Origin of the sequence: Lelliottia nimipressuralis (genome assembly GCF_004115925.1) — a bacterium.
GTDB lineage: Bacteria > Pseudomonadota > Gammaproteobacteria > Enterobacterales > Enterobacteriaceae > Enterobacter > Enterobacter nimipressuralis.
Genome location: NZ_SDDX01000014.1, coordinates 57,672 through 115,039 on the forward strand (window position 1 = coordinate 57,672; position 57,368 = coordinate 115,039).

A 57,368-nucleotide genomic window follows, 5' to 3' on the forward strand; every position below is an offset into this window, starting at 1 on the left:
GATAGCCGTTCACAAAGCCGTTCGAGAAGGCCGCGGTTTTGTAGGCGTCCAGTGACTCGCTGATCGGGCCTGCTGGCCACATGATGGCCGCAACGGCCAGCACGATCAGCGCAAGAATTTTCATTGGCGCGAGGAAGTTACCCACGGTATCCAGCAGTTTGCCCGGATAGAGGGAGACCAGAATCACCAGCGCAAAGTAGACCAGGCTGTAAATCAGCAGCGGCAGCGCGCCGTCACCGGTCAGGGGAGCAATCCCCACTTCGAAGGAGACCGTTGCGGTACGCGGGGTCGCAAACAGTGGACCCACCGCCAGATAGCACACGGTTGCCAGCAGAACGCCCGCCACTTTACCGATCGGGGTGCTGAGGCTGTCCACGCCGCCGCCGACTTTCGCCAGCGCGATCACGGTCAGAACCGGAAGACCGACCGCAGTAATCAGGAAGCCAATCGCCGCTGTCCAGACGTGTTCACCCGCCTGCAGGCCAACCATAGGAGGAAAAATGATGTTACCTGCGCCGACGAACAGCGCAAAAGTCATAAAGCCCAGCGCGATGATGTCACGCGATTTTAAATGATGGGTCATAGAACCTTACTGCCTGTGGATGTGGTGTTGAAAACGTTGAGATTTTCGCCATCCCAAAGGGGACGATACAGCGGAAAATTTACTCAATTTCAGCGGGATATGCTCCCGTCATGCCGTGGCGAAGAATAGTTTTTCGATTTACCACGTAAATACAGTCGGTATGACAGTATATGGGGCGCAATTTAAACGCTTATAACGTTTAAAGGCAAGGAGGGATCTGAAAACCAGAACAATATGCCAGCATGAAAATTCAGACCAGAACAATCCTCTAAGGTTAAGAAAAACTCATGGCTAATCATGCGAACAAAAAAGCAACAGCCGTATAAAATTCATTCACGTTTCGCTTGACTGCAAAGCAAACAGGCCAGCATACGCTGGCCTGTGGAAAGGAGGGCTGACACACACGTCGTCAGGCACTTTTTTTGGCAATTAAACGTTCCGGGATAACGAAACTGAAGCGCGTGCCTTTGCCCGGCGTACTCTGAATATCAAGGCGGCTGTCGTGGTGATTCACGGCGTGCTTAACAATCGCCAGCCCCAGCCCGCTGCCGCCTGTCTGCCGCGATCGGGCTTTATCCACGCGATAGAAACGCTCGGTCAGACGCGGAATATGCTCCGGTCCAATCCCCGGCCCGTTGTCCTCGACGCTAAACTCTGCCCCCGTCGGGACGCGCTGCCAGCGCACAATAATCTGCGTGCCCTCTGGCGTATGGTTCACAGCGTTGTAAACCAGGTTTGAAATCGCGCTGCGCAGTTCGTCCTCGCTGCCGAGCACCTTCAGACTGCTGTCCAGCTCGAAAGTGAACTGATGCCTTTTGTGGCTCAGGGTCTGGGCTTCCCGCTCAACCACCCGCAGCATCATCGGCACGTCGATGGTTTCATTCATCGCCAGCGTCGGTGCCGCTTCAATTTTTGACAGGGTAAGCAGCTGCTTCACCAGTCCTTCCATGCGATGCGTTTGCTCGCGCATGGTGTGCAGCGCTTTCTCTCGCGGCGCCCCCTCCAGCGTCTGCTCCTGCATCATCTCCAGATACCCCTGCAGCACCGTCAGCGGCGTGCGCAGCTCGTGGCTGACGTTGGCAAAAAAGTTACGCCGCGCCCCTTCGAGCTGGTGCATCTGGGTCACATCGCGCGCCACCATCAGCCACTGCTGATCGCTGTACGGCATCACGCGAAACTCAAGGTGACGGCCATTGTTCAGCACCAGATTATGCGGGCGGGTAAAATCGCGTTTTTTTAGATACAGGGTGAATTCAGGATAACGCAGGAGGTTAAGGATATTCTGGCCGTTATCGTCCGGCCAGCGCAGCCCCAGCAGCTGTTGTGCCAGGCCATTACACCAGAACATCGTCCCTTCTTCGGTGGTCAGAATCACCGCATCCGGCAGCGATTCGGCGCCGCTGCGAAAGCGTTTGATCAGGCTTCCAAGCTCACGACGGCGCTTTTTATTTCGCATCTGCATCTGATGCAAGCCGTAAAGCAACGGCTCCCAGCTGCCGCTGCCGGGCGGTGGCGTCATGCTGCGATCGACCCACAGCCACCAGGAGAGACGCAGTAAATTCCAGAAATGCCAGACCAGCAGGCCGGTCACTGCCGCCAGTAAAAACCACGGCAGATAACCAAAAATCGCCCCCAGAATGGCGGCGGGAATACAACATAAAATCAGTTCAAAAACCAGCCTTTTCCATGACAGACGTTCCAGCACGCGTCACACTCCTGTCATTGTTCAGAAACGGGTCGAAAAACGATAACCCGTACCGCGGACCGTCTGCACCATACGATCGTGGCCGCTGTGTTCCAGCGCTTTACGCAAGCGGCGAATGTGGACATCGACCGTCCTGTCTTCGACATAGACGTTAGTCCCCCAGACGTTATTCAGCAACTGTTCACGGCTGTAGACGCGTTCCGGGTGAGTCATAAAGAAGTGCAAAAGTTTGAATTCTGTCGGGCCCATATCCAGCGGGTTTTCGCCGGTCATCACGCGATGCGAGGTCGGGTCGAGGCTTAACCCCTGCATTTCGATCACCTCTTCCACCGCCATCGGCGAAATACGGCGCATGACGGCTTTGATACGCGCCACCAGCTCTTTCGGCGAGAACGGCTTGGTGATGTAATCATCCGCGCCGGTCTCAAGACCGCGCACGCGATCTTCCTCTTCACCGCGCGCCGTCAACATTACCACCGGGATATCGCGGGTCATCGCTTCGCGTTTAATGTGCTTGATAAATTGCAGGCCAGAACCGCCGGGCAACATCCAGTCAAGCAGAATCAAATCGGGCCAGGGTTCGTTGAGTTGATTCACCGCGCTGTCATAATCTTCCGCCTCAACCGGCTGGAAGCCATTTTGTTCGAGCACGAAGCACACCATTTCGCGAATCGGAGCTTCATCTTCTACGACCAGAATACGTCTCGCCATACTTTGCCCTGTCTTATTAAAGTATCAGTTTGTAATGCGGCGCCATTATGCGTCAGATTTATGACAGATTTATGAAAAACATTACCACCATGAATGGCAAACTGTTGTTTTATTACAGCGGTTATTTTCCAGCCCCTGAAAGCTTATAATCCCCTTCACCCTTTTTTGCCATGGAACTGTTATGCGCATACTCCACACCTCGGACTGGCATCTGGGGCAAAATTTTTACAGCAAAAGTCGCGCCGCCGAACATGAAGCGTTCCTGAACTGGCTGCTGGAGACGGCGCAGTCGCAGGAGGTGGACGCGATCATCGTTGCCGGGGACATTTTTGATACCGGCTCGCCGCCGAGCTATGCGCGTGAGCTGTATAACCGCTTCGTGGTCAATCTGCAGCAAACAGGCTGCCATCTGGTGATCGTCGCGGGCAACCACGATTCCGTCGCCACGCTCAACGAATCCCGCGATATTCTTGCGTTTCTGAATACCACTGTAGTGGCAAACGCCGGACATGCCCCGCAAATCCTCAAAAAACGCGACGGAACGCCGGGCGCCGTGCTTTGCCCTATTCCTTTTTTACGTCCGCGTGACATCGTTCAGAGCCAGGCGGGGCTTTCCGGCGGCGAAAAACAGCAGCATCTGCTGCAGGCCATCACGGACTATTATCACCAGCAGTACGCCGAGGCCTGTGCGCTGCGCGGTGATGCGCCGCTGCCGGTCATTGCTACAGGGCATCTGACCACCGTCGGTGCCAGCAAAAGTGACGCGGTGCGCGAAATTTATATTGGTACGCTGGATGCGTTCCCGGCGCAGAATTTCCCGCCAGCGGATTACATCGCGCTCGGCCACATTCACCGCGCGCAGATCATTGGCGGCTGCGAGCATATTCGCTACTGCGGCTCACCGATTTCCCTCAGCTTTGATGAAACCGGCAAAGGCAAAAGCGTGCATCTGGTGAGTTTTGCCGAGGGTAAACTGAGCGCGGTCGAGACGTTAACCGTACCGGTGACACAACCGCTGGCGATGCTCAAAGGCGATCTGGCCGCCATTTCTGCGCAACTTGAACAGTGGCGCGGCGTGGAACAGTCGCCTCCCGTCTGGCTGGATATTGAAATCAGCACCGATGAATATCTGCACGACATGCAGCGCAAAATTCAGACCCTGACCGACGATCTGCCGGTTGAGGTGTTGCTGGTACGCCGCAGCCGCGAACAGCGCGAGAAAATTCTCTTAAGCGCGCAGCGCGAAACCCTCAGCGAATTAAACGTGGAAGAGGTATTTGAGCGCCGCCTGGCGCAGGAAGCGCTGGACGACGCACAGCGCACGCGCCTCAACGAACTCTTTACCCAGACCCTGCACGCGCTGCATGACGAGGAAAACAACGCATGAAAATTCTCAGCCTGCGTCTGAAAAACCTCAACTCCCTGAAGGGCGAGTGGAAAATCGACTTCACCGCCGAGCCGTTTGCCAGCAACGGCCTGTTTGCTATAACGGGCGCGACCGGTGCGGGTAAAACGACCCTGCTCGATGCCATCTGCCTGGCGCTGTACCACGAGACGCCGCGTCTGAACACGGTGTCGCAATCGCAAAACGATCTCATGACCCGCGACACGGCGGAGTGCCTCGCCGAAGTGGAGTTCGAAGTGAAAGGCGTGGCCTATCGCGCATTCTGGAGCCAGAACCGCGCCCGTAACCAGCCGGACGGGAACTTACAGGCACCGCGCGTGGAGCTTGCCCGGTGCGAAGACGGCAAAATTCTCGCCGATAAGGTGAAAGATAAACTCGATCTGACCGCCTCCCTGACCGGGCTGGATTATGGCCGTTTCACCCGTTCGATGCTGCTGTCGCAGGGGCAGTTCGCGGCGTTTTTAAATGCCAAACCCAAAGAGCGCGCCGAGCTGCTGGAAGAGCTGACCGGCACCGAGATCTACGGCCAAATCTCCGCCATGGTGTTTGAAAAACACAAAACGGCAAGAACCGAGCTGGAGATGCGCGAAGCGCAGGCGGCAGGCGTGGTGCTGCTGAGCGAAGAACAGCAACAGCAGCTCCATCAGGGTTTGCAAGCACTGACTGACGAAGAAAAAACGCTGCTCAGTGAACAGCAAAACCGCCAGGCACAACATCAGTGGCTAGTGCGCAGCGAAGAGCTGGCGCGTGAACAGCTGCGCGCGCAATCGGCACATCAACAGGCGTTACAGGCACAAGCCGACGCCCAACCGGAACTGCTTAAACTGCAGCAGGCACAGCCTGCGCTGGCGCTGCGCCCGCTCTGGGACCGTCAGCAGGAGCAGGCGTCAACGCTCACCCGCACGCAGCAGCTGATTTCCGAAGTAAATACTCGCTTACTTTCACGCAAGGGGCAGCGGGCGCGGATCCGTAACGGCGCAATGCGTGAGGCAGAGCGGCTCCAGTCACAGCACAAATCGCTCGCCAGCTGGATAGACGAACACAACCACTTCGGTCTGTTGAGCCAGCACATTGGCGGCTGGCGCGCGTTATTTACCCAGCAGCAGCGGGATAAATCTCAGGCTGCGGCGCTGGGTAAGCGTCTGACTGAACTGCAACAAAAACTGGCCGCGCTGCCGCTCACTTCACTGACGCTATCCGCAGAAGAGACCGCACAGGCGTTAGAGCATCAGGTGCAGTATCGCCCGGCACGCCAGCGTCTCGCCACACTGCATGCCCGCTATCAGCCGCTGCAAAAACGGCTGATACAGATGCGCGCAACGCAGGAAAAAGACCAGGCCGCGCAAGCCACGCTTGATCAAACCCTGGCTGCGCGGCGCCAGCAGTACAAAGAGAAAAACCAGCACTATCTGGATCTGAAAACCCTGTGCGAACAGGAAGCGCTGATCAAGGGTCTGGAGGCGCACCGCGCCAGCCTCGAGGCGGGTAAACCCTGCCCGCTGTGCGGTGCAACCGAACATCCCGCCGTGGCGCAGTATCAGGCGCTGGAGGTTAGCGCTAACCAACGTCGCCGCGATGAACTGCACGCCGAAGTGAAACGGCTTGAAGAAGAGGGACTGTTGCTGCGCGGACAGCTAAAAGCGCTGGTAGACCAGCGTGAGCGCGAAGCCGCAGAGACCCTGACGCTCACTCAGGAGGAGCAAGCGCTCACACAGGAGTGGCAGTCGGTGTGCGCGTCACTGAAGGCGAGCCTGAACATTCAGGAAGATATTGCCCCCTGGCTGGAGGAGCAGGAGCAGTACGAGCGCCAGCTGTATCAGCTCAGCCAACGCCTGGCCTTGCAGAATCAGCTCAACGAACTGGAACAGCAGATTCACCAGATTCAGCAGCAGATTGATACCCAGCGCCAGACCTTGCTCAGTGCATTAACGCCGCTCGCCCTTACCGCGCCGCAAGAGGGCGAAGAGAGCGCGTGGCTGGCACTGCGTGAAACCGAATCGAATGAGTGGCAGGAAAAGCAGAAGCAGCTGACGGCCCTTCAGGAACAAATGAACGCCCTGATGCCGCTTCTCGATACGCTGCCCGCATCCGAAGATGAAACGGCGGACGAGCCGGTCCCCGACAACTGGCGCAATATTCACAACGACTGCATCTCCCTGCAAAGCCAGCTCGCCACCCTGCAACAGCAGGAACAGAGCGATCGCGAGCGTCTGGCACAGCTGCAAACCCAGTTTGCTACTGCGCTCCAGGAGAGCAGTTTTGCCAGTGAAGCCGCGTTCCTTGCCGCACTGCTTGATAGCGATACCGTACGCAAGCTGGAACAGCTGAAACATACGCTGGAACAACAGCTCCAGCAATCCTCTGCGCTGGCCTTACAGGCGGATCAGCAGCGTCTGGAGCATATGGAAAAGCAACCGGAAGCGCTGCCGGAGGATTTGGACGTACAGGCATTGCAGGCGCAATTACAGCAACTGGCACAGCAGCTGCGCGAAAATACGACGCGTCAGGGCGAGATCCGCCAGCAGCTGAAGCAGGATAGCGATAACCATCTTCATCAGCAGGGCTTGATGCAGCAGATTGAAGAGGCCGCGCGTCTTGCCGATGACTGGGGATATCTGAACGCGCTGATCGGTTCCAGCACCGGCGACCGATTCCGTAAATTTGCCCAGGGGCTGACCCTCGATAATCTGGTGTGGCTGGCCAACCAGCAGCTCAACCGCCTGCACGGGCGCTATCTGCTGCAACGCAAGGCCAGCGATGCGCTGGAGCTGGAAGTGGTCGATACCTGGCAGGCCGACGCCGTGCGCGATACGCGCACCCTCTCCGGCGGGGAGAGTTTCCTGGTAAGCCTTGCGCTGGCGCTGGCGCTGTCCGATCTGGTGAGCCATAAAACGCGAATAGATTCCCTGTTCCTTGATGAGGGCTTTGGGACGCTGGACAGCGAAACGCTGGACACAGCGCTGGATGCGCTCGATGCCCTGAACGCCACGGGCAAAACCATCGGCGTCATCAGCCATGTCGAGGCGATGAAAGAGCGCATACCGGTACAAATCAAAGTGAAGAAAATTAACGGGCTGGGGTACAGCAAGTTAGACAGAGCCTTTGCGGTGGAGTAAGCGCGATCAAGGGGGGCTTTCCGGCCCCCATTCTTTTATGCCAGGGGGATTACAAATCGCAAAAAGTGTGACGGCGATCAAAAAGCCATTTTCAATATTACTTACCCTATGGCGACGTTTTTCGCTCCCATAAGATATTTCTAACTCGCATATTACCCACCGTTCCGTTGTGGTTGATTTCTTGTTTCTTATTATCTGGCTTACTCAGGTCAGTGGATATTATTCACTGGTCGGGAGCAACATTTTACTGAGGGCTTTATGCGCTATTTGCTTCCTGTTTTATTACCGATTGCTCTGGCTGGTTGTGCAACGGTATCCACCACTAAAACTATTCAGGTCACACCACAACCCGGCGCCGATCATATTGTTGTAGATACTAATGCCACCGCACGCTGCAAAGATATTCTGTTTATTATCACCTGCAAAGTGAATTTAGACATGACGCCGGTTGGGGTGATGGAAAATGCGCCCGCAACGGCATTCGTTGCAGCGCCAGCACCTGCCGCCAACGAGACCGTGGCAACCCGACTGGAAGAACTGGATAAGTTAAAGTCTCAGAAACTTATTAGTACCAAAGAATACCAGGCAAAACGTACTGAGATTTTGAGAGGCTTATAATGAAAAAAACAGGTTGTATTTCGTTGGCGATTGCCGCTTTCTTATTACAAGGTTGTGTCAATATCGGCACGTCAAAATCCGTTTCTATTCCGGTTAATCCATCGCAGAAAAGCATGCTAGTGACCAGCACCGCGACCGTTCACTGCAAAGATTATTTCATCTTCTTTAAATGCAATATCGATGTAAACACACAGTCCATGTAAACCTATTTATCAGCAACGCTTATCATTCCTGATAAAATAAAAAGCCTGACGTTTTACATCAGGCTTTTTCACAGCTGAATACAACGGACGATCAGTTAGGCCACAACCACGCCGCGCCACGCACGCCGCTGGAATCACCGTGCACCGCTTTGCGGATCGGCGTTTCGCATTCACCGCCGAACACCCACTGCTTCACCAGCTGCGGAACCGTGGTGTAGATACGGTCGACGTTGCTCATCCCGCCGCCCAGCACGATCACATCCGGGTCGAGAATGTTCACCACGTGCGCCAGAGATTTCGCCAGGCGCATTTCATAGCGGCTCAGCGCCAGTTCGGCCACCGCATCCTGCTCTTCTACCAGACGCATAATTTCGTTGCCCTTGAGCGGTTGTCCGCTCAGGCGACGGTAGTCGGTGGCAAATCCGGTCCCGGAGATGAAGGTTTCGATACAGCCCTGTTTGCCGCAATAGCATGGCACTTCGGCGCGGTATTTCAGTTCGTCTTCGTCCATCCACGGCAGCGGATTGTGTCCCCACTCGCCCGCCGTCCCGTTGCCGCCGATATGGGCGCGACCGTTGAAGGCCACGCCTGCACCACAGCCAGTGCCGATAATGACCGCAAATACGGTCTGTGCGCCCGCCGCCGCGCCGTCAATCGCTTCGGAGACAGCAAGGCAGTTGGCGTCATTTGCCAGTCGCACTTCGCGGTTCAGGCGCGCGCTCAGATCTTTATCAAACGGCTGACCGTTGAGCCATGTGGAGTTCGCGTTTTTTACCACGCCGGTGTAAGGCGAAATCGAGCCTGGAATCCCCATCCCAACCGAGCCGGTCTGCCCTGTGGCTTTTTCCGCCATGTCCACCAGCTGTGCGATGGTTTCGATAGTCTGCTGGTAGTCGTCACGTGGCGTCGGAAGACGATGTCTAAAGAGCTGCTCGCCGCGATCGCTCAGCGCAATGACTTCTGTTTTGGTGCCGCCCAAATCAATACCAATACGCACAGGACTCTCCTCATTATTTTGATTATCAACAGAGTAGAAGCAGGCTACCCGATTAGCAATGCAAGCACTGCCACAATTCGTTATCATGCCCGCTGATTTAACGACAAGGCCGTGGAAATTATCATGCTGTGGTTCAAAAATTTGATGGTTTACCGTCTCAGCCGCGACGTTTCGCTGCGTGCGGAAGAGATGGAAAAACAGTTAGCCGCTTACACCTTTACCCCATGCGGTAGCCAGGATATGGCAAAAACCGGTTGGGTTTCTCCGATGGGTTCTCAAAGCGATGCGCTGACCCACTCGACAACCAATGGTCAAATCATTCTTTGCGCGCGCCAGGAACAGAAAATCCTGCCGTCACCGGTGGTGAAGCAGGCGCTGGAAGCGAAGATCTTCAAGCTGGAGGCCGAACAGGGCCGCAAGCTGAAAAAAACGGAAAAAGATTCCCTGAAGGATGAAGTGCTGCACTCTCTGCTGCCTCGCGCCTTTAGCCGATTCAGCCAGACCATGATGTGGATCGACACCGTGAACGGTCTGATCATGGTGGACTGCGCCAGCGCCAAGAAAGCAGAAGATACGCTGGCTCTGCTGCGTAAAAGCCTGGGCTCGCTGCCGGTGGTTCCGCTGGCGATGGAAAATCCGATTGAACTGACCCTCACCGAATGGGTTCGCAGCGGCAGCGCGGCACAAGGTTTCCAGCTGCTGGACGAAGCCGAGCTAAAAGCGATCCTCGAAGATGGCGGCGTGATCCGCGCGAAGAAGCAGGATCTGGTCTGCGACGAAATCGCAGTTCATATCGAAGCCGGCAAACTGGTGACCAAGCTGGCACTCGACTGGCAGCAGCGCATTCAGTTCGTGATGTGCGACGATGGCTCGATTAAGCGTCTGAAGTTCTGCGATGAGTTGCGCGATCAAAACGAAGATATCGATCGTGAAGATTTCGCCCAGCGTTTTGATGCGGACTTTATCCTGATGACGGGTGAGCTGGCGGCATTGATTCAGAATCTGGTGGAAGGTTTAGGCGGCGAAGCGCAGCGCTAAATTCTCAAATCAGAAAAGCAGGCCGGGTCAGCGTCAACGCTACCCGGCCTTTTTTTATTTCAGATAACGGCACAGATAAGAGGTTGGCTCTGCAACCTGCAGGTTGAACTCGCTGTGGCCAGGGACGTTGAAGACTTCTCCGGCGGTGTACGCCTTCCATTCGGTTTCGCCAGGCAACAGCACATTCAGCGCGCCGCTGATCACCGTCATCTCTTCAGGCTCTGCGGTACCAAAGGTATATTCCCCTTCAGCCATAACGCCCACACTGGCACGGCCAGTACTGCTGCTGGTAAAACCAATGGATTTCACTTTACCGGAAAAGTATTCGTTACTCGAAAGCATGAACTGGCCCTTATGTCTTTGGATAAAAATCCACTATAGGGGCCATCCTCCGTGCCTGTCACGCAAAATCATCAGGCCAGTAATTCAGACGCCAGACGGGTTACCAGAACGTTCGAGAGCAGCACCGGTACATCGAGGGCTTTTTGCAACAAATCACGATGTCGCTGGTGAAAACCGAGACAATCGAGCATCAAAACGTCAGCGCCCTGCTCCAGCAGTTCACGTCCTGCTGATATCAGTTTGGCTTCGCTATCCCAGATCGGGTTTGCCAGGGCAAACAGCGGCGGTTTTTGCAGAACTTTCCACTTCGCTATCTGGTTCTCCAGCAGTTCTGCAATCGGCACGATTACCCCGACCTGATGCCCGTCGACAATCGAGGCCACCAGCGGAGGGATAATCCGCATCGGTTCAAGGAGGATAGCGTTTCGCGCCATAAGACCCGAAATCGGGGCGGTGCTCATTAACAGGATGACGTCATATCCTTGATTATCGAGCACTTCGATCACGCCCTGTAAAGCACGCTCGATTTTGTGATGTGAAACATGCGCGAGTTTACCGTCGCTTAACAATGTCGGCAGGGTCACCTCATTATCTGCAGGTGCGTAGTCTTCCATGACCTCTTCCCGACTCATCTTACCGAGCAGGCTAAGATGGGTGATTTGCTGTTCGGAGACATGCTCAGTTAAGAGCGGTAACACTTCGCTGACAGGGACCACCCCGATGGTGAGGATCGCCAATGTTGCCTTCATCGTTTTCGCCTTTCTTCACTACCATTGCGATAATACAGGCACAAGCTCAATACGCTGCGCGGTTCTTGTTTCAGCTTAAACAGGTCAAAAGCGTAGCAGCATATCCCTACACCGAAATGTAAAGATCCAACGCCCGGTCTGAATCTCACTGTAATAACTAAATATTAACCCCCACTTAACATTCACGCTGAGTTAAAAGTGTGATTCAGGCACGGTTGTTATCGATTTCAGATTTGTATCAGGACTTTTCAGGATCTTCGTAGCGGCGCTTGGCATCCAGTGCTTCCTGCTCAGTTTCATGTTCGCTGATCAGGGAGTCCGGCTTTGGGTGGTCCGCACGCAGTTGATACCAGGTCACGGTTTGGGCACCGGTGCCTTTTTCAATAGTGACAATGCGCGCTTCACGTGGGTATGGCGGTCTGGTTGGCATAGTTCATCCTTTTTTAACGGCTAAACTATGAGTATAGACGCCTGCTAGCTGGCGCAAGCCAAACGCAGGGCGGTAACAATCTGATTTACGACCTGTTCCGGCGACTGTGCGGCGTCGATCACGTGGTGCGCCGCTTCGCGATACAGGGCGTCGCGCTCGGCGAGAATCTCGCTCACCTCTTCGCTGATTGGTTTCCCGGTCAGCGTAGGGCGTTGCCCCTCTTCCGGGAATGCTTCAAGGCGCTCCACCAGGGTAGACACGGGCGCGCACAGGTAAATCACAATCCCTTTCTCGCGCATAAACTGGCGATTACGCTCTGCGAGGATAATGCCGCCGCCGGTAGCAATGATGGTCGACGGTGCGGTTACCGCTTCCAGCGTGTCGCTTTCACGCGCGCGGAAACTTTCCCAGCCTTCTTTTTCGACAATCTCGGCAATGGTCTGGCGGGCCTGAGTTTGCAGCCAGTGATCGGTATCGACAAACTGGCTCTGACTGACACGCGCCAGTTCAAGGCCGACGGTCGTTTTACCGCAGCCACGGGGGCCAACTAAAAAGATGGGTTGGGTCATAGCCAGGTGTTCCCCTTGATACCGCATGGTTGCGGTGTGTAATGTCGAAAAACGAGCAATAATACCATTAAACTAGTACGCAAGGTAACTGTAAAAATAGGATTACAACAAGATTATGTTTGTATGACAGAGAGCGTCTGGCGTGCTTTTAACGCTTGTTCTCTGTAAAGAAATTATTGCATGAGCGGGTACGTCAACTTTACTGTAAAGCACCAGGCGATGACAACCCTGCGGTTGCCACACTATATCACAAAACAGCAATGCTTATCATTACGCAGTACGGCGCTTCACTTCCAGCAGCCATTTATCCAGCTCGGCCGCGAACTGCTGACGGTCACGCTGCGAGAGCGAATCCGGCCCACCGGTCTGCACACCGCTGGCCCGCAGGGTATCCATAAAATCACGCATGGTCAGCTTTTGGCGGATCGTCGCCGGTGAGTAGCGTTCACCGCGCGGATTCAGCGCCGCTGCGCCTTTCTCCAGCACCTCTGCCGCCAAAGGAATATCGGCAGTAATCACCAAATCCTCAGGGCTGCACAGGCGCACAATTTCGTTATCTGCCACGTCAAACCCGGCCGGAACGCGCATTGAACGGATAAATTTCGACGGCGGAATACGCAGATTCTGGTTTGCCACCAGCGTTAGCGGCATCTGCACGCGCTCAGCCGCGCGGAATAAAATCTCTTTAATGACATTCGGACACGCATCCGCATCCACCCAAATCGCCATACTTTCTCCCCTGGATGACATTGGTGGCTATTGTCGCCTGCTTTTCGTTGTTAAGCTATAAATCAGAACTCACAACGGATAATAACGGAGAGACGTGATGGACAAAAAAATCGGTTTTATCGGCTGCGGCAATATGGGAAAAGCCATTCTCGGCGGTCTGATTGCCAGCGGTCAGGTATTGCCAGGGCAGATTTGGGTCTATACCCCGTCACCGGATAAAGTTGCCGCGCTGCATGATGAATACGGCATTAATGCCGCCGAAAGCGCACAGGATGTCGCGCAGATTGCCGACATCGTCTTTGGCGCCGTTAAACCTAACATCATGATTAAAGTGCTGAGCGACATCACCTCCAGCCTGAACAAAGACACGCTGGTGGTCTCCATTGCGGCAGGCGTGACCCTCGATCAGCTGGCACGCGCCCTGGGCCACGACCGAAAAATTGTCCGCGCGATGCCGAACACGCCGTCGCTGGTCAATGCAGGAATGACCTCCGTGACGCCTAACGCGCTGGTAACAGCAGAAGACGTGGCCGATGTGCTGAACATCTTCCGCTGCTTTGGCGAAGCAGAAGTGATTGCCGAATCGATGATCCATCCGGTGGTGGGCGTCAGCGGTTCCGCGCCTGCGTATGTGTTCATGTTTATCGAAGCGATGGCCGATGCCGCCGTGCTCGGCGGGATGCCGCGCGCGCAGGCTTACAAATTTGCCGCGCAGGCGGTAATGGGCTCCGCTAAAATGGTGCTGGAAACGGGTAAACATCCAGGCGAACTGAAAGACATGGTTTGTTCACCGGGCGGCACCACCATTGAAGCCGTGCGCGTTCTCGAAGAGCGCGGATTCCGCTCGGCGGTGATTGAAGCGATGAATAAGTGCATGGAAAAATCAGAGAGTCTCAGCAAATCCTGATGACGCGCGCCGGGCGTCAGGCTGCCACTTCGGTGCGGTTGCGTCCGGCATTTTTCGCTTTGTAGAGCGCCACATCGGCGGCTTTTAGCCACTCGCGATAATGGCCAAATTCAGGCGTTAACGTTGCCACACCAACGCTTATCCGCAGTCGTACCTGCGGCGCGCAGGGTAGCGTTAAGGTTGCCAGCCGCTCATGGACACGCGACATGGCCGCAATGGCACTCTCCGCTGGCGTGCCGCTCATGATCACCGCAAATTCGTCACCACCGAAGCGCCCGATAAGATCCCCGGCGCGCAACGCTAGTTGCAACTGTCGGGTGACGGCAATGATCGCCTCATCGCCCACATCATGCCCCCAGGTATCGTTGATACTCTTGAAATGATCGATGTCGATAATCAGGATCGCCGCCTCGCGATGGCTGCGCCGACAGGTGTCGTATTCATTGCGCAATAAAATTTCCCAGTGACGTCGGTTAAACACGCCGGTCATACCGTCGCGGGTGCTCATCAGCTCCAGACGGCGCTTGTGCTCTGCCAGACGGATGGCGGTCTGATAGCTGACCCAGGCAAAATAGACTGGGTAGAGAACCATCGCCGGCAGCGCCAGCCAGAGTTCCTGCGAAGAGAGGGTAAAGGTGGGAGAGACACCGGTGAGTTTCAGGGTGATCAGGGCCGCAATAATCGTCAAGGTTGCACCAGCAGTGAACAATTTGACGCCCCCTGCCCCCATCAGATTCATGCCTATCATTATTGTCAGTGCCGCCGTGGGAAGTACATTCAGCCCCATCAGCCCCATCCAGATCCCCGCCATAATGGCATCGACTTTCAGGTTCTTTATTTCGCTGGCTCGCGGATCGGCGGCGCGGTAAGCCAGCTGCCAGGCGAGATGTGGCCAGACAAACGCCCAGCCCACCAGCACCAGCCACCAGAGGCCAGGCGGAGACTGGGCGACCAGCGCGCCTGCGACAGGGAAAAACATCGCCGCTAACCCGAACATCCGCGGCAGTCTTACCCGCCGGGCAAATCGGATTCCGGAACGGTGGTGGTCATCCTGAGAAAGGTTCTGGGGCCACTCTTCTCGCGTGACGTCTTTATTGTAAAAGTTATCGTCATTCATAATTTTTGGGAACATTCTGAAACATTTCCCAAATTATAGAGACGGGTGTTGTGGGGAAAGTATGAAATTTCGGGTGAGCCGCTGGCACCGCTCACCCGTTAGGACTACGCGGATTTCTTCAGGCAGGCGCTCATAAATTTACTGCGGTCTTCCCCTTTTAGGGATTGCTGCGTCGCCAGGCCGTTACATTCGCGCATCTTTTGCTGCTGCGGCGTGAGGCTCTTTTCGCCCGGTTTCGACGAACTGTTTTTCAGGCAATCGCTCATGTACGTTTTACGCGCATCGCCTTTCAGCGTCTGGGCTGTCGCCTGTTGATTACAGGTGGTCATCCGTTGCTGCTGCGGAGTGAGCGTTTTTTCGGCGGCGGACGCCACAGACATCAGGAGCAGAGAAGAGAGCAGGGTTACAGTAAGAGTCAGTTTCATAACACCATCCTTTTGTGAAGGTTCACAGTAAGTCTGGTTCGTGGCGGGAAAAATACCACCCGACGGAAGGGGATTTCCGCCGGGTGATCGCTTTATTTCAGGCCAAGAGCGGCTTTCATGGTGTAGAACAGATCCGTTTGATCCGTCAGCCCGACCACATTTGCCGCGTGCGGGCCATACGCCGCGATGCGCAACTGTGTGCCGGTATGTTCCATGGAATCGCCTTCGGAGTTGCCATAGCTCATCACCATTACCGCACCGTCTTTAGTGTTCAGCGCCTGAGTCAGGCCTGGCGCTTTGGTATCAGGTGCCACGATCTGGCTGGCGTGCGCATGGTCAGCGGTCACTACCACGAGGGTGTTGCCGTCTTTCTTCGCGAACGCCAGCGCTTTCTGCACGGCTTCATCAAGATCGACGGTTTCGCCAATCTGACCGCACGGATTCGCCGCATGATCCTGTTTATCAATCGACGCGCCTTCAACCTGCAGGAAGAAGCCCTTCTCCCCCTTGCTCAGCAAAGCGATGGCTTTGTCGGTCATCTGCGCCAGCGTCGGAACGCTGTCATCGCGTTTCGGGTTTGGCGTGCAGGTCACCGCCGGTTTGTCGATGTTGCCGTGGTAAGAGGCTTTTGGCCCTTCCCAGCGCACCGGCATGTTGCCGTCCGAGAACAGGCCGAGCAGCGGCTTGTCCTGGGACGCTTCGGTGATCGCCGCCAGAGAAGCGGCATCGCTCACCAACTGATAACCCCGCGCCTGCGCCTGTTCACGCAGAGTTTTGCCCTGCCATTCTCCGGCCGTCGCGGTTTCCGCGAACGTTTTCGCCCCGCCGCCCAGCGTCACATCGGCGCGGGCATTCAGCAGTTGTTCGGTGATGGAGCCTTTACCGCCCTTTTCCAGCGCATTGGTCGGGCATTTTTCGCTGGTCACGGACGGGCCGTAGCATTTACGCGACGTCACATGCGCCACCAGCGCCGCAGGCGTTGCATCCTGCAGTTCAGCCGTTGAGACGTTACCTGTCGCAAGGCCAGCCGCCTTCGCCATCTCCAGAATCGTCTGGTGATCCTTTTCGTGAATATCGACGCCCAGCGCGCCGTTATAGGTTTTCACGCCCGTGGTCCACGCCGTGGCGGAGGCCGCCGAGTCGGTCACGTAATCAGGCTTACCGGTTTTTTTATCCAGCGCATAGTGGGTGTATTGTCCGGTCAACGGCAATGCGTCAATACCTTTAAAAAAGCCACCGGCCCCTTCGGCATAATTTCGCGCGGCGGTGATTTCGGAATCGCCCATCCCATCACCAATCAGCAAAATAATATTTTTAGCCGGTTTATCATTTAGCGATGCACGCAGCGCTTCGGTTTGATCTTCTGACAGACGGCGTGCGCCGCCCGGCTGCGTGATATCTCCCTGAGCCGCGCGATTATCCAGCACCTGGGTATTCGTGGTGTCGGCATAAATGGCAGGGGTAAATAATAAAGGCAGTAATGCGATGAAAAGTGCGCTCTGTTTCACTTTATTTCTCCATGTACAAATACATAAAAATAAACAGAGCGACTATAGGCACAACTTATGACAATGCTATGACAGGTTTTTAGATTCTGTGACAGATTAACTACGAGGATGCCGCAACAGCTTTTTTACGTATTGCTGTAGCATTTCGCTATCCTGAATCGGCACTTGAGAGTCGGGCCTGGCATCCTCCAGCGCGCCCTCAATACTTCGGATCAGCGCCTGCTGATCGGTCTGCGCCATTTGCCGTAAAAGGGCCGTGACAACGATTTCTAACGCTTCAACCTGGGCAACCAGTTCTTTTGACTCTTCTTCCTTTTGGGCAAGCTTAACCAGCAACTCTGCAATGAGATTTTTCATCGTGCTATTTCCTTATCAGGTTTTTGCTGACGGTATCATTACGGTTGATTATTGCAAAGAGGCGAAAAGTATTATCTTTATGAAAAAACACGCTATGTCGCAAATAACGATGATTTATCGTCAGCGAAACGTTTTGCTATTATAAAAACTGATTGCGTGGCAGCAAAATAGTAGAAAGCAGGCGCCATTATTTTTGAAAACAGCGCCTGTTGTGGGTTAATACATAATATATCTTCTTTACGTCGCGATATTCGCCATTTTCTGACGGCGACGGCGTAATGCTATCGCGAGCTGGATAACGTTCAGTAACACCACCACTGCCGTAGCGGCAAATACCCAGCGGAATCCCGCCATCGCGGAAACGGTCGCGCCCATTAACGGGCCTGCGACATTCCCCAGATACATAAATGACTGGTTATAACCAAAGATGCGTCCGGTGACCTGATCGCTTGAGTATTTCACCAGCAGGGTTTGTACCGCTGGCAGCATCGCCCCATCGGCAAATCCGAGCAGGAAGCGCAGCACGCCGAGCTGGAACGGCGAGGTGACGAAGGACATCGCGAAAAACAGCACCACGGCGATAATCAGGGTCGCCATTAATATCCGCGCCGTACCGATACGATCCCCGAGCTTACCCAGTCGTGGGGCAGAGATCAGCGCGGAAACGCCTGGCACGGCGGCGATCATCCCGCTCAGGAACGCAATATTGTTACTGTCCGGCGCCATGGATTTAATAAACAGCGCCAGAATCGGCCCGATGGAACCGTTGCAGAGCTGAATCACCAGCGTTGTCACAAAGAGGCTGATCATCAGGCCGGGGTAGGGCAGCGTGGCAAAAACCGCTTTACCGCTCAGGCGATCGGCTTTGCTGACCGTCGGGCGCACGCCCTCTTTAATGAGGAACAAGGTCACCAGAAAACTCACCATCAGCAGCATCGCGGTAATGAAAAACACCGCGCGCAAGCCGACGTGGTCAGCCAGAAAACCGCCCATCAGCGGGCCGCCAATGACGCCGCTGATTTGCGCAGTCGAGAGTGTGCTGATAGCCCAGCCGCTGCGCTCGCGCGGAACCTGTGACGCCACCAGCGCCATCGCGTTAGGAATATAACCGGACGTCAGCCCCATCAGGCCGCGCAGGAGAAAGAGCTGCCAGACGTTAGTGGCATAGGCCTGCAGCAGGATTGCGATCGCCATCCCCAGCGAGGCGCGCAGGAGCATCAGCTTGCGCCCTTTGCGATCTGCAAGGCTGCCCCACATGGGCGAGACAATGGCGGAAACCAGGAAAGTAATACTGAAGGTCAGACCCGACCACATTGACAGCGCTTCGTGGGACGACACGCCGAGCTGGGAGACATACAGCGGCAGGAAGGGCAAAATCTGGCTGATCGCAAGACCGGTGAAAAAACAGCCAAACCAGACAGATATAAGGTTGACTTTCCAGGATTCCATAACAGGCAAACTCTTCATTTTTAGGCGAATTCGCCGACAGATTAGCAAGTTGCGTCACATCACGTAGCGCCAGAGGTGCGGCAGCGACAACTTTGGTGTTTTATCTCCCCAGTCATCATATTTGTGAAACAAGTCACAAATCATCCACTTTTTGGTGGTGAATTATGCTTTAACGGCAGAGGCCAAAACCACGCATTCCGAGGTGAAAATGGTTGGCGTGCGCCGCGTTATACTCCGGCCCAAGCCCGTTACCGTAGTAATCACAGCTGGCGCTCAGCAGCGCGCGCAGCCAGGGCTGTGTTTTGTCGTTGCGCCAGCCGCGCAGCACCGTCACCCGCTCGCCGTCTGCCAGATGAAACGCGCTGATATCGAGCGCTTCGGCGCTGGCATGTTCGCTGCGACGCGCATCAGGCCGGTTGTAGATATTGCGACAGGCAAAGCTGCCGAGATGCTCCACGCGCGTCAACGGGCTGCCCATCATCGTCTGAGTGAGCGGCCGGGCCTTTTGATGGATAAACAGCGCGGAACTCAGGGCCAGCGGGCAGCTGGCGATAAAGCTGCTGCTCAGGGAGACCGGGCCGAAACTGCGCACCCGCACGACGCCGTTGAGCGGGCACTCTCCGGCACTGTCCGCCAGCGCCTGGGTCTGGATGAGCTGTTTTTGATTGGCCTGCTCCAGTAGACTGACACAGGCTTCGGGCGTCAGGCGACGCAGCTTAAACTGGCTGATTTTCCCCGGCGGATCGTCGAGCGAAAGCGGGGTAAACGGGTTGTAATACGACGGCAGCCAGCGATAGCCCATCACCGCCGCGCCCACCACAATCAGACAAACCAGCACACTTTTCCCTCGCACAATCCCTCCTCGTCAATAGCTCAAAACATTATGGCAGAAGGCGGCGAAACCCACAGAACATCGTGGTATGTTATGGCCTTTGATGAGTCAGACTGGAAGAAAGTGAAGATGGCGAAGCAGCGGGTAGGAATTGTTTTTGGGGGAAAATCGGCAGAACACGAAGTGTCGCTGCAGTCGGCCAAAAATATCGTTGATGCGATTGATAAGAGCCGTTTTGATGTCGTACTGCTGGGTATTGATAAGCAGGGCCAGTGGCACGTTAACGATGCCAGTCAGTATCTGCTGAACGCAGACGATCCGGCGCATATCGCGCTGAATCCATCAGAGATCAGCGTTGCAACCGTACCGGGCGTCGTGCAGGGCCAGCTGATTAACGCGGGGAATGCGCAAGCGCTATCGCAGATTGACGTGGTTTTCCCGATTGTACACGGCACCCTGGGCGAAGACGGTTCCCTGCAAGGAATGTTGCGTATGGCGAACCTGCCGTTCGTCGGCTCCGATGTCCTTGGATCTGCGGCTTGCATGGATAAAGACGTGACCAAACGCCTGCTGCGTGACGCCGGGCTGAACATCGCGCCGTTTGTGACGCTCACGCGCGCCAATCGCCAGCATTACACCTTTGCCCAAATCACTTCTCAGCTCGGCCTGCCGCTCTTCGTAAAACCTGCGAACCAGGGCTCTTCCGTTGGCGTCAGCAAAGTGACCAGCGAAGCACAGTTCACCGAAGCCGTGCGTCTGGCGTTTGAATTTGACCACAAAGTGGTGGTTGAGCAAGGGATTAAAGGCCGCGAGATCGAGTGCGCGGTGCTGGGCAATGATTTCCCGCAAGCCAGTACCTGTGGCGAAGTGGTGCTGAACAGTGATTTCTACTCGTACGATACCAAATACATCGATGATAAAGGGGCGCAGGTAGTGGTCCCGGCGGTGCTGGATCCAGAAATCAATGACAAGATCCGCGCGATCGCGATTGAAGCCTATCAGGCACTCGGCTGCGGCGGAATGGCGCGCGTTGACGTGTTCCTGACGGCAGAGAATGACGTGATCATCAATGAAATCAATACGCTGCCAGGGTTTACCAATATCAGCATGTACCCGAAACTGTGGCAGGCGAGCGGTATCAGTTATCCGGATTTGATTACCCGTCTGATCGAACTGGCGCTGGAGCGTCATGCTGCTGACAGCGCCCTGAAAAGCTCCGTAAACGGTTAATCCGCTTTTTCGGCGCTCTCGACCGTTTCCGTCGTCGGCTCTTCAGGTCGACGGCGGATTATAAAGCCCGCCAGCCAGAAACTGATCACCCAGGTCACCAGCCCTACCGCATAGGTTTGCCAGCCTTTCGCTTCAAATCCCAGCAGCCCAACGACACCGTTAAGAATAAAAATCAGGCCAATCGCAAAGGCGTAATAATGCCAGTCACGGCGTAGTTTGGCAGACAGCTTCATGGCAACTCCGGCAGAATAAAAAGATATCCTCTCACAGTTTTCTTATGCGGTCTGTGGCGGATGCGGAAAATCTTAAATGCGTCGCAATTTAACTTAAGTCAGCAAAATGTGATGTAAGACATAAATTGCTAAACCAGGAGCATTCCCTGGCCCAAATTACCACGATTCTGATATTGACAAATGCTATGACCTGTCAGACTCACCTTGTATGACTGGCACATTGCCAGAATGAAATAGGGGGAGGTTTTTATGGCAGACTTTACACTGGCGAAGCCGATTTTTGGTGGCAGAAAACCGAGAACCTCCACGTCCGGCAACATCGCCTATGCCCTGTTTGTGCTGTTCTGTTTCTGGGCGGGGTCACAGCTTCTGAATATGCTGGTGCATGCACCGGGCGTTTATGAACACCTGATGCAGGTCCAGGACACAGGCCGACCGCATGTCGAAATTGGTTTGGGTGTCAGCACCATCTTCGGATTGATTCCGTTCCTCGCAGGCTGTGCCATCCTCGGCGTGATAGCCCTGGTGCTGCGCTGGCGCCGTCATCACTGACGTTTAGTTCAGTGACATACAGCGAGCCCGACGATCGTCGACGCGTTTCGCGAACCACGCCGTGGTGAGATTGCGCGTGATCTTCGGGCTTTCAAGCTGAATGCCCGGCAAAACTTCTCTCGGCAACGCGTTGCCACTCTTCTGCTCCGCCAGCTTAAACACCTGCTGATAAAGATCCGTTTTCTCAAATGCCAGGCTGTCCCCTTTCTCCAGCTGACGGCGGATCTCGCTGTTGCTCATATCCAGTTTGATCGCCAGTTTGCGCACCGCCTGCTCGGTTGTACCCGCCTCGCTGCTGCCGTAAGCAATCAGATCGCCATCCAGTGCCAGCTTCGCGCCCGTCGCGCGGTTTACCGCATTCTGGAAAGCGGCGTTACGGCTGGCATACCAGCCCGCGTTGAAATCAGCAAAACGATACAGCGGGGCGCTGTAGTTGGCGGGATAATTCAGGAGATGGTAAGTGCCGAACCACAGCCCACCGCGCAGAGAAAACACCTCCTGGCGCACCGTGCCGTCGATTTCCCACGGATAGCCGCGGGTATGTTTCTCGGCAAAGTCGATGCTGACCTGCATCGGGCCGCCCGTGTGCACCGGATTCAGCGAGCCAAACAGCTTCTGCCCCATCGGCACCATATCGATAAAATCATCGAAAATGGCGCTCAGCTGTTTCTCGGTTTTCACCGTATCCAGCCGCTCGCTGTAGCTTTTGCCGTTAGGCGAAGTGATTTTGAGCGCCGTGTGGACGAGGAACACCGGGATGTGCATTTTTTCTGCCCGGCGGTCTATCTCCTTCCAGGCAATTTTGTTAAGCCCAGGCACCGCCGGATCGGACTGGTACATGGACTCTTGCTGCGCCACCGCCAGCACCGAGCAGATATTCTCCTCGGTCGGGGCTATCTTCTGGCTCTCGAAGGTTTTCGCCAGCACGATTGCCCAGTCGTCGCGATCCTTGACGCTGGCAGGCATTTTCTGACGCACCACGCTTGCCACATCAACAGGCTTTTCGCCCTTTTTCAGCGGCGCGGCACCTTTGTCGGCGCATCCGGCCAGCACGAGAGCGGCCAGCAGTGATAAGGGTAACGCGCGTCGTATGGCAAATGGCATAGCAACTCCCTGTTTTAACCTAATGTGTTGGTCACTTCCTGCAAGTTCTGGTCGTCCAGCTCGCGTTCGAAACTGCGCAGACGCTTATAGATCGACATCAGCTCAACCAGCGTAGTCCATGAAGCAATCAAATACTGGAAAGAACCGCGAACCTGACCGAAAACGTTGTTGATCTGTGTCATCAGACCGAGCGTAATCGTACCTGCGACAATCGACGGGAACAGCAGGAACAAACCGAAAACGCTATCAACCTGCAAATATAAGATGCGGGCGATGTTGAAATACATGTAGTGGAAATAGAGGCGGAAGTAGTTGCGACGCACCGCGCCAAACAGCTCGCGAACAGTCGGCGGTGAGGCGCGTTCGGGGTCATCTTCCCCGTAGACCAGCTCTTTACGGTAGGCAGCTTCCACGCGCTGGTTTTTGAACTCCAGCCCCGGCAGTTTTATCCCCACCGCCGCCAGCAGCCCTGTCCCCATCAGCGACCAGACGATGGCCGCAATCACCAGGCCATAAGGCAGATGGCCGACAATCGGCAGCTCCGGAACGTGCGCGGAGAGCTTGACGAGCACCGGCAGAAACGCGATGAGGGTCATAATGGCGTTGATAAAGCTCACGCCCATATCTTCCAGCGTGGAGGCGAAACGCATCGTATCTTCCTGCACACGCTGCGCGGCACCCTCAATATGACGCAGCTGCTGCCAGTGCGCCATATAGTGTTCGTTCATCGCGGTACGCCAGCGAAAGACGTAGTGGCTGACGAAGAAGTTATTCATGACACCGATAATGACGGCGATTAGCGCGATGCCGAGGAAAATCCCGACTTCATGATAGAACTGATTGATGGTGACCTTGTGCGGGGAACTGAGCGCGGTCTGAATCAGATCGTAAAACGGCGCATACCAGGCGTTGATCGCAACGCCGACCTCCACCAAAAACCAGGTAACAAAGATGATTAGCGCTGTGCCGAGAATCGACCAATACTGCCAGCGATGCGGCGCATAGCTGAACCAGAACAGGGCAAACAGCCCTACGCACAGCGCATAGTAGGCGTAAAACAGCAGATAGCTGAGGGACCAGAAGCGCGCCGCGCTGATAGGCACATCGCCCGTTGCGCCGGTGATGCGCTCAATCCACGCACCGCCGCCCGCCTGCCAGAAAATGACGGCGATCAGCGCCCAAATAAACGCCGAGAGAAAAAAGGGTCCCGGCTTTGGGAAAAAAGACTTAAACATGGTGCTTCCTTCTTGTTGTTATGGCGTTGCTGTGTTCAACAAAATACCACACGAAAAACCCGCCACGCGCCGCTCACCGGCGCGTGCAGAAAAAATAGACCTGTGGTTTATAGGTTAGTTCGCCTGCCATCCGGCAAGAATTGTTTCGGTGAGTTTCACGGTGGGCGCATTACCCGGTGCGCTAAGGGTGCCCCAGACCTCGTTATAGTGCTTAATCAGCACCTGCGCCTGCGCCGCCGGGCGATGTGCGGTGGTATGCGCATCTTCCGCCACCGTGATGTGATAGCCCCGGCTCACGCCATTTTTGAGGGTGGTGTCCACGCAGTAGTCGGTTGCACACCCGCAGATGACGAACTGCTGAATACCGTGTTCTGTTAATAATGCCTCAAGCTGAGTGCGATAGAACGCATCGCAGGCGGTTTTGGTGACATAAAACGCCCCCGCTGGCTGATGCAGTTCAGGCAGCAACGCAAAACCTTCGCTCCCCTCCTCCAGTCCACCCGCTTCGATGTGCTGAATAAATATCACCGTATCGGCGGCGTGTGTAAGCTGATTGATTCGCGAAACGCATTGTTCGCGTTGAATACGAGGCGTCGCAAACACGCCCTGCTGCATATCGACCACCATCACCACACGTTTTTCAGCCATCACCGTCTCCGAAGAATTGAGTCATACCAGCCCCTATCATAAGCCCGATGTCACAAAACAGGAGACTGATTGCAACGAAATTGTTCTTATTTACCCGTGGTTACGTTTTTCCCGCTATCGTTATGCAATTCGGCCCTTTGCACCGCGCCGTTTAGTAGTATAAATACGCATTACTTCTTTCATTCACTTCATGGATGCTTTTCGTTGAAACGTTGTCTGCTTTCCTTCGCCGCGCTGTGTGCGGTGAGCCTAACGTCTGTCCAGGCTGCCCAGCCGCTGACGGCACCTGTTTTCGCTTCTGATATCGCGGACCGCTACGCCAATCTTATCTATTACGGCAGTGGCGCAACGGGTATGGCGCTGGTCGTGATTGATGGTAATCAGCGTGTGTTTCGCAGTTTTGGTGAAACGCGTCCTGGCAGCAATGTCCGTCCACAGCTTGATTCGGTCATTCGCATTGCCTCTTTGACCAAGCTGATGACCAGCGAAATGCTGGTGAAGCTGCTCGATCAGGGCGTGATCAAACTCAACGATCCCTTAAGCAAATACGCACCACTTGGGTCGCGCGTGCCTTCTTATCAGGGGACACCGATTACGCTGGTGAATCTGGCGACGCACACCAGCGCCCTGCCGCGTGAACAGCCCGGCGGCGCGGCGCATCGCCCTGTTTTCGTCTGGCCGACGCGCGAACAGCGCTGGACCTACCTGACAAACGCCACGCTGAAATCCGCGCCTGGTGCTCAGGCCGCCTATTCGAATCTGGCGTTCGATCTGCTGGCCGATGCGCTGGCGACGGCATCAGGAAAACCTTATACCCAGCTGTTTGAAGAGCAGATCACACGGCCCTTAGGGATGAAAGACACCACCTTTACGCCGTCTCCCGATCAGTGCAAGCGCCTGATGGTGGCGGAGAAAGGGGCAAGCCCGTGTAATAACACTCTGGCAGCGATTGGCAGCGGCGGAGTTTACTCCACGCCCGGCGATATGATGCGCTGGATGCAGCAGTTCCTCTCGTCCGATTTCTACGCCCGCAGCAATCAGGCCGATCGCATGCAGACCCTGATTTATAAACGCAATCAGCTTCATCGGGTGATTGGCATGGATGTTCCAGGCAAAGCCGATGCGCTGGGCATGGGCTGGGTCTATATGGCTCCAAAAGATGGACGTCCGGGTATTATTCAAAAAACGGGCGGCGGCGGCGGATTCATCACCTATATGGCGATGATTCCGCAGTCAAATGTCGGTGCGTTCGTGGTGGTCACCCGCTCGCCAAATACCCGGTTTATCAATATGAGTGATGGGATCAATAATCTTGTGGCCGAACTGAGCGGAAATAAAGCCCAGGTCGTTCCCGCATCCTGATCGAATTAATATTCCGCGGGCAAACGGTTGATGCTAACCAGTTTGCCCCGGTTCATATTAATATAATTACCCTGGCGTAAAGCCGACAACACCTCCGCCACAACGGAACGCGAAATACGCGTGCTGCGCTGAATATGATTCATCACACCAATTTTAGAACGCAGTGTTTCATCCCATTCCGCCATATCCAGTAGCATGGCACGAATCTGGCTGTAGGAGTTATTTCCGACCAGCTGCATATCCCGCTTTTCTAATATTCGGTTTATCCATGACAGCCAGCAAAATGCGTCATGCCAAAGATGAGATTGCTGAATAAGTTGACGGGCAGTGACGGCCGGAAGATAAAAACCACTGCAGGATGAGTGTGCCACCATCGTATATTCCTGCTGATGTTCCATCATTCCCGCCGTGAGGCCAAGAATGAAAGGGGTTGTCACTATTCCGAGGAGAAGATCGTCGGGCCGACGATGGATTGCCACTATTCCCGTCTGTATGACAAAGGTATGTTGTTCTTTATCGAAGCATTCATGGTAAATAATATTATGCGCAGAGGCTTTAAAGGGTGTGCTCTCGGCTTTCAGACATTGCTCGAGCCGTTTAAATTCAGAAAGGGGTTTCGCATCAGGATTCATACAGACCTCAAGCTATCCTTACTTATCGGTGCTGTTTCATTATTGTCGTTATAGTTAAAAACGCGGGGAGAGGAACCTCCCCGCGATTCAGGCATTACCAGGTGTATTTCACACCCAGGTTTGCGCCCCAGTTTTGGTCAACATCGCCGCCACCAAGGTAATTAGCTTCCGTATAGGTGCTGAAGTTTTTGGTGAAGCTGAACTGAGTGCCCAGTCCAACACGCACAGCAGACCCTTTCACGCCGTTGTCGATGCTGTCGCCGTTGATATCCGCATCGTTGCTTGCATCGTCATAAACGTATGCCAGCGTGAAGTGCGGAGTCAGTGCCTGCTCGCCACCGTAGTTGAAGGTATAGCCCGCATCGATACCTGCTTCATAACGCATGCTGTCGTAGGACTGACCGTCCATACGCATGTCGTTGCTCAGCTGATAATCGTCGCCCGACTGGAACAGCCCAGACACAGCGGCGTACGGCGTGACATAACCAGAAGTATTTGGTTTCCAGTCGTAGCCCAGTTTCAGACCGAAGCCCCAGGCATCCGTGGTGGTGTTACCGTCCACATACTGGCCGTTGCTCATGGTTGCAGAGAGATCGTTATTGAAGCGGGTATAGCTCAGTGAGCTATCAATAAAGACATTGTTAGCAAAGTACGCGGATGAGTAGATCATCGCCGTCTGGCTATCCTGATCAACCTGACCAGAATGATCGCTCACGTCGCCTTTCGCGAAGCCTGCTGCACCACCCAGGATCCATTTAGCGTTATTGCCGTCAATCTGCGTGTCCAGACCAACCATTACGCCGTTAACATCCTGATCGTAGCTGATTTCGCCGTTATCGCCGTCGAAGTTGCCACCGAAGTAGCTCACCCACGCGCCGCCTTTGTCTGCCAGGCCATGACGGCTATTGGTCAGACGATTACCCACGGCATCCTGCTCCAGATTCCAGATATTGGTGTTTGCAGAAGGAATGCTGAGCGCCATGTTCGCGTAGTCAGTCAGCTCTTCCTGATGCAGCACCACGCTGTCGCCCTGCTGCTGCGCCTGGTAGGTGTAAGCGCCCAGATCGGCTTTGTTGGCTGCAGTGAAGGTCGCCTGGGTGTCTGTATTGTTGTCATAGACGCGAATGACTTCATTGCCTTTATAGTCAGCAATGGAACCTGCACCCGTCGCATTGTCGATACGCACTTTGTAGTTACCTGCGGCTTCGCCGTTCACCGCCAGGTGGCCGTCGGAGTTCAGTGCAACCACGCCGTAGTCGTAATCGGCTTTGCTCTTATCGTTGGTAACGTAACGAGCGTTGTTCAGGTCGGAATTCAGCACGTAGTCACGGCTCGCCACGTTCAGCACACCGCCATCCGTCAGCACCATGTTGTGCGTATCAACCTGACCCAGACCAAGCGCCAGTTCCGCACCGTTATCCACGGTAATGGTGTTGGCATACAGCTCAGCGGTCTCTTCCGTCAGCGCAGCCTGGCTGTAGCTGTCGAGATAGAGACTGTTTGTTGCCACGCCACCGCTATCGCCAATATTCAGTGATGAGCCGTTGGTGAGGGTGATGCTGTCAGCCAGCAGGCCAGAGTTTTCAACATTGACCTGTGACTGGTTTTTCACCGCCAGCGTGTCGATGTTGGAGAGCTTACGCGTGTCCCACTCAGACGCGTTGTCCAGAGTGATGTTAAACAGGCCGCTCTGATAAACCTCTTCACCGGCGACATGGGCGTTAGTATCGTAGGTTGAATCTGGCCAGATGCTATTTGGTGACAGCGTAGTCCAGTCAACGCCGGTATAACCCAGACCGTACATCTGTGCAGTACCGATAGCTTCAACGCTGGACTGTGCTGCCCCAACCCACTTACTGCCGTTGGTTAAGGTCACATCCAGTTTATCGGTGCCATCCCAGCCGTTGGTAGTTGGGTTATAGACGCCATCGTCTGTCGTATCCGTCGCCGGATCGCCGTTTTCGAAGAAGTTGTTATCGAAGGTGCTGGAGAACAGGATGTCGCCTGTAACGGTGGAGTGATCAAACGTCGCGGTGGTCTGCATGGCGTTGTCTGCACCGCTTGATGCAACGATCAGCGCTGCATCGTCCGCCGCTGTGGCATTGGTTTCGCCATAGTCACTCGGCTTCGCACTTTGGCCATAAAAACCGTTGGTACCCAGATCGCTGTAAGCACCGGAAGTCAGTACGGAATCTTTCACCACCAGCGTATCCGTAAAGACATGGTTGCTATTGGCTACCCCTTCAACGTCATCATAAGGCGTATTATCAACCTGCTGATAACCCTGAGTCAGGGTAATGCCCGCAACGTGGGAGTTATTCTGGATAACGATATCGGATTCAGTGTCCAGCGTAATGGCATTACCTGCGGCATAGGTATCGAGATAATGGGTTTCGGTTTTATCACCATTCACAACGTCATAAGCATAATGCTCATAGGTATCATTGATGGTGGAATTATCTACCGTCAGGCTGAAACGATCGTACTGAGAATGTATCGTACCGTCCGCATCTAATCCCTCTGCGCAGGTGTCAGACTTGCACTCAGAGGTGATCATTCCATTGATGGTGCTGTTTGAAATGCTCAGCGCATTGGCACGACCACCCACACCATCGTCCAGATAGTACGTGGAAATAACGCCATTCACGGTGGATTTATTGATGACAGGATAAATATCGCCATCGTGGCTGGCGTCTGAATATCCCCAGTCTGCATACCCGTCAAACCAGGGAGTAGAGACCGTGTTGTCATAGCCGAAGGTATTATATGTTGTACCGGAAATGTCCTTAGCATTAGCCTGAGAAGCGATAGCCAGCGTGCAGGCTAATGCAATTTGAGATACGGCGAGTTTCTTTTTCCATGTTTGCATTGAGTCAATCCCTCCTCAGGGACGTAAGCAAGTTTGTCCGTAAAAACACAAGTGCAACTAAATATCGTGCGGTGGGAATTATGCGACCTCACTTCAAAAAGGTTCAATGAATGATTCCATTAAGTCCGTATCCAGACAAATAACAAAAAGAGTTCTGCAGATATAAATAAGAAATTATCAAAACGTCATAAACACAATGAATTACACGCGTTTTCACCCATATTAATTAATATATTTAAGCCCAATGAAATATGTCAGGAAAATAGGAATGGCAGCACTAAGAAATATCATGAATAAATTAAAGGCTTTGCTGAGTTTACTTTCAAATAGAGAATAACCGGATGCCCTTGCTCTGCTGGCAACATTTTTCCCTGCACTTCTCACCGCTTTTCTAACAAAACCACCACTTTCGTAAAACAGCGAACGGTCATTTCAGGTACAATATGCGCTATTGTTCTACAGACATCAGGCATCCCATGACCGATTTAATTGCACGTCCCCGTCGCCTGCGCAAATCCCCCGCGCTGCGCGCTATGTTTGAAGAGACAACACTCAGTTTGAACGATCTGGTGTTGCCGATTTTTGTTGAAGAAGAGATCGATGACTACAAAGCCATCGACGCCATGCCGGGCGTTATGCGCATTCCGGAGAAACACCTGGCGCGTGAAATTGAGCGCATTGCCAACGCGGGCATCCGCTCGGTGATGACCTTCGGGATCTCGCACCATACGGACGCCACCGGCAGCGATGCGCTGAAGGAAAACGGCCTTGTGGCGCGCATGTCGCGTATCTGCAAAGAGGCCGTGCCGGAAATGATCGTCATGTCCGACACCTGTTTCTGCGAATACACCTCTCACGGCCACTGCGGTGTGCTGTGCGATCACGGTGTGGATAACGATGCCACCCTGATTAACCTCGGCAAGCAGGCTGTCGTTGCCGCCGCAGCTGGCGCAGATTTCATTGCGCCTTCAGCGGCAATGGACGGCCAGGTGCAGGCGATTCGCCAGGCGCTGGACGCGGCTGGATTCACCGATACCGCAATCATGTCCTACTCCACCAAATTCGCCTCTTCCTTCTACGGCCCATTCCGCGAAGCGGCTGGCACTGCGCTGAAGGGCGATCGCAAAACCTATCAGATGAACCCACTCAACCGCCGCGAAGCGATCCGCGAGTCTCTGCTGGACGAAGCCCAGGGTGCCGATTGCCTGATGGTCAAACCAGCCGGGGCATACCTGGATATCCTGCGCGACATCCGCGAGCGTACCGAGCTGCCGCTGGGTGCCTACCAGGTGAGCGGCGAATACGCGATGATCAAATTTGCCGCGCAAGCGGGTGCGATCGATGAAGAGAAAGTGATCCTCGAAAGCCTGGGTGCGATCAAACGCGCGGGCGCAGATCTGATCTTCAGCTACTTCGCGCTGGATCTGGCCGAGAAGAAAATCCTGCGTTAATTCGCCCATGTGCCGGGTAGCGGCTTCGCCCTGCCCGGCCTGTTCCTGCCCCTACGAAACTTCATCAAACTGCCATACAAACGACATCGGGTGCTTCTACTGTCTCGGCAAGACGACAGGAGAAACCATCATGTTCAGTCTCGATAGCGTTCTTGACGATCTCTGGCCTCAGGCGAAGCCCGCCCCCTGGCAAAAAAGCCTGTTAAAAAAGCTGTTCTACGAAGACGAGTTCCAGCAGTTCGCCGCCCGACACCGTCACCTGAAAGGGCTGGATATGGTGGAGCAGATTCTGGAACATCTGGATATTCTCTGCACTCTCTGCGCACGCGACCTCGAACAGATCCCCGAATACGGCCCGCTGATTATTATTGCCAATCACCCTACCGGCACGCTGGATGGTCTGGCGCTGCTGTATGCGGTTTCCCGCGTACGTCGCGATGTGAAAGTGGTCACCAACCGAATGCTGACGCACCTCGAACCCCTCAGCTCGCTGTTTATCCCGGTGGACAACATGGGCGGAAAAACGGCGAAATCGTCGCTCGTGCAGATGGAAAACCACCTGCAAAACGCAGGTGTGCTGATCTTTTTCCCGGCAGGCGAAGTCTCACGCCCGACCCGCAAGGGTATTCGCGATAAAAAGTGGCATTCTGGCTTCATCAAACTGGCCAGCAAACTGCGCGCGCCGCTGCTGCCCATTCATATTCAGGCACATAACAGTGTGCTGTTTTATGCCTCCACGCTGGTCTCACCGACGCTTTCGCTGCTGCTGTTAATGCAGCAGATGTTCCGCCGCCGCCACAGCACCTTACCGATAAAAATCGGCCAGCAGATTGCATGGAGCTACTGGTTCAGTTCAACCCTTTCACCCCGTGACATGGCCGAGCAATGCCGCCAGCACGTGATGCGTCTTGGCAAGGGATTGCCGGGGAGGTTCAAAACCCAGTGCGCTATCGCCCGCCCGGAAGATCGGGCCACGCTAAAACGCGAGCTGGCGCTGGCTGAATGCCTCGGTAAAACCGCCGATGGGAAAGGGATTTATCTCTGGCAACGCGACGGACAAGAGGACGCGCCCCTGCTGCGCGAACTGGGGCGTTTACGTGAGATCGCCTTTCGCGCCGTGGACGAGGGCAGCGGTAAACGTCGCGACACCGACAGTTACGACGATGATTATCTGCATCTGATCCTGTGGGATGACGAAGAGCTGGAAATTGTCGGCGCCTACCGCTTTATCCCCACCGCAAAACAGCTTGCGCACCGCGGGCTGGAGGGTCTTTACAGCTACAGCCTGTTTCACTACGACGACAAAATGCAGGACGTGCTGGAGCACGGCATCGAGCTTGGCCGCAGCTTTATTCAGCCGCGCTACTGGGGCCGCCGTGGACTAGACTATCTGTGGTCAGGGATTGGCGCTTATCTGGCGCGTTACCCGCAATATCGCTATCTGTTCGGCCCGGTGTCCATCTCCGGTGGTTTGCCTCCTGCCGCGCGGGATCTGCTGGTGGCGTTCTACCGTCTGTGGTTCCCGGCCAGTCATCCGCTGGCCGCCTCTCGCCAGCCCTATCCGGCATCATTGCCCGATGTGCTGGCGCAGTTTGGCGGCGTGAATTACGTCGAGGATTTAACAAAGCTCAAGTCGCTGCTCGGGAATCTGGGCTGCGGTATTCCCCCGCTCTACAAACAGTATTCCGAACTGTGCGAGCCAGGCGGCGTGCAGTTTATCGATTTCGGCAGCGATCCGGCGTTCAACAACTGTGTGGATGGGCTGGTGCTGGTGGATTTATGCTATCTGAAGGCGAACCGGTATCAGCGGTATATTGAGGCACATCTTTAACTTTTTTGCCGGGTGGCGGTCTTCCTCTACCCGGCCAGTAAAACGCAGGGCGGGCAAGCGTTGCGCCACCCGATACCATCACGACGCGCGATAAAATGGCTTATCGCCCAATATCGTCGCCCGCTGCATTATCCTGCGCTGCGGCAGATAATCAGCATTGGCGTAATGCTGCGTCACGCGGTTATCCCAGATCGCCAGATCGTTTTGCTGCCAGCGCCAGCGCACCTGGAACTCCGGCTTCGTCACATGTGCAAACAGGAACCCTAACAGCGCCTCGCTCTCTTTCTCGCTCAGATCCACAATTCGGGTGGTAAAGCCTTCGTTGACAAACAGCGCCTGCTTGCCAGTGACCGGATGCGTGCGCACCACCGGATGCAGCAGCGGCGGGTGTTTCGCGACCGCCTCCTGCCAGCGCTGGTGCTCTTCTTCCGTTTTGCGGTACTTATATTCCTGGAACGATTTCTTGAAATCGTGCTCCGCCCGCAAACCGCTCAGCAGCTGTTTCAGCGGCGCCGACAGCGCCTCAAAGGCGGCAATCCCGCTGGTCCATAAAGTATCGCCTCCGGTTTCCGGCAGCAGCTTGGCCGCCAGAATCGCTCCGGCGGGCGGCGTTTCGATAAACGTGACGTCTGTGTGCCAGTTGTCGTTATCCGGCGGATTATCGTTATGGGTATCCAGCACGATAATTTCTTCCACCCCTTCCGCGTGCGGATAGACCGGGTGGATATGGAGATCGCCAAAACGGAGTGCCAGGGCGCGCTGCTGCTGCGGCGTCACCGCCTGCTCGCGCAGAAAGACCACCTGATGGCGCAGTACCGCGTGGTACAACTGCTCAAACTGGTTATCACTCAGGGGGCGCGTCACGTCGAGGCCCGAAATCTGCGCGCCGATATAAGGTCCCAGCGGGGTAATGGTCAGACGTTCACTCATTGTATCTCTCCATGCCAGGGCGTCAGGCGACGCTGTAACGCGCGCAGCCCCAGTTCTAAACTAAAGGCAATCACGGCAATGACCGCGATCCCTGCCAGTACCACATCCGTCGCCAGAAATTCGCCTGCCGACTGCACCATGAAACCAAGCCCGCGCGTTGCGGCAATCAGCTCTGCCGCCACCAGCGTCGACCAGCCCACGCCTAAACCAATGCGCAAACCGGTTAAAATCTCCGGCAGCGCGCCGGGTAAAATCACAAACCACAGCACCTGTGCGCGACTGGCTCCCAGAGACTGCGCCGCGCGGATCCGCACCTGCTGAGCGCTCTTCACCCCTGCCAGCGCCGACATAGCGACGGGGGCAAATATGGCCAGATAGATCAGCAGGATCTTTGAGGTTTCACCGATACCAAACCAGATCACCATCAGCGGCAGATAGGCCAGCGGCGGCACCGGCCGATAAAGCTCAATCAGCGGATCGAGGATCCCGCGCACGGTCGGGCTTAGCCCCATCGCAATCCCCACCGGAATACCGACGATCACCGCCGCCAGCAACGCCACCAGAATGCGCCCCAGGCTCGCCGCCAGATGCTGCCATAAGGTCGCATCCATAAAGCCTTGCGGACCGGCGATGGAGACCAATTTCGTCAACACCTGACTCGGCGGGGGCAGAAACAGTGGGCTAACCCACTGCTGCGCTGCCACCGCCCACCATATCGCCAGCAACACCAGCAAGGTGCCTGCGCTCAGGGTGATCTGACGTGAAAACGGCCAGCGGAGGGTGAAACGTTTTCCGGCCCGTTTTTCGCTAAAAACAATGCTCATGAGAACGCCTCCCGCTGCTCAAATACACGGCTCAACACGTATTCGCGCTGAGCAATAAAGTGCGGATCGGATTTGATGCTGCGCACCGGTTCCCCTGCCACGTAGCGGCGGGCAAAGTCCAGCGGCAGGCGCTCCAGCACGCGGCCCGGTCCCGGTGACAGCAGCACCAGTTCGGTGGCCATAAACACCGCCTCTTCGATATCATGCGTAATCAGCAGCACCTGCTTACCCGTTTCGTGCCACAGGCGCAGCAGCAGGGTTTGCATCTGCTCGCGGGTGAAAGCATCCAGCGCGCCAAAAGGCTCATCCAACAGCAACAGCTGCGGATTGGCTGCCAGCGCACGGGCAATACCGACTCGCTGACGTTGACCGCCCGAGAGCTGCCAGATAAAGCGTTTTTCCGCCCCTTCCAGCCCCACTTTTTTCAGCATCTGGCGCGCCGTCTCAAGACGCCCGGCACGCTCGGCTCCCGCTAATTGCAGACCGAAGGCCACGTTCTCTTGCACGTTGCGCCAGGGCAGAAGCCCTTCGCTCTGAAAGACCACGCCGCGCTCGGCGCCGGGGCCTTCCACACGTTTACCTTCCAGGTGAATGGTGCCGTGCTGATACGGAACAAACCCGGCGATCAGATTGAGCAGCGTGGTTTTCCCGCAGCCGGAGGGCCCAAGCACCACCAGAAGCTCACCGCTATCCAGCGTCAGATTGATATCGTCCAGCGCAGGTTTCCCGCCGTAGCTGGCGGACAGGTTTGTAATTTGCAGCATCACGGCCTCCCGTTACTTCACAAAACGATCGGTCACGAACTGGCTGTAATCCGCCGCTACCGCAGGCACTTTGCCCTGCTCTTTCAGGAACCCGGCGGTATCGACAATCGCTTTATTCACCGGCCCGGACAGCTGCTGCACCTGTTGCGCAGGCGTCAGATAGGTGTTGCCCTTCACCAGCCCCGGCACGTCGGATTCAGGTACTCCGCTCAGGCGCGAGAGTTTTTCCAGATTGGCAGGCTGTTTCAGCCACTCATCCGGATTTTCGATATACGGCTGTTGGGCGTCGATGGCACTTTTGGCGAAGGCTTTCACCACCTCAGGATGTTTCTCGGCGAAATCCTTGCGCACCACCCAGACGTCCAGGGTCGGCGCGCCCCACTGACCCACTTTTTCCGAGTCGGTCAGCACGGTGCCGTCTTTTTCCAGTTCGTTGACTGCCGGTGCCCAGACATAGGCCCCGTCAATATCCCCGCGCTGCCAGGCGGCGATAATTGCCGGCGGCTGCAGGTTCAGAATCTGCACCTGACCCGGCTTGATCCCCCAGTGTTTCAGGGCTGCCAGCAGGCTGTAATGGGTGGTTGAGATAAACGGCACCGCAATGCGTTTACCGATCAGATCTTCGGGCTTAGTGATATTTTTCTTCACCACCAGCGCTTCGGAATTGCCGAGCTGTGAGGCCAAAAGAAACACTTCAATCGGCACCTGCTGGCTGGCCGCCACGGCGAGCGGGCTTGAGCCGAGATTACCGATCTGCACATCACCCGACGCCAGCGCCCGCACGATGCTCGCGCCGCTGTCGAACTTGCGCCAGTCGACTTTTGCCCCGCTCTCTTTGGCGAAGGTATTGTCCGCCTGCGCGACTTTCGCCGGTTCAGCGGAGGTTTGATACGCGACGGTCACATCGACCGCCTGCGCCTGAAATGCCCACAGCGCCAGTGCGCCGAGTAATGTGATACGCGATGAAATTGCCATAATGTCTGCTCCCCTCTCTTGTTATGGGAGCAGTATTTCTGGCGCGGGAATTTTGATAAAGGAATAAAAAAGAATCTGTAATTCCTAACAGTTTTTAGATAAAGAAGTGCAAAGCAAAGTGAAAAAAGAGATAACTCACCTCAGCCGCGCAGCCAGGTGTTGGGCAGAATATACTGCCGGGTTAGCAGGTCGTGACGAAACACATACTGGCAAACGCTATAGAAGTGTTTGGCATTCAATCGATGGCTCATTTTGTCGCGCAATTTATAGACCTGTTTTTGCGAGCAGTTCAGCATTTCGGCGATCTCCCCAATACACACCCCGGCCAGTAAACTCGTGATGAGGGTTCTCTCAAGCTCATTAATTTCAACGTAAATCTTACGCTGCCATTTATCAGACGAAAACGTTTCCAGTTCAGTCAGGATGTCCAATGCCACTTTCTCGCAGGAGGATCGCATGTCGACGGCCCGATCCCGTCTGAGTGTCGGCGACGCCTGACAGGTTTCATTCTCCATTTGCAGGACTAATGCCTTGGTTTTATCGAATGTGGCAGACAGCCATAAATAAGCGTTTTCCAGAAAACGTAACGGGACCCGACTATCAATTAATACTGCACATTCACGCGCGTGTTCTTTCGCGGAAATAAGCTCCTGCCAATGACGAAGCGGCAGGAATTGCTTAATTCCATCGTACAAATAGTTATCTTTTGTTATTAAAACAATTGAAGACATTCAATTACACCATCAAGCTATTCAGTAAAAAAAGCACAGGGGAACGCTGACCCTTTATATTTAAAGGGTCAGAACAGGAAATTATCAACGAAAACTACGTAGAGACAGAGTTATTCCGTTTCAGAGCACACCAATACGGTTCGCCGTAAATCACTAATATTCCAGATTTCGTTGTGTAATTTCCTTACTTTAAAGAAAAAGACTTTTTGCGCCGACGTTAATTTTTGAGACAGAACCTCAGGCAGCGTTTCGGAACTATTTTTATCAATTCCCTCGCGCTGGAATTCAACAAAAGCATGGTTACTGTCATCGGAATAACGTAGCCGCACATAACGGTCGACGATGTAGCGTTGATCACCGTAATTCACCACGCCATACTCGGTAATATAACTGCGAGCATCGGGAACAAAATGGACCGCGAGATGAATTCTGGCATCCAGTTTTTGTTCGCCATCATCCATATTCAGATTGATATCGGCGGTACAATCGAGATCGCTTTCGCTCTGCGGCACATAGAGCAGCGCACCCACAAACAACAGGATAAGAACAGCGACGAGACTAATCACCTTTAGTCGTGACGAAGTTTTTACATTCACCCAGCGCCCCTTTCACATCCAGCGTGCATTTTGCGACAATGATTTCGAGAAGATCCGTTTTTTCATGGAGCTTGCTGTCATCGTAATAAATGTTATGTGGCGTAGCGCATTTCTGTAATAACGTTGCCCCCTTGCCATCCGCGAAATAGCGCTCGACACGATTCACGTTGACGCCGTTGAAATAGTATATTTTGCACTCATTCACTTGTTTATAAAAAATGACCTCATCTCGTTTTCCAAAAAAATTAAAATACAGCGCCACCACCACGGCAATAATCATGGAAAGTGTGGCGGCTGCGCCTATCAGCCAGCTCTTATTGACACCCGGCTCGTTATCTGGCTGGGAGATGGCCTGCATCACCATATAGTCACGTGATTTCTCATTGAATTGCAGATCGTCAATCATCAGCGTAAACCCCTGCTTGGGGATTGTTTTCAGCACATCATGAATATCGAATTCTGAAAAAATTTTACGCAGTATGCTGACATTATTGTTCAGACTATTGCTCGAAGGCGTCAATCCAAAATCTCCCCATACCTTCTGCAAGAGGTTCTCTCGCGTCATGAGCTTATTATTATTCTCCAACAACACCAGTAAAAGCCGACACGCCGGATTGGAAAGCAAATGCTGATCTTTATCATCCGATATCGTCCTCTCTGCCACCTTAAAAGAGACTTTTTTGTTTATTATAAAATGCATAGCACTGTCACCAGCTCCAATATTAATCCACACTTTTTATGGCGATAATGCCAATAACCATTTTAGCGTATATGAATAGGGGTGACAAAATACCTGAAATTCAGTCAAACAAATAAACCACATTTTTTTGATGGAAATATACCATTCAGGCCGCAAGATATTGTTGTAATTGCGCTTTACTCAATGCATTTGAAAATAGATAACCCTGTTGGATCTGAATCCCCATTTCACAAAGCGCCTGAGATTGCCCTGGTGTCTCCACGCCTTCGGCAATGAGTGCGAGATTTTGTGACTGCGCAAGTCCGGCAATCAGGGAAATAATCGTCGCGGAGCACTTTCCTTGCGATAATCCCTCGACAAATAAACGGTCGATTTTTAATCCATCGACATTGAATTGCTCAATACAATTCAGATTCGCACAACCGGTTCCAAAATCGTCAAAATAGACCGCAACGTCCGCAAGCTGTAATTTCAGAATAGTCCCCGCCACTTCCGGTGTATTTGCCAGGGGCTGCGCTTCGGTCACTTCCACGACCAGCCGATATTTCTCCAGCGGCAGCGCGGCAAGAAACGAAAGGGTGTCGAAAACAAAGCCCGGTTTTTCGACCTGCGCAGGGCTTGCGTTAAATGACAGATGTAATCCCTCCGGCAGCAGCGCATCCAGCTCGTTAATATCGTCGGCCACCTGGCGCAGCAGGTGCTGGGTCATTTCCGACAGCAGCCCATTTTCTTCAAAGGCGCTGATCAGCGCCACGGGCGTTGCGTCCACATCGGCGAGAGCCCAGCGCATGAGCACTTCCAGCCCGTGAAGAGTCTGAGTACGGGCATCAATCACCGGCTGATAATAGGGGACGATCTCCCCCATCATCAGGGCGCAATAGAGATCGACGCTGTTCAAAGAGGATTCAGGTATGTTCATCATTCCACCGTGATCAGCATGATCGTTGAGCCAGAAAACTCGCCCGCTTCCGGCGTACCGTTGGTGCGCAGCACCGACTTCACCGTAACGTTGTCCCGCGCTTCGACATCCAGCGTAAAGCCCGATGTTCCAAGCACGTTGTCGTTCATATAAAGCTCAGAATAGAGGCTGCCGTCATCGCGCAGATCCACTTTGTCGGCGGAGTAAATATAGAGTTTCAGCGTTTGCGAGGTCGTGCAACTGATGCTCACATTTTCGCTCACCTCATGGCCCTCCAGCTCCTTACGACTCAGCGTGCCGTGATCGAGGGTCAGCACATCCTGATCGAAATCACAGGAACCACTCGGTGCAGGAGCGGCGCCGCAAATACTGTTTGGCATTAACGGATAATCTTGAAACGTCGAAGAGTTAATTTCCGAGGCGTTGCTGCCCAGCTCTTTCCCGGCCGCATAAAAGATCCCGACGCACTCTTCGGTCGCTACCGTCGTCCCGTTGTGCCGCGTGGTGGACGTGAAAGGCAACGCAAAGACCGTTTTCAGCTCTTTTCCGAGAGCTCCCATCGTCTCTGCCGTTAATAAAAATGGATAGTTCCCAGACCCCCACGAACGGGGCGTGTTAAGTCCAGAGGTGCCGGCTGCGTTATGCCGATGGCCTATAAAAATCGTACATGCCGTTAAGCCATAGCAGGGATTGGGGGTGGAATCCTCCTCATCCCAGTCGGAAATGGTAAACGTGTAGTCGTAGCAATAGGTCGCGATGGTGCAGGTTTCCAGCGTATCAATCCAGGTCCAGATCGACGCCGAAGCATTCTGGCTCGTGGCCAGCCCTCCCAGCAATATCATGGCGTACATCAATCGTTTCATCAGAATATCCCTTACTGGTACTGAATTTTCAGGGTGGCGGAGGCGGTAAAGACGCCGGTTTCCACCTCGGTCGCATCGCTTTTGACAGGCGCGGCCTGCAAGACCGGTACTTCCGGCCAGGTGAACGGCATCCAGGTATTGAGCGGCATCGACTCACCGTTCATATACAGCTTGATACCCAGCCCCTCGCGGTCGGTGGCGAGATAATCATCGCTAAACGACGTCGCGGTGCCCTCGAACTGCATCTCCAGATCGTTGGAATTCAGATCCTCGCAGGCCAGCGTGTAATCAATGTTCTGCATAAAATGCTCGCCATCGATCTGCTTCGACTGCAGGTTATTGCCGAAGTCGACGTGAATGGTTTCGCCGTTATTAATTTCACAGACGCCCTCGACGATCACCCCGGTCACATTCACCGTCAGGGCGGCAAAACAGGCGGTCGTCAGCAGTAGCCCGGATGCGCCTGACAGCAGGCGGACAAAGAAACTAGTCATAGTTAAGCCTGAAGTGGATTAGCGCATTCCACGTACCCGCCACCAGCGGAGCAGCGGTACGTTCCGGCGCGATATAGTAGAAGAGCGTGTTGCCGCCAGGCTCAAGCAGCAGCGGCTGCCCTTCGCTTCCCAAACGCACATCACGGTGATCGCGATCGGTCAGGCGCAGCGCCACCCCGCTGGTGCCGGACACGCGCACCAGACCGGGATTCAAGACCTCACCCGGTGCCACAAAGCTGACGGTGACGGAAGGCTGATCGCGGCTCCAGAGCAAATTCCCGCTCCAGGCGTCGCGAATAGTCGCGGGCGAAGGGAGACAATCTTCGAGCCGGAACGCCACTCGCACGGGCGTCCCCTGGTCACCCGGCTTTTTCAGCTCACCGGTGGCGGTAGTGCCCATGTCGATCTCCTGCCACGCCGACTCCATCGCCAGACGACAGGCGCTCTCGGTTAACGCGCCGTAGACCGAGAGCAGGCCATACTCGCCGTCCACCAGCGCCACATCATCGGCAGCGGCGGGTCCTGCGGCGAGCAGCAGCCCCAGCGCACACCCTTTTTTCCACTCTCTGAATTTCATCGCGCCTCCCGTAATCACTTACTTTTTCTTTTCCTGCGCAACCGCCTTGCACGTATTGCCGCCGCAGCTAAACACCAGCTTCGCGCGTCCGCCAAAGTCATTCACATAGGTCAGGACCGGCGCAGCGCCCAGTGCCGATGCGGAAGGCGCGAGAACCAGCTGCCCTTTCGGCTCTACCATTACCGGCTTAAACCCCGCCGCGGCTTTGCCGGTCAGTGTCGACGACGCATTCACCAGCGAGATGAAATACGGCGTCGGATTGGTGATGCGGTACTTATCCCCTTCACGCGTCAACGTGAGCTGTTCCTGGAACGGCGTGGCGTAATCCGTGCGTTTCACTTCGATGGCCGAAGGGCGATAAAACAGCTTGATGCGCGTCTGGAGCGCCAGCTGCAGGGTGTTAGGCCGGGTGCTTTTCGGCGGGATCTCGCGCAGGTTAAAGTAGAACAGCGACTCGCGATCCTGCGGCAGACGCTGGATCGAGGAGGTGGATTGCACCTTGATCTGACTCTGCTCGCCGGGCTCAATACGCTGAACCGGCGGGAGCAACACCAGCGGATCGGTGATTTTGTTGCCCTGAGGATCTTCCACCCAGCCCTGCGCCAGATACGGCAGGGTTTTGTTTTCGTTGGTGATCCTCAGGCTGACGGATTTCGCCGCACCGTCAAAAATTACCCGGGTACGGTCCAGCGCCACGGCGGCGTTGGCCTGGTGGGCGACAGCGGTAAATGCCAGTGCGATGCCTGCCAGTGCATCCAATCGTACAATCGTCATCTTAGTCAGCTCATCTCGTTTTCTTGGCCGGTTTATTCCGGCGCGCAGGTTAAAAGCAGGTTATCCAGGACCTGCGGAAGAACAGGTGGCAGGTTCACCACGCAGCGGGCTTTGCCGTCCCATTTCACGGTCATTTTTCCATTGGCCTGGATGCCGCTCAGCCAGACGCTCCCTTCGTCGTTCACGACGCCGGTTTCCTGATTTTTGTTGTTCACCACAGAGGCGCCAAACGGCGGGAAACTGCCGTCCGCTTTGCGGATAAACGCCATCGCTTTGCCCCCGGCAATCACATCGAACTGGCGATAGCCGATGGCCCCTTCAGTGAGGGTGGCCTGGGAGACAGAGCGGGTGACGTCGGCGTTTTCGTCCAGTTTGTCGACGTCGATGCGGATCGGGTTGCGGTAGTAGCTGTTCACGTCTGCAATCACCGCCTTGCCAAAGTGGTTGGTCTTGACCGAAGCGCCAAAGCCTTTCACCGGCACGCCGCTCACCCCTGCGGTATCCACCAGCACCCGACTTCCGCCGCGCGCGTTGGAGCGGTGCGCCGCGCCGCCTTCCGTGGTCATCGTCACTCCACCGTTGAGGGTCATCCCCAGGGCGCTGTAGTTGCCGGACTGATAGCTGGCATTGGCCTGAACCTGCGCGCTGTCGCCCTGCCAGGTGTAGTAGCCGTAGCCCGTCGGGCCGCTGCGCGAAAGGCCACTGCTGACCTGGAAGCTGTTGTGCTCATCGAGGCGGCCGTAATAGCTCACGCGATGCGTGTTATCCGTGCGGTTGACGGTGGCGCCGTAGCTCAGTGACGTGCCGTTGCCAATCGGCAGTGAAATCGACACATACGCGCCGTCATCCTTCAGGGAGTAGTATTCGCTGCGATACACGGACAGAGAGACGCTCATGTTTTTGAACGGCCCGACGTCGATGTAGCGCGACATGGAGAGCGTCAGGCGATCGTTATCGGCGCTGTTCCAGTAGGTCTGGTGGCTATAGTTCAGATAGGTGCTCAGCCCCAGCTCGCGAAAGCGCTTGTTGAAGGAGAGCGTGTATTTTTCTTTCGGGCTGTGAGACGCCCCGCTGCCGTAGCGCGCGTCGAGATATTCCGACATGTTCATAAAGTCGCGCTCGGAGAAACGGTAGCCCGCGAAGGTCACCTGGCTGTCGTATTCATCGAAGGTTTTTGAGTAGCTGACCCGGTACGATGTGCCTGACAGCGTGCCTTCAGACGGCAGCGACGCGCGCGACTGGGTGATATCGGCGGCGAGCGCCCCCAGCAGGTAGAGATCGCGTCCCACCCCTGCCGACAGGGCGTTATAGTCTCCGCCCACCACCGTGCCACCATACAGCGTCCAGCCGTTGGCGATCCCCCAGGAGGCTTCGCCGGAGGTAAACAGCGGCCCGGTCATGCTGTGCTCCCACTCGGAGGGTTTCCCCGCCGCCAGCTTATAGCGCACCGCGCCGGGGCGCGTCAGGTAAGGCACAGAGGCCGTCGTCACCTGGAAGGTTTGCACGCTTCCATCCAGCTCTTCCACCCGTACATCCAGAGTGCCGGAAACCGCGTCATTCAGCTCCTGAATACGAAACGGCCCTGCCGCCACCTGGGTTTCATAGAGCACGCGCCCTTGCTGGCTGATCGTCACTTTACCGCCGGAGCGGGCGATGCCTGTCACTTCCGGCGCGTACCCGCGCAGGTTCGGCGGCAGCATGCTGAGATCTGAGTTCAGGCTCACCCCGGTAAAGCGGAAGGTGTCAAAAATGTCCGAGCTAAGGTAATCCTCGCCCATCGTCAGCTTGGCCTTCAGCGACGGAATGGCGCGATAGAGGTAGTAGCGGCTGAAGCTAAAATCTTTATCCGTGGTGCCGTTACGCTTGTCCCAGTTGGTCTGCCAGTCGGCGCGGGCGCGCCACGGCCCGAGGTTGGCCCCAAAAACGCCGGTTCCGCTCAGACTCTGGCTGTCAGATGCATTCACCGAGTGCTGGGTCTGCATGTTGAGGTTGTAATCGGCCATCACCCCAGAAATCCCCTCATCCCAGCGCGACGGCGGGTCCCAGTTCGGGGCGGTGAATTCAAGGTAAGCCTGCGGGACGGCCAGATAGAGCGTGTCTTTCGCCAGGTCGACGCGGATCTCCAGCCCTTCCAGGCTGCTCTTATCCAGACACTGGCCGTCACGCAGCCAGCGCAGATCGTTCATCACGCTGGATTTCAGATTGAAGCGTGAGAGCTGATCGGGCGTCAGACAGATCAGGCTCTGCTGGCCATTTTCGCCCTCGGGATAGACCACAATCTGCTCTTCCCGAAGGCTCTCCTTGTTCACCATAATGGTGAAGGTGTATTCGCCTGGCATCACGTAGCCGCGACGGGAGAAATGGCTAAGATCGATATTGTCTTTGTCCTGGGTATCCAGCACATCAGTGTTGAACTGGATATCATCATCAGCCCAGGGCGCTGAAACCGGCAGAAGCATCCCCAGAATAAGCATACTGAGGGTCGAGCGTCTGAATCGTGGCAGAGTCTTTTTATGCATCTCAGTAATAATCCATTCTGAAGCGAATCAGAGACTGATAAGCGCCTGATTTCAGAGGCTTACCGTCGCTGATAATCTGCAGCGCGTAGTGAAGATCGAGCGTTCCCTGCGTCACCTCTTTCGCCGGAAGCGCCACGCCTGGCAGGGCGCGGTTCCCCTCGGTGTCGCGCAGGGTCAGCTCAATGCCCTCGGCCTCTCCGCGAATGCCAAAACGTTCTGTTCCGGTCATGGGATCGAAGGTGATTTGGTAATACTCAGAGTCGAACAGGCTGTGCCCTGGTGATGGCAACATCAGGCAATTAATTAAACGAACGGTAAAATGACGCGTTGGGCCGTAGCCTTTGGTGGCTATTTCGGCGACGGGCGTTTCTCCCATATCAATCGTCTGATCGCGGCTATCAAGATCAATTGCGCAGGGGGTATAAAGCACCTCCCCTTTAATGAATACCGCGCCGTCCCCCTGGTTTGCCGCGAGTAATGGCAGGCAATAACCAGACAGGAGAAAAAGGAAGATTTTCACGATCGGCGGTGTCGATGTAGATATTAAAATATGCATCGCAATCCCTTTTCTCTTATTCGGTCAAAGTTCAATTTCAGACGGCCCGGACAGGCCGCCTGAATAACATCGTGAAATAAGGGAAAACCTTATTCGTATGCCAGAGTCCAGTTCGTCACGCCGGTGAAATCACCTTCGGTTGGCGCTTCGCCACCGATGATGTAGGCGGAGTAAGCCAGGGTGTTATCGCCGTTCTGAAGGGTCTGGCCTGCGGTCGCTTCGCCCAGCGTGATGGTGTTGCTGTCGCCGTCAGTCATCACGATGCCCACGTCGGTGGCAGAACCGGTCACACCCAGTACCGCGCCGTCAACGCTGGAATCTGCGCCGGTAAAGGTGGTGGAAACGGTGTTTGCCGTATCAACAGAGCAGTTTTCCAGGTGGATGTAGAAAGGAATCGGAGTAGAAGTCCCGCCGTTTGCTACCGCAGAGCTGGAAACCTGACCCAGGTCGATGGTCTGATCGTCATCGCCCGCCGCAACGGAGCATGGCGCGTCAATCACGGAGCCGGTGAAAGTCACCACACCGCTACCTTGATCGGCCTGAGCGCCAAATGCAGTTAAACCTGAAGCCAATACCAGAGCAGAAAAAACGTTATTTAGTTTCATAAAAAGTGGTCCTGTAATTAAGGAAATGACACACAAATAAGATTTTTGATTAATGAATTTTGAGTAAAACACTCCCGCGCCAGATTAATGCTCTGGCGTCATTCCTTCACAAATCAAAAAATCTCTAAACATATTCATCAGCAAGTTCAAAGCCATTTTCGTATTTCGGCTTACGCCTCACTGATGCAATAAATAGTAACCCGTAATGACCTAAAAAAAAGGCGAAATAGCCCTTTCAGTCAATAACAAACAACTTCAACAAATAAGAGATAAAATTAGAATAATAAATACAGCAGATCTCAGCATTAGGTTTTAATACTAACAAAATGCAAAATAATAGATTATCGAACCATGAGTTAACGAATCAGGCCCGAGAGACAGACGTAAAATCAGCGCCTGTTGCCGCAGCGCGTTACATCTTCTTTACCCGATTTCACAATACATCAATAGACGCGCGGATTTATTCATATATAAAGGCGCCGCCTGAAACACGCTGGAATATTCGTTGAGGTTTTTAATTTATTGCATTTTTGTTACACAGGTTACATATCCGTGCTCAGCTTATTGCCACCCCCGGCGCAACAGGCATCATGGATATCAACTTCGGCAAGAGAAATAAGCAATGATCAAAGTGGTGCTGGTGGATGACCATGTGGTAGTGCGGTCGGGTTTTGCGCAGCTGTTAAATCTGGAGGACGACCTGGTGGTCGAAGGCCAGTACAGCAGTGCGGCTGACGCCTGGTCGGCGTTAACCCACAGCGAGATTGACGTCGCGGTGCTGGATGTCGCCATGCCCGATGAAAACGGGCTTAGCCTGCTCAAACGTCTGCGCCAGCAGCGCCCGACGTTTCGCGCCATCATTTTGAGCATCTATGACACACCCGCTTTCGTGCAAAGCGCGCTCGATGCGGGAGCCAGCGGGTATCTCACCAAGCGCTGCGGCCCGGAGGAGCTGGTGCAGGCGGTGCGCTCCGTCGGCATGGGCGGCCACTATCTCTGCGCCGACGCGGTCAAAGCCCTGCGTGGCGGCCAGCCGGTGTCGAAAGTGCTCGATGTCCTCACCCCGCGCGAGCGGGAGGTGTTCGATCTGCTGGTAAAAGGCGAAAGCGTCAAGGCCATCGCCTTTACCCTCGAGTTGAGCCATAAGACGGTTCACGTCCACCGCGCCAACGTGCTGGGAAAATTGCAATGCAGCAGCACCATTGAGCTGGTGCATTTCGCTCTCGACAATCAGCTGCTGACGGGCCACTGATGCGGCGTTCCCTGCGGCACATTGTTCTCTCCCTGTTTATTATGCTGGCCTGGGGAACCGGCTGGCTGATGCTGTGGACGCTCAGTTTTTATCTCACTCACAACGGCCAGCAGGCGGTGCTTTTTCTGCCGCAGGGCGTCTATCTGGCGCTGCTGATCCTCCTGTCGCGCCGTTTCTGGCCCGCCGTGGTATTGCCGACGCTCGCCGCCATTCTCTGGCTGCACAGTGAGCAGTTACTGACAAGCTATCTTATGCTGGCTGCGCCGCCCCTCGGGCTACTCAGTGCTTACGCGGCGCAACGCTACTGGCACCGTTTTCCCCTGTACTGGCAGCGGCTGTCGCTGCTGATTGCGGCGGTGAGCGTCAACGCGCTGCTGCAAACCCTGTGTCTCGCACCGTTTCTGCAAAGCCCCGCCACGCTCCTGGGGCTGGCCTCTTTTACCGGCGGCGTGCTGCTGACACCGTTCGTCTATCTGGTGTTTGAGTTTTTACGCCAGCAGCATCGCTACCATCTTCTCGGGCTGGACACGACCAATCCGCCCTTGCGCACGTCGCTGATCATCTGGTGCAGCCTGTTTTTCATCATCGGGATCGGCACGCAGATGGTGCTCTCCCCCGCTCTGGAACGCCTGCTGCTGATAGTGGTGTTCCTGCCAAACGTGGTGATGGCGTGGAAATTCGGCTGGCAGGGCGGCGTGCTCTCCGGTCTGCTCGGCAGCATGATGATCACCATTGCCCGTCAGGTGGGCGTGGGGTTTTCGGACCTGCTGGAGCTGGAGATTTTTCTCGCCACCCAGTCCCTGCTCGGCATCGGGCTGGGGATCGCCATCAGCCGTCAGCAGCAATTGGCGCTGAATCTCGATCACTATCGCCGCAGGCTCGAAGCGGAGCTGCAGGCCCGTCGGGCGCTGACTGAAAAACTGATCCACACGGAAGAAGATACCCGCAAGCATCTGGCGCGCGAGCTGCACGACGAAATCGGCCAGAACATCACGGCGATTCAGATCCAGTCCCAGTTAGTCAAACGCGCGGGAGATACCCCCCTGGCGGTGGAAGCCGCCGGTCAGATCAACGAGCTGGCGCGACGCATCCACCATTCGACCCGCCAGTTGTTGCGCCAGCTGCGTCCGCCGGTGCTGGATCAACTCTCGCTTCAGGAGGCGCTGCACCATCTGGTGAACGAATTCGCCTTCGCCGAGCGCGGCATCGACTGCCGTTTTGACTGGCAGCTGGCCGCCCCGCCGCAAAACGAAACCCTGGTCTTTACCCTCTATCGCCTGTTGCAGGAGTTGCTGAATAACGTCAGCAAACACGCAGACGCCAGCGAAGTGCGGATCGTCTTGCGCCAGCACCATGGCCGCCTGTTGCTGGAGGTCACGGACAACGGCAGCGGAATTGCGCCGGACAATGCGCCCGGCTTTGGTATTCAGGGCATGCGCGAGCGCGTACACGCCCTGGGCGGTGAATTTACCCTTGAGTCGCAGGACGGCACTCGCGTAATTGTTAACTTGCCCACAATTTTGCAACAAACACCGCACTAACCAGGAAAAAGTCTTAGTCACTCCAGACTTTCTCTCATCCCTTTTGTCTTGCACTTCCCTACAGTCAGCTCAAACGGAGAACGCCATGCACGCACTGTCTGCTGAACAGATTTCTCAACGCTATCGGGCCCTGCGCCCACGCTTGTTGCTGTGCATGGTGGTGGGCTACGCGGCGTTTTACCTGACGCGTAAAAGCGTCAATTACGTTCTGCCCGCCCTGCAGATGGATTTGGGGCTGAGTAAAAGCGATATCGGGCTTATCGGGTCGCTGTTTTATCTGAGCTACGGTCTGTCGAAATTTGCCGCCGGACTGTGGCATGACCGCCACGGGCAGCGGGCGTTTATGGGGATCGGCCTGCTGGCCACCGGGGTGCTAAACGTGCTGTTCACCTTCAGCGATTCGTTTGGCCTGCTGCTGTTCATCTGGACGTTGAACGGATTCTTTCAGGGATGGGGCTGGCCGCCCTGCGCGCGCCTGCTCACCCACTGGTATTCGCGCAACGAGCGCGGCTTCTGGTGGGGATGCTGGAATACCTCCATCAACATCGGTGGGGCGATTATTCCGTTGATATGTGCCTTTGCCGCCCATCTCTGGGGCTGGCAGGCGGCGATGCTGACACCGGGGATTATCAGCATTGTGCTCGGCATTTGGCTGACCACGCAACTGCGGGGGACACCGCAGGAAGAGGGTCTGCCAACGGTCGGGGAGTGGCGCAACGATCCGCTGGAGCTGCGCCAGGAGCAGCAAAGTCCGCCGATGGGTTTGTGGCAGATGTTACGCACCACCATGCTGCAAAACCCGATGATCTGGCTGCTCGGTGCCTCCTATGTGCTGGTCTATTTGATCCGCATCGCGCTGAACGACTGGGGGAACATCTGGCTGTCGGAGAGCCACGGCGTCAATCTGCTCAGCGCCAACGCGACGGTGATGCTGTTTGAGGTCGGCGGTTTGCTCGGCGCGCTATTCGCCGGATGGGGCTCGGATCTGCTGTTCAGCGGGCAGCGTGCGCCGATGATTTTGCTCTTCACGCTGGGCCTGATGGTTTCTGTCGCCGCACTGTGGCTGGCGCCGGTTCACCACTACGCTCTGCTGGCGATCTGTTTTTTTGCGGTCGGATTTTTTGTCTTTGGGCCGCAAATGCTGATTGGTCTTGCCGCCGTCGAATGCGGACACAAGCAGGCGGCAGGCTCAATAACCGGTTTTCTCGGCGTCTTTGCCTATCTGGGGGCTTCGCTTGCCGGATGGCCGCTGTCACTGGTTATTGAACATTACGGCTGGTCGGGGATGTTCAGTTTGCTCTCTATCGCCGCCGTACTGATGGGTTTATTACTGATGCCGCTGCTGATGTCGGGCATCACCGCTTCTCGCAGTCACATAACGTCTTAAAAGGGCTGAATAATGAAAACAACGCTTCTCTCTACCCTCATTGCTTCCGGGATCGCGCTGGCTACTTTGACCGGTGCCGCACAGGCCAAAGGCCGTCTGGTGGTCTATTGCAGCGCCACCAACGAAATGTGCGAAGTCGAAACCAAAGCGTTCGGCGATAAGTACGACGTCAAAACCTCGTTTATCCGCAACGGTTCCGGCAGCACGCTGGCGAAAGTCGATGCCGAGAAGAAAAACCCGCAGGCAGACGTCTGGTACGGCGGCACGCTGGACCCTCAGTCTCAGGCCGGGGAAATGGGGCTGCTGCAGCCATACAAATCAAAAAATCTTGAGCAGATCATGGAGAAATTCCGCGATCCCGCCAAGGTGAAAGGCAACCTCTCCTCCGCCGTTTACGTCGGTATTTTGGGCTTTGGCGTCAACACCCAGCGCCTGAAAGAGAAAAACCTGCCGGTACCGAAGTGCTGGAAAGATCTGACCAAACCGGAATACAAAGGCGAGATCCAGATCGCCGATCCGCAAAGCTCCGGCACCGCCTATACCGCGCTGGCAACCTTCGTGCAGCTGTGGGGCGAAGATCAGGCGTTTGACTACCTGAAACAGCTCAACGGCAATGTCTCCCAGTACACCAAATCCGGCATCGCTCCGGCGCGTAACGCCGCGCGCGGTGAAACCGCCATCGGCATTGGTTTCCTGCACGACTACTCGCTGGAAAAAGAACAGGGCGCACCGCTGGAGCTGATTTCGCCGTGCGAAGGCACCGGGTATGAGATCGGCGGCGTCAGCATTCTGAAAGGCGCGCGTAACGAAGAGAACGCGAAGCTGTTCGTGGACTGGGTGCTGTCAAAAGAGGCGCAGGAGCTGGCGTGGAAGAAAGGCAAATCCTACCAAATCCTGACCAACACCACCGCCGAGACCTCGCCGAACTCCCTGAAACTCGACGATCTGAAGCTGATTAGCTACGACATGGACAAGTACGGCTCAACGGATGTGCGCAAAGCGCTGATCAACAAATGGGTCAGCGACGTGAAGATGGGTAAATAAGCCCGCGATACGTGGTCAATGCCGGGTGGCGTCTGCGCGTGACCCGGCCAACATTTTCCTCAACACCCGGAAAACTTATGTCACACACACTCGCTCTTCATCCCGTCAAAAAACGGGATGCGGTATTCCTGTGGGTTTTAGTCGGCTGGCTGGCGTTTGCGCTGCTGCCGAGCTGGAGCCTCGATTACGGCCTGCTGGAGTCGACGCGAGAGGAGATTCTCGACGCCTACAGCTGGTCCCATTTCAATATCAGTTGGCTGTGGTATTTGCTGCCAAGCCTGCTGCTGGTGCGGCCGTTTAACGAAGCGAAGCGCGAGCAGCGCAGCCGCCACTATCTCGACGCCGGTTGGGCGCTGCTGTGCATGGCCTTTATCGTCGTCAGCGCTACGGTGGAAGGACGCGGGTTAGGCTTCGCCACCATTGTGCTGTTCGTTGCTCTCGGCGCGATTATGACTCTGGCGCTGACGCGTCTGGAGTGGCTGGGCGGCGACCGCTTTGTAATTGGCTCGCTGATCACCATTGTGGCCCTGATCGGCATCTTTATCGTCTGGCCGAGCATCGCGATTTTCATTCCGATGTTCACCAACGACGCCGGGGAGTTCGCCCCGCTGGCCTTTATGAATGTGCTGTCCCAGGCGCACATCGTGCAGGTGATTATCAACTCCGTGCTGCTGTCGATTGCCGTCGGTATCGGCTGTACTTTCTTCGGGCTGGTGCTGGCGATCTACACCACCCGCATCGCGAAACGCAGCGCCATCATTGGCCGCATCTTCTCGATCCTGCCGATCGTCACCCCGCCGTTTGTGGTGGGTTTAGGCGTGACGCTGATGATGGGCCGCTCCGGCTACATCACCGAGCTGATGGTCGACTGGTTCGGCCTGACCAACACCAACTGGCTGTACGGTTTCACCGGTATCTGGCTGGCGCAGGTGCTGGCGTTTACCCCGATGGCTTTTATGATCCTCGACGGCGCGATCAAAACCATCCATCCCTCGCTGGAAGAGGCTTCCTATACGCTGCGCGCCAGCCGCTGGCAGACCTTTAACGGCGTCTTCGTGCCGCTGCTGAAACCCGCGCTCGCCAACGCGTTTCTGATCGTGATCGTCCAGTCGCTGGCCGACTTCAGTAACCCGCTGGTGCTCGGCGGTAACTTCGACGTGTTAGCCACCCAAATCTACTTCTACATCACCGGCTCGCAGCTCGATTATCAGGCCGCCAGCACCCTCGGCGCGTTCCTGCTGGTCTTCTCCCTGCTGGTGTTCTGCATTCAGTACATGTGGATCGGCAAGCGCTCGTACGTCACGGTCTCCGGCAAATCCTACCGTGGCGACGTGCAGCCCCTGCCGGTGACGCTGGTGTGGAGCGTGGTCGCCCTGCTGACGGTGTGGATCGCCTTTAACGCCCTGCTTTACGGCAGCATTTTCTACGGCAGCTTTACGGTCAACTGGGGCGTGGATTACACCCTGACGCTGGACAACTTTATCAAGCTGTTCGGCCAGGGCATGAGCGACGGCGCATGGCCTTCGCTGCTCGATACCCTGCTCTACGCCGGGATCGCCGCGCCGATCACCGCCGGTTTTGGTCTGCTGATCGCCTGGGTCGTCGTGCGCCAGCAGTTCAAAGGCAAAAAGACCATCGAATTCACCACCATGCTGTGCTTCGCCGTGCCGGGTACGGTGGCGGGTGTGTCGTACATTCTGGCCTTTAACAGCGCCCCGGTTTACCTCACCGGCACCGCGGCGATTGTGATTATTTCGATGGTGATGCGTAACGTGCCGGTCGGCATTCGCGCCGGGATTGCGGGCTTAGGGCAGATCGACAAATCGCTCGATGAGGCCTCTCTTAGCCTGCGTGCGGGCTCCCTGCGCACCATCACCCACATTCTGCTGCCGCTGCTGCGCCCGGCGATTCTGTCGGCGCTGATCTACAGCTTCGTGCGTGCCATTACTACCGTCAGCGCCATTGTGTTCCTCGTCACGCCAGACACCCGCGTGGCCACGGCCTACATTCTGAACCGCGTGGAAGACGGCGAGTACGGCGTGGCGATTGCCTACGGCTCAATCCTGATTGTGGTCATGCTGGCGATCATTTTCCTCTTTGACTGGCTGATCGGTGAGGCGCGTACCTCCCGTTCCAAAGCTAAAAACCAGGCGTAAAACTATGACTCAGAAACATTTCGTTGAACTGCGCAATGTCACCAAGCGCTTCGGGAATAATACCGTTATCGAGAACATCAACCTGGCGATCCCGCAGGGACAGATGGTGACGCTCCTCGGCCCGTCCGGCTGTGGGAAAACCACCGTCCTGCGCCTGGTCGCCGGGCTGGAAAAGCCGACTGAAGGGCAGATTCTGATTGATGGCGAGGATGTGACTCATCGCTCCATCCAGCAGCGTGATATCTGCATGGTGTTCCAGTCTTACGCCCTGTTTCCGCATATGTCGCTGGGCGAGAACGTCGGCTACGGCCTGAAAATGCTCGGCGTGTCGCGCGCGGAAACCAAAGCCCGGGTGAAAGAGGCGCTGGCGATGGTCGATCTGGAAGGGTTTGAAGATCGCTATGTCGATCAGATCTCCGGCGGCCAGCAGCAGCGCGTGGCCCTCGCGCGCGCGCTGATCCTCAAACCGAAAGTGCTGCTGTTTGATGAGCCGCTGAGTAACCTCGACGCCAACCTGCGCCGCAGTATGCGCGACAAAATTCGCGAGCTGCAAAAGCAGTTCAATATCACGTCACTCTACGTGACGCACGATCAGAGCGAGGCGTTTGCGGTGTCGGACACGGTGCTGGTGATGAACAAAGGCAATATTATGCAGATCGGTTCGCCGCAGGATCTCTATCGCCAGCCCGCGTCGCGTTTTATGGCGAGCTTTATGGGCGACGCAAACCTGTTCCCGGCCCGCTTTAGCGACGATTACGTGGAGATCCACGGCTATCGTCTGCCGCGCCCGATGCACTTTGCGCGTGAAGGTTCCGGCTCCGTCGGCGTGCGCCCGGAAGCCATCACCCTGAGCGAACGCGGAGACGACAGCCAGCGCTGTATTATTCGTCACGTCGCCTACATGGGGCCGCAGTACGAGGTAATTGTGGAGTGGCACGGGCAGGAGATTTTGCTGCAGGTTAACGCCACGCGTCTGCAGCCCAACGAAGGCGACCATTACTACCTGGAGATCCACCCGTACGGCATGTTTGTGCTGGCAGACGCGGCGTGAGTTCGCCCGGCGGCGTTACGCGTGCCGGGCCTGCGGGTTTTCAAGCCGGGTCAGGCGAAGCCGCCGCCCGGCGATGCTTAGCGCAGAGCCTTAAGCTCAGCAATATCCTTCGGCGTGGTGCGACAGCACCCGCCAATCAGCTTTGCCCCTGCCGCAATCCACTGCGGCAGATACCCCGCCAGCGTTTCACAGGCTTCGCCGTGATGGTGCCAGGTTTTGCTCACCGCGTCGTAGTGCTCACCGGAATTCGGATAGACCACCAGCGGTAGATCCGTCAGCGTGTGCAGATGCTGAAGCGCCGCCGTGGTGTTTTCCAGCGCAATACAGTTTATCCCCAGCGCCACAATCTGCGGATTATCCGCCAGCGCAGCCACTACCTCTCGCAGCGGCGTGCCGTCGCTCAGATGCTCGCTGTCGCGCAGGGTAAACGAGAACCACGCTTTCGCGCGGGGATAGCTTTCCAGCAGCGCTGCCAGCACGGCGATCTCCGCAAAAGAGGGGAGCGTTTCGCAGGCCAGCAGATCGGCCCCCGCATCCAGCAGGGCTTCCACCCGCGAACAGTGAAAATCGGTAAACGCCGCAGCGCTTCGGACGTAATCCCCGCGATATTCTGAGCCGTCCGCCAGAAACGCGCCGTAAGGCCCCACGGAACCGGCCACCAGCAGCGTGCCCGCCTGCGGGTTTTCCGCCAGACAGGCTTCACGCGCTTTGCGCGCCAGCTCCACGCTTTTGCCGATCAGCGCGCGGGATTGCGCTTCATCGTAGCCGCGTGCGGCAAACCCTTCTGCCGTCGCCTGATAGCTGGCGGTAATCGCCACCTGCGCGCCGGCGCGGAAATAATCGAGATGCACTTCGCGGATCAGCTCCGGGTTCTCCACCAGCACTTTGGCGGACCACAGGCTGTCGGCAAGGTGACAACCGCGCGCTTCCAGTTCCGTCGCCATCGCTCCGTCCAGCACGATAAAGGGCTGTGTTTCAAGGAGGGTGGTAAGCGGATTATTCTGCGACATGTTCAGGCTCCTGGGTTTTTGAGGTTTGAGTCAGGTAGTAGGCACCATAACACAGGGCGACAAACGGCAGCCCGCAGTAAAGGGCAATACGCTGGGTCGGATCAAACGCCAGCCCGACGCAGGCCACCAGGCACAGCACAAAACCCAGCACCGGAACCAGCGGATACCACGGCGCGCGATACTGCAGATCGTCCAGCGCTTTCCCGGCCTGAAGATGACGACGGCGGAACATAAAGTGCGACGCGCAGATGCTGATCCACACCGCCACCACCGCAAAACCTGAAATAGCCGAGAGCGCGACAAACACCGTATCCGGCGCGATGACGCTGGAGAACAGCGCCAGAACGCCGCCCAGCATACTCACGGAGATTGCCGTCAGCGGGACGCCGTTTTTATTGACCTGCGCAAAGCAGCGCGGCAGCGTTTTTTCATTGGAGAGCGACCACAACATGCGCCCCGACGCATACAGCCCGGAGTTGGCCGCCGAGAGGATCGCCGTCAGGATCACGAAGTTAAAAATATCCGCCGCATAGGGAATGCCAACTTTCTCGAACACCAGCACGAACGGGCTTTTTTCAACGCCAGCCTGCTGCATCGGGATCAGCGCCGCCAGCACAAACACGGTGCCGATAAAGAAAATGATTAGCCGCGCGATGGTGGTGCGGATCGCCACCGGAATCACTTTATGCGGATTCTGCGTTTCCCCCGCCGCGATACCGATAAGCTCCGTGCCTGAAAAGGCAAAGTTGACCGCCACCATCGTCATCAGGATCGGCAGACCGCCATGCGGGAACCAGCCTTCGGCGGTGATATTCGCCAGCCCCGGCGCGGGTGAGCCGTCCTGCATCGGGATAAAACCAAAGATTGCCGCCCCGCCCAGAATAATAAAGGCGATGATGGTGATCACTTTGACCAGCGAGAACCAGAATTCCCCTTCAGCGAAAAAGCGCGTGGAGATGACGTTGAGGGCAAAAATGACGGCGCAGAAGACCACGCACCAGATCCATACCGGAACCTGCGGGAACCAGTACTGCATACAGAATCCTGCGGCGGTAAAGCTCGAACCGAGGGCGACCGTCCAGGTGAGCCAGTAGAGCCACGCTACCGTATACCCTGTCGCCGGGCCGAGGTAGCGCGCCGCATAAACGTGAAACGCGCCGGTTTCCGGCATCGCCACGGAGAGTTCCCCCAGGCACTGCATTACCAGCCATACCACCAGCGCGCCAATGAGATACGCCAGCAGCGTCCCGGCCGCACCGGTGGTGGAAATGATGTAACCCGTATTGAAAAACAACCCTGTCCCAATCACGCCACCCAGCGAAAGCATAATCAGGTGGCGGGTTTTCATGGTGCGCTTTAGCTGCCCATTTTCTTGTTCTGTTTGCATATTACCTTCTAAACGTATGGACATCTAAACATCCAAAGAAGGTTTGTTATACCGTGATTGTTAACAAAAAGCTAGCCATGAACCAGCCGCAGCCGGGCGCGGCGCGCGCTGAGACGAGGGTGATGAGTGAGAATGACGTAGAGAATCGGTCGCCAGGCCATAAGCACCTCCACAGAGCAGATACTTACAGCATGGCGCGGGGCGCTGACTTCTTCGGTCAGTCGAAAGTGGTAACGTTCTGAGGGGAGTTCACACATAAAGGTGTTGCCAAATGCGGCCCGCATCTCATCAAACGCGTGATGCGCGGGTGGTTTGCCGGGGGCACGGCGTTTTCCCGACCGACGGGTGTTAAGGTGATCTCCGTAACAAAATTGGTAATTCCCTCAAAGGGTTCTATAGTCGACTCTGTTTCTTAGCCACCAGGACTCGCTAATGCGCTTTAACGGACTGACTAAAGGTTTTTTCATTCTTATTCTCGCCATTGTTTCAGTGGCGTTCTTCGATATCCTCGCACCCTATTTTTCCGCCGTGTTATGGGCGTCAATCCTGGCGGTCATTTTCCATCCGGTGAAAAACAAACTGCGCGGATGGGTGGGTGAACGTAACGGCGTGGCGTCGCTGCTGACGCTGCTGGTGATTTGCCTGATCGTCTTTACGCCGCTGATCGTGATCCTGTCGTCGCTGGCTATCGAGCTGAACGTGGTTTACACCAAGCTCCAGCACACCAATCCGCAGTTTCCGGAGGTGGTGGCGAGCCTGTTTTCACACCTGCCGGA

Annotated in this window: 55 protein-coding genes (2 of these 55 cut by a window edge); 17 read left to right on the forward strand and 38 right to left on the reverse strand. The window is 55.6% G+C overall.

What is annotated here, in order from left to right; translation table 11 throughout:
• The 3 genes from brnQ to phoB all read right to left on the reverse strand — a co-directional run.
• Window positions 1–583, reverse strand: partial view of a branched-chain amino acid transporter carrier protein BrnQ gene (gene brnQ / locus ETG88_RS12200; protein ID WP_100777441.1) — the 5' end (the start) only. Its footprint begins 737 nt before the window's first position; only the first 583 of its 1,320 coding nucleotides appear in the window; its start codon is at window positions 581–583; its stop codon lies off the left edge, out of view.
• Between the two features lie 409 nt (window positions 584–992).
• On the reverse strand, window positions 993–2,288 hold the full coding sequence (gene phoR / locus ETG88_RS12205) for a phosphate regulon sensor histidine kinase PhoR (protein WP_102104313.1): 1,296 nt from the start codon (window positions 2,286–2,288) through the stop codon (window positions 993–995).
• A gap of 21 nt (window positions 2,289–2,309) precedes the next feature.
• Window positions 2,310–2,999 (reverse strand): phosphate response regulator transcription factor PhoB, encoded by a 690-nt coding sequence (gene phoB, locus ETG88_RS12210; RefSeq protein WP_095280962.1) that lies wholly within the window; start codon window positions 2,997–2,999, stop codon window positions 2,310–2,312.
• Window positions 3,000–3,180: 181 nt separating this feature from the next.
• Here phoB and sbcD point away from each other — a divergent pair, with 181 nt between their 5' ends.
• From sbcD to ETG88_RS12225, 3 genes are all read left to right on the forward strand, one after another.
• The gene (sbcD, locus tag ETG88_RS12215; protein WP_129035479.1) at window positions 3,181–4,386 is read left to right on the forward strand and encodes an exonuclease subunit SbcD; all 1,206 of its coding nucleotides are present in this window, start codon (window positions 3,181–3,183) and stop codon (window positions 4,384–4,386) included.
• Window positions 4,383–7,520 (forward strand): exonuclease subunit SbcC, encoded by a 3,138-nt coding sequence (gene sbcC, locus ETG88_RS12220; RefSeq protein ID WP_129035480.1) that lies wholly within the window; start codon window positions 4,383–4,385, stop codon window positions 7,518–7,520. The genes sbcD and sbcC overlap by 4 nt, the downstream gene beginning before the upstream one ends.
• A gap of 258 nt (window positions 7,521–7,778) precedes the next feature.
• Complete coding sequence (locus tag ETG88_RS12225; RefSeq protein ID WP_129035481.1) at window positions 7,779–8,138, forward strand: SHOCT domain-containing protein; 360 nt, start codon at window positions 7,779–7,781, stop codon at window positions 8,136–8,138.
• Between the two features lie 294 nt (window positions 8,139–8,432).
• On the opposite strand, the gene mak is transcribed toward ETG88_RS12225, so the two are convergent.
• Window positions 8,433–9,338: a fructokinase gene (gene mak / locus ETG88_RS12230; RefSeq protein WP_123429398.1), complete on the reverse strand. Its 906-nt coding sequence runs from the start codon at window positions 9,336–9,338 to the stop codon at window positions 8,433–8,435.
• Window positions 9,339–9,461: 123 nt separating this feature from the next.
• Between mak and rdgC the strand changes: the two genes are divergently transcribed.
• Entirely contained in the window at window positions 9,462–10,376 is a 915-nt protein-coding gene (rdgC, locus tag ETG88_RS12235) for a recombination-associated protein RdgC (RefSeq protein ID WP_100777446.1), read from the forward strand.
• A gap of 54 nt (window positions 10,377–10,430) precedes the next feature.
• Here rdgC and ppnP read toward each other — a convergent pair whose 3' ends face one another.
• The 5 genes from ppnP to ETG88_RS12260 form a co-directional block, all read right to left on the reverse strand.
• A complete protein-coding gene (gene ppnP / locus ETG88_RS12240; protein WP_100777447.1) occupies window positions 10,431–10,718 on the reverse strand; it encodes a pyrimidine/purine nucleoside phosphorylase in 288 nt (95 codons plus the stop codon).
• Window positions 10,719–10,789: 71 nt separating this feature from the next.
• Window positions 10,790–11,467: an AroM family protein gene (locus ETG88_RS12245; protein WP_100777448.1), complete on the reverse strand. Its 678-nt coding sequence runs from the start codon at window positions 11,465–11,467 to the stop codon at window positions 10,790–10,792.
• 238 nt (window positions 11,468–11,705) lie between these two features.
• The gene (gene yaiA / locus ETG88_RS12250) at window positions 11,706–11,897 is read right to left on the reverse strand and encodes a protein YaiA (RefSeq protein ID WP_100777449.1); all 192 of its coding nucleotides are present in this window, start codon (window positions 11,895–11,897) and stop codon (window positions 11,706–11,708) included.
• 44 nt (window positions 11,898–11,941) lie between these two features.
• The gene (gene aroL / locus ETG88_RS12255; RefSeq protein WP_102104321.1) at window positions 11,942–12,466 is read right to left on the reverse strand and encodes a shikimate kinase AroL; all 525 of its coding nucleotides are present in this window, start codon (window positions 12,464–12,466) and stop codon (window positions 11,942–11,944) included.
• 270 nt (window positions 12,467–12,736) lie between these two features.
• Window positions 12,737–13,195, reverse strand: a complete 459-nt coding sequence (locus ETG88_RS12260) for a YaiI/YqxD family protein (RefSeq protein WP_100777451.1) — start codon at window positions 13,193–13,195, stop codon at window positions 12,737–12,739.
• Between the two features lie 97 nt (window positions 13,196–13,292).
• On the opposite strand from ETG88_RS12260, the gene proC reads away from it, so the two are divergent.
• Window positions 13,293–14,102 carry a pyrroline-5-carboxylate reductase gene (gene proC / locus ETG88_RS12265; RefSeq protein WP_102104322.1) on the forward strand — a complete coding sequence of 270 codons (810 nt, stop codon included), beginning with the start codon at window positions 13,293–13,295 and terminating at the stop codon, window positions 14,100–14,102.
• 16 nt (window positions 14,103–14,118) lie between these two features.
• Here proC and adrA read toward each other — a convergent pair whose 3' ends face one another.
• From adrA to ETG88_RS12295, 6 genes are all read right to left on the reverse strand, one after another.
• The gene (adrA, locus tag ETG88_RS12270; RefSeq protein WP_129035482.1) at window positions 14,119–15,234 is read right to left on the reverse strand and encodes a diguanylate cyclase AdrA; all 1,116 of its coding nucleotides are present in this window, start codon (window positions 15,232–15,234) and stop codon (window positions 14,119–14,121) included.
• Window positions 15,235–15,323: 89 nt separating this feature from the next.
• Window positions 15,324–15,644, reverse strand: coding sequence for a phosphate starvation-inducible protein PsiF (psiF, locus tag ETG88_RS12275; protein WP_102104324.1), 321 nt, complete (start codon window positions 15,642–15,644; stop codon window positions 15,324–15,326).
• Window positions 15,645–15,736: 92 nt separating this feature from the next.
• On the reverse strand, window positions 15,737–17,152 hold the full coding sequence (gene phoA, locus ETG88_RS12280; protein ID WP_129035483.1) for an alkaline phosphatase: 1,416 nt from the start codon (window positions 17,150–17,152) through the stop codon (window positions 15,737–15,739).
• Window positions 17,153–17,248: 96 nt separating this feature from the next.
• Window positions 17,249–17,509 (reverse strand): anti-adapter protein IraP, encoded by a 261-nt coding sequence (iraP, locus tag ETG88_RS12285; RefSeq protein WP_100777456.1) that lies wholly within the window; start codon window positions 17,507–17,509, stop codon window positions 17,249–17,251.
• 237 nt (window positions 17,510–17,746) lie between these two features.
• Window positions 17,747–18,958, reverse strand: a complete 1,212-nt coding sequence (locus tag ETG88_RS12290; protein ID WP_102104326.1) for a multidrug efflux MFS transporter — start codon at window positions 18,956–18,958, stop codon at window positions 17,747–17,749.
• A gap of 169 nt (window positions 18,959–19,127) precedes the next feature.
• Window positions 19,128–19,811 (reverse strand): extensin-like domain-containing protein, encoded by a 684-nt coding sequence (locus ETG88_RS12295; RefSeq protein ID WP_129035484.1) that lies wholly within the window; start codon window positions 19,809–19,811, stop codon window positions 19,128–19,130.
• Window positions 19,812–19,919: 108 nt separating this feature from the next.
• Here ETG88_RS12295 and ddlA point away from each other — a divergent pair, with 108 nt between their 5' ends.
• Window positions 19,920–21,020 (forward strand): D-alanine--D-alanine ligase, encoded by a 1,101-nt coding sequence (ddlA, locus tag ETG88_RS12300; RefSeq protein WP_129035520.1) that lies wholly within the window; start codon window positions 19,920–19,922, stop codon window positions 21,018–21,020.
• On the opposite strand, the gene ETG88_RS12305 is transcribed toward ddlA, so the two are convergent.
• Complete coding sequence (locus tag ETG88_RS12305; RefSeq protein WP_102104328.1) at window positions 21,017–21,253, reverse strand: DUF2754 domain-containing protein; 237 nt, start codon at window positions 21,251–21,253, stop codon at window positions 21,017–21,019. The two genes, ddlA and ETG88_RS12305, sit on opposite strands and share 4 nt — an antisense overlap.
• A gap of 249 nt (window positions 21,254–21,502) precedes the next feature.
• On the opposite strand from ETG88_RS12305, the gene ETG88_RS12310 reads away from it, so the two are divergent.
• Window positions 21,503–21,805 carry a DUF2755 family protein gene (locus tag ETG88_RS12310; protein WP_102104329.1) on the forward strand — a complete coding sequence of 101 codons (303 nt, stop codon included), beginning with the start codon at window positions 21,503–21,505 and terminating at the stop codon, window positions 21,803–21,805.
• Between the two features lie 3 nt (window positions 21,806–21,808).
• On the opposite strand, the gene ETG88_RS12315 is transcribed toward ETG88_RS12310, so the two are convergent.
• From ETG88_RS12315 to ETG88_RS12325, 3 genes are all read right to left on the reverse strand, one after another.
• Complete coding sequence (locus ETG88_RS12315) at window positions 21,809–22,909, reverse strand: DUF1615 domain-containing protein (RefSeq protein WP_129035485.1); 1,101 nt, start codon at window positions 22,907–22,909, stop codon at window positions 21,809–21,811.
• A gap of 14 nt (window positions 22,910–22,923) precedes the next feature.
• Window positions 22,924–24,144 (reverse strand): peptide antibiotic transporter SbmA, encoded by a 1,221-nt coding sequence (gene sbmA, locus ETG88_RS12320; RefSeq protein WP_129035486.1) that lies wholly within the window; start codon window positions 24,142–24,144, stop codon window positions 22,924–22,926.
• A 114-nt stretch (window positions 24,145–24,258) separates the two neighbouring features.
• Entirely contained in the window at window positions 24,259–24,792 is a 534-nt protein-coding gene (locus tag ETG88_RS12325; RefSeq protein ID WP_129035487.1) for an isochorismatase family protein, read from the reverse strand.
• A gap of 204 nt (window positions 24,793–24,996) precedes the next feature.
• Here ETG88_RS12325 and ampH point away from each other — a divergent pair, with 204 nt between their 5' ends.
• The gene (gene ampH, locus ETG88_RS12330; RefSeq protein WP_129035488.1) at window positions 24,997–26,154 is read left to right on the forward strand and encodes a D-alanyl-D-alanine-carboxypeptidase/endopeptidase AmpH; all 1,158 of its coding nucleotides are present in this window, start codon (window positions 24,997–24,999) and stop codon (window positions 26,152–26,154) included.
• 5 nt (window positions 26,155–26,159) lie between these two features.
• Here ampH and ETG88_RS12335 read toward each other — a convergent pair whose 3' ends face one another.
• Window positions 26,160–26,786, reverse strand: coding sequence for a helix-turn-helix domain-containing protein (locus tag ETG88_RS12335; RefSeq protein ID WP_129035489.1), 627 nt, complete (start codon window positions 26,784–26,786; stop codon window positions 26,160–26,162).
• A 94-nt stretch (window positions 26,787–26,880) separates the two neighbouring features.
• Window positions 26,881–29,655 carry an autotransporter YaiT-related protein gene (locus ETG88_RS12340; protein WP_129035490.1) on the reverse strand — a complete coding sequence of 925 codons (2,775 nt, stop codon included), beginning with the start codon at window positions 29,653–29,655 and terminating at the stop codon, window positions 26,881–26,883.
• Between the two features lie 476 nt (window positions 29,656–30,131).
• Between ETG88_RS12340 and hemB the strand changes: the two genes are divergently transcribed.
• The gene (gene hemB / locus ETG88_RS12345) at window positions 30,132–31,106 is read left to right on the forward strand and encodes a porphobilinogen synthase (RefSeq protein WP_100777467.1); all 975 of its coding nucleotides are present in this window, start codon (window positions 30,132–30,134) and stop codon (window positions 31,104–31,106) included.
• A 130-nt stretch (window positions 31,107–31,236) separates the two neighbouring features.
• The gene (olsF, locus tag ETG88_RS12350) at window positions 31,237–32,937 is read left to right on the forward strand and encodes a bifunctional ornithine lipid synthase OlsF (RefSeq protein WP_129035491.1); all 1,701 of its coding nucleotides are present in this window, start codon (window positions 31,237–31,239) and stop codon (window positions 32,935–32,937) included.
• 78 nt (window positions 32,938–33,015) lie between these two features.
• Here the strand turns inward: olsF and tauD are convergent, their stop codons facing one another.
• From tauD to ETG88_RS12425, 15 genes are all read right to left on the reverse strand, one after another.
• A complete protein-coding gene (tauD, locus tag ETG88_RS12355) occupies window positions 33,016–33,867 on the reverse strand; it encodes a taurine dioxygenase (protein WP_100777469.1) in 852 nt (283 codons plus the stop codon).
• Window positions 33,864–34,691, reverse strand: a complete 828-nt coding sequence (gene tauC / locus ETG88_RS12360) for a taurine ABC transporter permease TauC (RefSeq protein ID WP_129035492.1) — start codon at window positions 34,689–34,691, stop codon at window positions 33,864–33,866. Before tauC ends, tauD begins: the two co-directional genes overlap by 4 nt.
• On the reverse strand, window positions 34,688–35,455 hold the full coding sequence (gene tauB, locus ETG88_RS12365; RefSeq protein WP_102104338.1) for a taurine ABC transporter ATP-binding subunit: 768 nt from the start codon (window positions 35,453–35,455) through the stop codon (window positions 34,688–34,690). Before tauB ends, tauC begins: the two co-directional genes overlap by 4 nt.
• 12 nt (window positions 35,456–35,467) lie before the next feature.
• The gene (tauA, locus tag ETG88_RS12370; RefSeq protein WP_095280932.1) at window positions 35,468–36,430 is read right to left on the reverse strand and encodes a taurine ABC transporter substrate-binding protein; all 963 of its coding nucleotides are present in this window, start codon (window positions 36,428–36,430) and stop codon (window positions 35,468–35,470) included.
• Between the two features lie 140 nt (window positions 36,431–36,570).
• The gene (locus ETG88_RS12375; RefSeq protein WP_129035493.1) at window positions 36,571–37,161 is read right to left on the reverse strand and encodes a hypothetical protein; all 591 of its coding nucleotides are present in this window, start codon (window positions 37,159–37,161) and stop codon (window positions 36,571–36,573) included.
• Window positions 37,162–37,271: 110 nt separating this feature from the next.
• The gene (locus tag ETG88_RS12380; RefSeq protein ID WP_233446108.1) at window positions 37,272–37,727 is read right to left on the reverse strand and encodes a hypothetical protein; all 456 of its coding nucleotides are present in this window, start codon (window positions 37,725–37,727) and stop codon (window positions 37,272–37,274) included.
• Window positions 37,720–38,457 (reverse strand): winged helix-turn-helix domain-containing protein, encoded by a 738-nt coding sequence (locus tag ETG88_RS12385; RefSeq protein WP_102104339.1) that lies wholly within the window; start codon window positions 38,455–38,457, stop codon window positions 37,720–37,722. Before ETG88_RS12385 ends, ETG88_RS12380 begins: the two co-directional genes overlap by 8 nt.
• 145 nt (window positions 38,458–38,602) lie before the next feature.
• Window positions 38,603–39,379 carry an EAL domain-containing protein gene (locus ETG88_RS12390; protein WP_129035495.1) on the reverse strand — a complete coding sequence of 259 codons (777 nt, stop codon included), beginning with the start codon at window positions 39,377–39,379 and terminating at the stop codon, window positions 38,603–38,605.
• Window positions 39,376–40,239: an MrpH family fimbial adhesin gene (locus ETG88_RS12395; RefSeq protein WP_129035496.1), complete on the reverse strand. Its 864-nt coding sequence runs from the start codon at window positions 40,237–40,239 to the stop codon at window positions 39,376–39,378. Before ETG88_RS12395 ends, ETG88_RS12390 begins: the two co-directional genes overlap by 4 nt.
• Window positions 40,240–40,250: 11 nt before the next feature.
• Window positions 40,251–40,733 (reverse strand): fimbrial protein, encoded by a 483-nt coding sequence (locus ETG88_RS12400; RefSeq protein WP_102104342.1) that lies wholly within the window; start codon window positions 40,731–40,733, stop codon window positions 40,251–40,253.
• The gene (locus ETG88_RS12405) at window positions 40,726–41,310 is read right to left on the reverse strand and encodes a fimbrial protein (protein WP_129035497.1); all 585 of its coding nucleotides are present in this window, start codon (window positions 41,308–41,310) and stop codon (window positions 40,726–40,728) included. Before ETG88_RS12405 ends, ETG88_RS12400 begins: the two co-directional genes overlap by 8 nt.
• An 18-nt stretch (window positions 41,311–41,328) precedes the next feature.
• Window positions 41,329–42,084, reverse strand: a complete 756-nt coding sequence (locus ETG88_RS12410) for a fimbria/pilus periplasmic chaperone (RefSeq protein ID WP_102104343.1) — start codon at window positions 42,082–42,084, stop codon at window positions 41,329–41,331.
• A 32-nt stretch (window positions 42,085–42,116) separates the two neighbouring features.
• Window positions 42,117–44,603: an outer membrane usher protein gene (locus ETG88_RS12415; protein WP_129035498.1), complete on the reverse strand. Its 2,487-nt coding sequence runs from the start codon at window positions 44,601–44,603 to the stop codon at window positions 42,117–42,119.
• 1 nt (window position 44,604) lies between these two features.
• Window positions 44,605–45,159: a fimbrial protein gene (locus ETG88_RS12420; RefSeq protein WP_100777481.1), complete on the reverse strand. Its 555-nt coding sequence runs from the start codon at window positions 45,157–45,159 to the stop codon at window positions 44,605–44,607.
• An 89-nt stretch (window positions 45,160–45,248) separates the two neighbouring features.
• Window positions 45,249–45,764, reverse strand: a complete 516-nt coding sequence (locus ETG88_RS12425) for a fimbrial protein (protein ID WP_100777482.1) — start codon at window positions 45,762–45,764, stop codon at window positions 45,249–45,251.
• A 622-nt stretch (window positions 45,765–46,386) separates the two neighbouring features.
• On the opposite strand from ETG88_RS12425, the gene ETG88_RS12430 reads away from it, so the two are divergent.
• The 6 genes from ETG88_RS12430 (at window position 46,387) to fbpC (ending at window position 54,195) form a co-directional block, all read left to right on the forward strand.
• Window positions 46,387–47,016, forward strand: a complete 630-nt coding sequence (locus ETG88_RS12430; RefSeq protein ID WP_100777483.1) for a response regulator transcription factor — start codon at window positions 46,387–46,389, stop codon at window positions 47,014–47,016.
• Window positions 47,016–48,557 (forward strand): MASE1 domain-containing sensor histidine kinase, encoded by a 1,542-nt coding sequence (locus tag ETG88_RS12435; protein ID WP_129035499.1) that lies wholly within the window; start codon window positions 47,016–47,018, stop codon window positions 48,555–48,557. The genes ETG88_RS12430 and ETG88_RS12435 overlap by 1 nt, the downstream gene beginning before the upstream one ends.
• An 85-nt stretch (window positions 48,558–48,642) precedes the next feature.
• Window positions 48,643–49,944, forward strand: a complete 1,302-nt coding sequence (uhpC, locus tag ETG88_RS12440) for an MFS transporter family glucose-6-phosphate receptor UhpC (protein WP_129035500.1) — start codon at window positions 48,643–48,645, stop codon at window positions 49,942–49,944.
• A gap of 12 nt (window positions 49,945–49,956) precedes the next feature.
• On the forward strand, window positions 49,957–50,988 hold the full coding sequence (locus ETG88_RS12445) for an ABC transporter substrate-binding protein (RefSeq protein WP_100777486.1): 1,032 nt from the start codon (window positions 49,957–49,959) through the stop codon (window positions 50,986–50,988).
• A gap of 77 nt (window positions 50,989–51,065) precedes the next feature.
• The gene (locus tag ETG88_RS12450) at window positions 51,066–53,144 is read left to right on the forward strand and encodes an ABC transporter permease (protein WP_100777487.1); all 2,079 of its coding nucleotides are present in this window, start codon (window positions 51,066–51,068) and stop codon (window positions 53,142–53,144) included.
• A gap of 4 nt (window positions 53,145–53,148) precedes the next feature.
• Window positions 53,149–54,195: a ferric ABC transporter ATP-binding protein gene (gene fbpC, locus ETG88_RS12455; RefSeq protein ID WP_129035501.1), complete on the forward strand. Its 1,047-nt coding sequence runs from the start codon at window positions 53,149–53,151 to the stop codon at window positions 54,193–54,195.
• Between the two features lie 77 nt (window positions 54,196–54,272).
• Here the strand turns inward: fbpC and mmuM are convergent, their stop codons facing one another.
• The gene (gene mmuM / locus ETG88_RS12460; RefSeq protein ID WP_129035502.1) at window positions 54,273–55,205 is read right to left on the reverse strand and encodes a homocysteine S-methyltransferase; all 933 of its coding nucleotides are present in this window, start codon (window positions 55,203–55,205) and stop codon (window positions 54,273–54,275) included.
• Complete coding sequence (gene mmuP / locus ETG88_RS12465; RefSeq protein WP_123429413.1) at window positions 55,192–56,592, reverse strand: S-methylmethionine permease; 1,401 nt, start codon at window positions 56,590–56,592, stop codon at window positions 55,192–55,194. Before mmuP ends, mmuM begins: the two co-directional genes overlap by 14 nt.
• A 432-nt stretch (window positions 56,593–57,024) precedes the next feature.
• On the opposite strand from mmuP, the gene ETG88_RS12470 reads away from it, so the two are divergent.
• Window positions 57,025–57,368, forward strand: the 5' portion of a protein-coding gene (locus tag ETG88_RS12470) for an AI-2E family transporter (protein ID WP_100777491.1). The gene runs 766 nt beyond the window's last position; the window shows 344 of its 1,110 coding nt (coding positions 1–344); its start codon is at window positions 57,025–57,027; the stop codon falls past the right edge of the window.

Bases quoted from the DNA above. Each gene is read 5' to 3' on its own strand.
- phoB (WP_095280962.1), bottom strand. From the start codon at position 2,999: ATGGCGAGACGTATTCTGGTCGTAGAAGATGAAGCTCCGATTCGCGAA.
- sbcD (WP_129035479.1), top strand. From the start codon at position 3,181: ATGCGCATACTCCACACCTCGGACTGGCATCTGGGGCAAAATTTTTAC.
- sbcC (WP_129035480.1), top strand. From the start codon at position 4,383: ATGAAAATTCTCAGCCTGCGTCTGAAAAACCTCAACTCCCTGAAGGGC.
- ETG88_RS12225 (WP_129035481.1), top strand. From the start codon at position 7,779: ATGCGCTATTTGCTTCCTGTTTTATTACCGATTGCTCTGGCTGGTTGT.
- rdgC (WP_100777446.1), top strand. From the start codon at position 9,462: ATGCTGTGGTTCAAAAATTTGATGGTTTACCGTCTCAGCCGCGACGTT.
- ppnP (WP_100777447.1), bottom strand. From the start codon at position 10,718: ATGCTTTCGAGTAACGAATACTTTTCCGGTAAAGTGAAATCCATTGGT.
- ETG88_RS12245 (WP_100777448.1), bottom strand. From the start codon at position 11,467: ATGAAGGCAACATTGGCGATCCTCACCATCGGGGTGGTCCCTGTCAGC.
- yaiA (WP_100777449.1), bottom strand. From the start codon at position 11,897: ATGCCAACCAGACCGCCATACCCACGTGAAGCGCGCATTGTCACTATT.
- aroL (WP_102104321.1), bottom strand. From the start codon at position 12,466: ATGACCCAACCCATCTTTTTAGTTGGCCCCCGTGGCTGCGGTAAAACG.
- ETG88_RS12260 (WP_100777451.1), bottom strand. From the start codon at position 13,195: ATGGCGATTTGGGTGGATGCGGATGCGTGTCCGAATGTCATTAAAGAG.
- proC (WP_102104322.1), top strand. From the start codon at position 13,293: ATGGACAAAAAAATCGGTTTTATCGGCTGCGGCAATATGGGAAAAGCC.
- adrA (WP_129035482.1), bottom strand. From the start codon at position 15,234: ATGTTCCCAAAAATTATGAATGACGATAACTTTTACAATAAAGACGTC.
- psiF (WP_102104324.1), bottom strand. From the start codon at position 15,644: ATGAAACTGACTCTTACTGTAACCCTGCTCTCTTCTCTGCTCCTGATG.
- iraP (WP_100777456.1), bottom strand. From the start codon at position 17,509: ATGAAAAATCTCATTGCAGAGTTGCTGGTTAAGCTTGCCCAAAAGGAA.
- ETG88_RS12290 (WP_102104326.1), bottom strand. From the start codon at position 18,958: ATGGAATCCTGGAAAGTCAACCTTATATCTGTCTGGTTTGGCTGTTTT.
- ddlA (WP_129035520.1), top strand. From the start codon at position 19,920: ATGGCGAAGCAGCGGGTAGGAATTGTTTTTGGGGGAAAATCGGCAGAA.
- ETG88_RS12305 (WP_102104328.1), bottom strand. From the start codon at position 21,253: ATGAAGCTGTCTGCCAAACTACGCCGTGACTGGCATTATTACGCCTTT.
- ETG88_RS12310 (WP_102104329.1), top strand. From the start codon at position 21,503: ATGGCAGACTTTACACTGGCGAAGCCGATTTTTGGTGGCAGAAAACCG.
- ETG88_RS12315 (WP_129035485.1), bottom strand. From the start codon at position 22,909: ATGCCATTTGCCATACGACGCGCGTTACCCTTATCACTGCTGGCCGCT.
- sbmA (WP_129035486.1), bottom strand. From the start codon at position 24,144: ATGTTTAAGTCTTTTTTCCCAAAGCCGGGACCCTTTTTTCTCTCGGCG.
- ETG88_RS12325 (WP_129035487.1), bottom strand. From the start codon at position 24,792: ATGGCTGAAAAACGTGTGGTGATGGTGGTCGATATGCAGCAGGGCGTG.
- ETG88_RS12335 (WP_129035489.1), bottom strand. From the start codon at position 26,786: ATGAATCCTGATGCGAAACCCCTTTCTGAATTTAAACGGCTCGAGCAA.
- ETG88_RS12340 (WP_129035490.1), bottom strand. From the start codon at position 29,655: ATGCAAACATGGAAAAAGAAACTCGCCGTATCTCAAATTGCATTAGCC.
- hemB (WP_100777467.1), top strand. From the start codon at position 30,132: ATGACCGATTTAATTGCACGTCCCCGTCGCCTGCGCAAATCCCCCGCG.
- olsF (WP_129035491.1), top strand. From the start codon at position 31,237: ATGTTCAGTCTCGATAGCGTTCTTGACGATCTCTGGCCTCAGGCGAAG.
- tauD (WP_100777469.1), bottom strand. From the start codon at position 33,867: ATGAGTGAACGTCTGACCATTACCCCGCTGGGACCTTATATCGGCGCG.
- tauC (WP_129035492.1), bottom strand. From the start codon at position 34,691: ATGAGCATTGTTTTTAGCGAAAAACGGGCCGGAAAACGTTTCACCCTC.
- tauB (WP_102104338.1), bottom strand. From the start codon at position 35,455: ATGCTGCAAATTACAAACCTGTCCGCCAGCTACGGCGGGAAACCTGCG.
- tauA (WP_095280932.1), bottom strand. From the start codon at position 36,430: ATGGCAATTTCATCGCGTATCACATTACTCGGCGCACTGGCGCTGTGG.
- ETG88_RS12375 (WP_129035493.1), bottom strand. From the start codon at position 37,161: ATGTCTTCAATTGTTTTAATAACAAAAGATAACTATTTGTACGATGGA.
- ETG88_RS12385 (WP_102104339.1), bottom strand. From the start codon at position 38,457: ATGCATTTTATAATAAACAAAAAAGTCTCTTTTAAGGTGGCAGAGAGG.
- ETG88_RS12390 (WP_129035495.1), bottom strand. From the start codon at position 39,379: ATGATGAACATACCTGAATCCTCTTTGAACAGCGTCGATCTCTATTGC.
- ETG88_RS12395 (WP_129035496.1), bottom strand. From the start codon at position 40,239: ATGAAACGATTGATGTACGCCATGATATTGCTGGGAGGGCTGGCCACG.
- ETG88_RS12400 (WP_102104342.1), bottom strand. From the start codon at position 40,733: ATGACTAGTTTCTTTGTCCGCCTGCTGTCAGGCGCATCCGGGCTACTG.
- ETG88_RS12405 (WP_129035497.1), bottom strand. From the start codon at position 41,310: ATGAAATTCAGAGAGTGGAAAAAAGGGTGTGCGCTGGGGCTGCTGCTC.
- ETG88_RS12410 (WP_102104343.1), bottom strand. From the start codon at position 42,084: ATGACGATTGTACGATTGGATGCACTGGCAGGCATCGCACTGGCATTT.
- ETG88_RS12415 (WP_129035498.1), bottom strand. From the start codon at position 44,603: ATGCATAAAAAGACTCTGCCACGATTCAGACGCTCGACCCTCAGTATG.
- ETG88_RS12420 (WP_100777481.1), bottom strand. From the start codon at position 45,159: ATGCATATTTTAATATCTACATCGACACCGCCGATCGTGAAAATCTTC.
- ETG88_RS12425 (WP_100777482.1), bottom strand. From the start codon at position 45,764: ATGAAACTAAATAACGTTTTTTCTGCTCTGGTATTGGCTTCAGGTTTA.
- ETG88_RS12430 (WP_100777483.1), top strand. From the start codon at position 46,387: ATGATCAAAGTGGTGCTGGTGGATGACCATGTGGTAGTGCGGTCGGGT.
- ETG88_RS12435 (WP_129035499.1), top strand. From the start codon at position 47,016: ATGCGGCGTTCCCTGCGGCACATTGTTCTCTCCCTGTTTATTATGCTG.
- uhpC (WP_129035500.1), top strand. From the start codon at position 48,643: ATGCACGCACTGTCTGCTGAACAGATTTCTCAACGCTATCGGGCCCTG.
- ETG88_RS12445 (WP_100777486.1), top strand. From the start codon at position 49,957: ATGAAAACAACGCTTCTCTCTACCCTCATTGCTTCCGGGATCGCGCTG.
- ETG88_RS12450 (WP_100777487.1), top strand. From the start codon at position 51,066: ATGTCACACACACTCGCTCTTCATCCCGTCAAAAAACGGGATGCGGTA.
- fbpC (WP_129035501.1), top strand. From the start codon at position 53,149: ATGACTCAGAAACATTTCGTTGAACTGCGCAATGTCACCAAGCGCTTC.
- mmuM (WP_129035502.1), bottom strand. From the start codon at position 55,205: ATGTCGCAGAATAATCCGCTTACCACCCTCCTTGAAACACAGCCCTTT.
- mmuP (WP_123429413.1), bottom strand. From the start codon at position 56,592: ATGCAAACAGAACAAGAAAATGGGCAGCTAAAGCGCACCATGAAAACC.